Raw genomic sequence first — 57,671 nt, forward strand, 5'->3', positions numbered from 1 at the left:
ACGGTCATTTATCCGAGGAAGAACGGCGCACGGCCGTCACGGTCGAGCAAGTTTTAGAACGACTGCGCTGTATCGGAAAGCTAGCTATTTCGGTGGCAAGTATTCAGAAAAAAGATGACTCTTTGTATGACTTGGCGCGGGCGGCAACTCGTCCCCTGAGTTTCTATTACGTCCTGCTGCGCTGGCTGCTGCGGGAACAAGATGACCCCAATTTGGAGGCAATTTGGTCTCGGATAAAAGAACCTTTGAATAATTTACTGAGGAGTCTCATGTCAGAAGAACACGATCGCGTTTCTAGTTATCTCAAGCAAGCCGCACACATTGCTGAATCTGCCAAGTTGCGGGGCAGTTCCTTCCGCCGCACTGCCCAAACTGAACCGTTTTCGGAATTTATCAAAGCTGTGCGATCGCGAAAATCTCATATGGATTGGGACACGGTATTTGCCGCCCTAGTGCAGCAATATCACAACCGTCTCGATCGCATTCGAGAACACGGCGTGGGTGCAACAAAATACGAACAAGTCAAGCAGTTTTATCAAGTTTTGCAACAACTGTTTGATCGGGTTTATCACTCGCGTCCCGAACGACTGCTAACCGATAGCAAAACCCTTGAAGCTGCTTACTTGTTCTTTTTACAAGAAGCCCGTCAAGAACTTAAGTCTAAAACCGAATCGGCAACCACGTCTAAAACCGAATCTGAATCCACATCTGCAAACAACTAGGAGAATACAAAATGTCGATCGCAAAATTGCAACCATTCCTCGCACCCAGCTACGAAAACTTCCCCAAAGGCCGCACCATTGGGATTGTTGTCCTTCGTACCACGCAATCGGAAACCATTTTTCGGACAGAGGGAACGGGGGAACCGATGTGTAGTGAATACGTGCAAGCTGGCATTGAAGATACCGAATCAATTCCTCGGTTGGTGATGACAAAACGCAAACAAGTTGCACCGGAAAGGCGGAAAGGACGAGAGTTTTTGCGTTCGCACAATCTTCTCTACACCGCACCCAAAACTGATGCAATTTGTGCTCTCAATACCAATGCGCCTTGTGAAATGTGCGTTGATTGCTTCCTCTACGGCTTCGCAGCGGGGGGAGAAGGGGCGCAAAAAAGCCGGGTGTGGACAGAGGATGCGTTTAGCGTGTTGCATTCGACAGAACTAATTGCCGATCGCACCATCAATGCTATCTTTGAAACCGGAACTATGCGCGATGAAAAGGGTAACGCTTCGACGGCCCTCAACACCAGCGAATACATCAAACCTGGGGTTCACTTCCTCGATATTGTCACCCTCAAAGATGTCACCGCTGACGAACTGCGCTACACCCTCGGCAACATTTTATTAACCAGTCGTTATGGTGCCGTTTCCAGCCGCGTCGGACGCATGGACAATCAAATTCTCGGTGTATTTGGCGGTATTGCCGAACTGCCGAGTTCCCTGGAATTGGTACAAGGAATTTATGACAAGCTGAAAGCAAAAAATACCGCCCTAGAACATCCTTTAAAAACCGCATCTTTAGTAGATGCAACTCAGGAAATTATCAGCAGTTGGACAAACAAACGAGGTATTTCGATGCAGTTGTCCGCCACCGAATGTGACGCGCTGATTGCCGATGTCGATCGCCATTGGTCGCTACCGGAACAAGAAACATTCCTCAAACGCTTGGATGAATCCTACGCACCCTGGCGGAAGGTGAAGAGTGAAGGAGGTGGGAAGAAAGGAAAGGGTAAAAAATCAGAAGAATAGTGATTGTAGGGGCGAAAGGCTTTCGCCCTTCCTAAAACTAAGAAATAGGAGAAAAGTCTACATCTTCATACAAATCCTCGATCGCGCAGGAAAAATCCACGCTAGCCAGATGAATTGTATCCGTTTCTCGATAAGGATAGAGAACCCATTGTCCTTGGTCATTACGGCGAAAACACTCAACCTGTATTCGAGTTTGGCTGATGAGTACGTATTCTTGGAGAGATTCTAAATTTCGGTAATCGGTAAATTTGTCCCCGCGATCGAAAGCTTCTGTTGTCTCAGATAAAACTTCCACAATCAAACAGGGATAGCGCAAGAAATTGCTAAACTCTCTGTCCCGGCGATCGCAAGTAACCGCAATATCTGGATAGTAATAGGTGTTAATCCTCTCAATCCGAACCTTTGTATCAGAAATATATGGGAGACAACCTCGTCCGCGCAGATGATTTCTCAGCAACACATACAGGTTTCCAGTAATTAGCACGTGAGTATTACTTGCCCCTGCCATTGCGTACATATCGCCCTGCCTGTATTCATGTTTAACCGAATTGGTTTCCTCTAATTGCAGATAATCTTCTGGAGAAAGATAGCCGGAATTTTGACTTGCAACCATATTCTTAATCCATCCTTATTAATTTATGACTCAAAACCGATCCAACTCTATTTTGACACATTCCACGGCACGCTTGATAGAACTTTGGTGCGCCGAACCCGTGTTTTTTGCCTCGCGGGAATTGTCCGATACTTACTATACCGAAGGGGCGATCGGCAATTATGCACTAGCCTATGCTTTAGGTTGGGCGCGATCGCCCTATCGCCTTACCGGCCAAGACACCAGCAGACCTCGGTATATAGAAGATTTAACGCCCCTTTCCGGTAATAGCTACATCCTCCCCGCATGGCCGGCTGGCGGCACTTTATCCTTCCGATTTGAGCGGTTTAACGCCCTTTCTGACTCCTATTGGTATGCGATGACAAATAACCGAGTAGCAACGGCGCGCGAAGATTTACCCCTCAGTAGAACGGGGAAAAAACCCAGTACCTACCGTCCTAGCAACTTCCCCCAAACCGGGCGATTGCGAGTAATTGAACGCGGAAATCGGTTTCAGACATTAGTATTTGGCGATCGCGAATTGCCCGAATACATTCGCGTTGGAAAATTTACCAGCAAAGTCCGTGTTGAAATCGTGAAAAAACTCGATGTTGTGCAACTTCCGAGGGGCGATTACCGCTGCAATACTTATCTCAGCGCCGCCGACTTACCTGCAAATATCGAACTCCTCGCTTTCGACTTAATTTCGATGCCGCCCGCATCGTTATTGAAAAATCTTTCGTTTCGCGGTGAAGCGCTGCAAGCCGAGGATTTTATTCTCCCAGCTAACCTTGAATTTTGTGGTGGAAACAACAATGGATTATCTAAAAATTAAACTCGAACCAGCCAGCATTTCTGCCTGTCCCCAATTGCCTACACAACTGGAATTTATGGGACAAGCCTTGCAGCATCAAGTAGATGTTTATGAAGCGTCCGAAAATAATGATATCATTCTCGATCTCGCACCGACTGGAACGGGAAAAACCAAAGCCGGATTGAGTGTTTTGCTGCACAACTCTCAGCGCAATGCTATATATATCGCACCGACAAATGCCTTAGTTGACCAGCAAACTGAAGCCGCCGAAAAATTTGTTCGGGATGCGGGCTTACCTCATATCGTGAAAGCTGCTTCTGCTAGACAAGTCAATTCCTGGCCCGACGATCGCGTTGGGAAACGTTCAGGGGAAAAAATCTATAATGTTTTGCGCGAACCTGCAACTATTTTTCCCGAATGCGGTGGCGGTAGACCAATTTTGCTGGTGACAAACCCGGATATTTTCTACTATGCGACGTTTTTTGCTTACAATAATCTCGATCGCGGAAATATTGCCAGTGAATTTTACAGCAGTTTCTCGACTGTAATTTTCGATGAATTTCACCTTTATGATGCCAAACAATTAGTTAGCTTGTTGTTCTATCTCGCTTTATCTAAAGAGTTTGGCTACTTTCAGTACAAGAGAAAAATTGTTCTGTTGACGGCAACGCCCGAACCTGCTTGCGAAGAAGCCTTAAATGTGTTAGGAAAAAATGGGGTAAAAATTGCTCGAATCGATGGCAAAAGTCAAATTAGTTATCTACGTCCTTCTCAAACTGAAGTCCATCTAGAAATTCGCAAGCAGGTTGATAAAGAAACTACGATCGCAGAAATTGTCCGAGAAGTTCTGCGGCGACTCAGAGAAAATCCCGACCAAAATGGGGCAGTAATTCTTGATGCCAAAGATACCCTAGGCCGCATTTCTGACCGATTGCGCGATCGCGGATTTGCCGATTTCTGCGGGCGAATTACGGGGGATACACCGAAGGAAGAACGCCCGCTGGCCGCCCAAAAACAAGTGATTCTAGCTACCAGTACCGTCGATGTCGGCTTCAACTTCGATCGGGAGAAAGAAACACCCAGGCAAAATCTCGATTGGTTAATTTTTTCTACGCGCGATCGCTTTTCATTCTGGCAGCGCATCGGGCGTGTCGGACGGGTTTTAGGGAAAACGCAAACCGAAATTCCTTCCGAGGCGATCGCCTATTTACCCGATCGCGCGTGGGAACAAGGCATCGAACAACTTGACTGTTCCGGTGGACGCAAAACCCTGACGGAAATGTTAGAAAGTCTAGACTGCATGAAGCGTCCCTTTCTCGACATTTACTGGCGTTCCGAAGCCTTTCTAGAAATTGCCAAACCCTTACTAGAACTAGAAACATTGCTGGAAAAATTGCCCGAAGCAAGTTTAGTTACACAGCTTTATCAAATCATGCAAATAGTCTTGGGAGGCAAGCGAGACTGGAATTCTTATCGGCGGCGGATGAAGGTATTGCAAGGTGCAGAAAATGTGGCTAAATCTACTATCAAACAAATTCAAAAAGAGTGGCAGTACATTAAAGGTGGTCAAAACTGCGTCATCAGTTTTATGCAAGCAAACTATCCCGAAGATTGGGAAGAAATTGATTCTGGGAGAAAGTCAATCGAATTAGTTGAGGAAAAAATCCGCAAAAACCAAAAAGTTGCCGAAGAGTTGAAAGAATACGCGACAATTCTCAAAGCCAGTTATGCGCCAATTTTCAAGTTTCGAGAAAGTTTGTTTGAAAATGTCAAGATTTATGACCCCAAAAACTTTTTACTCGATGAAGTCGGCGAAACCAATCTCGATCCCATTCACCTGCTGAGATTTTTTGAATTTGCGTCCGATGAAAATGGGATTGTGCTTACCCATCGCGCCACCGAAACTTACGGACTAAAATTTGCCTTGCAAGTTGCAGATTTAGAAGATTTTGCAAACAACTATCTTTGCAAACTTTATGCTTTTAAAAATTGTACGATCGAACGGACGATCGGCGATAACGTCCGTCCCACAGCGTTAATTTCCCAGCTTACACCGCCCTTAATGCCCGGTGTGATTGTCCGAGAACATCGCAAAAATCGCTGGGCAATTCTCAAACTCAGAAAACAAGGAATCGAATGCTATCCGATTACGGTCAAAGATAGCTTTGCTAACGAACAAGAATATACATTCTTTCCGAGTTTATCGGGAATTTTGGCGATCGCCTCCGCTGGCATTACCTTAAAATGTCCTGACAATCAAGAATTCTGGGTAGTTTAAATTATGCCGCACAGCCTAGTCCTCAACATCCTTCCCCTGGCCCCAATTCCCCCCGGATACCTCACCGGAAGACACCTGCACGCCCTCTTCCTCACCCTCGTGAGCTCCGTTGACAAAAAACTCGGCGATCGCCTCCACGATGCCGCCGCCCAAAAATCCTTCACTCTCAGCCCTTTGCAAACTAAAAAATGCCCTTTCAAAAAACACCATTTCCTGCAATGGGAACACACAGAATCGATTCCAGAACACACCCTCTGTTGGTGGCGAATTACTCTCCTTGATGACACTTTATTCGGCAAGTTAACTAATCTTTGGCTGAACCTCAATCCCTCGAAGCCGTGGCATCTCGGACCCGCAGATTTGATGATTACTAAGATTCTCGGAACGCCCCAAGTAGATCAGCCTTGGGCTAATGCTTGCGATTACTCTCAATTGTACGATCGCGCTTCTGAAACCAATCGTTTAATTGCCTTCAGTTTTGCGACTCCTACAACTTTTCGACAGGGTAAATTTGATTCCGTGATTCCTACTAGAGACTGCGTTTTTAATAGTCTCCTCAGTCGCTGGAACAAGTACAGCCCGATCGCACTTCCCGATCTTTCCTTCGATGCACTTTTTTCGACATTTGTCAATATCCGCAGTGAAAAATTGACAAACTATCAAAGCGATTTTGTCGGCATGGTTGGGGAGGTTAGTTATCGGATTTTGGGAGATGTGGAGCCTTTAGCGATTAAGCAAATTAATGCTTTGGCTGATTTTGCTGTTTACTGCGGGGTGGGGAGGAAAACTCCGATGGGGATGGGAATGACTAGGCGGATTGTTGTTAAAAAAGTTCTTGATAACTGAACGTAAAACCCATAGTCCGCCAGGGGTTGAAACCCCTGCCTAATAGCTAAAGTCCTCTGAAGAGGACTGCAAGAATGAATGATTAAATTACTGCTTCAGTCGGTTTCAACCTTTGCGCTTACTGTTACCGATAAGCTCAAAATATCATCAATGATTAAATTACTGCTTCAGTCGGTTTCAACCGACTTTAGCTATGAGACAGGGGTTTCAACCCCTGGCGGAATGGGGCATCACTAATTAATTCCAATTACTAATTTCCTACAAACCATCAAAATTATGAACGATTCTGATTACATTTCGATCGCAACTCTCAACCAGTATTCTTACTGTCCTCACCGCTGCTGGCGAATGTCTTGTGCGGGAGAATTTACCGATAATCAGTATACCATTGAAGGGACGAGTTTGCACGATCGCGTTCACACGATGGGCGAGATTAACCGGGATGAAACTTGGCAGGTGCGGGCGATTTGGCTGAAATCCGAGCGCTACAAACTGATTGGTAAATCGGATTTGATTGAGTCGGCTGATGGTGAGATTTACCCCGTGGAATACAAGCGGGGACGGAAGGGGGAATGGGATAACGACGAGTTGCAGGTTTGCGCCCAAGCGCTTTGTTTAGAGGAGATGACGGGGAAAACTATTGCGACTGGATATGTGTATTACGCGCAGTCGCATCAGCGGCAATTAGTCGAGATTTCTGAGGGTTTGAGACAGGATGCGATCGCCACTATTGAAAAAGTCGGTGCTCTTTGGCGATCGGGAAATATCCCTTTACCAGTTTACACCGCTCGGTGTACGGGATGCAGTCTTTTTCCCCAATGTCTGCCCCAAGCTGCGGCCAAAGTCAACCGCTATCAAGAAGCAAGTTAACCTGCAAATAGGAGAATTCACAATGGGAACAGTTTACATTACTCAAGAAGATGCTTTTATTGGCAAAGTCGATGAACGTCTGACGGTTAAAGCTGACAAAAAAAATCTGTTGGACGTGCCATTAATTAAGATTGATGGGGTTGTTGCATTGGGACGCGCTACAGTTTCGCCGGCTGTGGTTGTGGAACTTTTGGAACGTCACATTCCTTTAAGTTTTTTGACGCTAAACGGACGTTATTTGGGGAGGTTGGAACCGGAGATGACGAAAAATATTTTTGTGCGAAAAGCTCAGTGGCAAGCGGCTGGGGAATCGGAAAAATCCGTGCATTTAGTGAGAGGCTTTGTACGGGGAAAACTCAAGAATTACCGCAATACTTTGTTAGAATGTCAGCGCAAATATTCTCCACAGGATTTTGAAAAACCCATTGCCCAATTGAAACAAGTCATCGCGTCTATTGAGAAAACTTCGAGTATTAATTCTCTGCGAGGATTGGAGGGGGCGGGTAGTGCGACTTATTTTGGCTGCTTCAATCAACTGATTCGCGTGCCAGATTTTAGCTTTGAAGTTCGCCGCCGCCGTCCGCCTACTGACCCGGTAAATTCTCTGTTAAGTTTGGGATATTCTCTGCTGCGGCACGATGTTCAAAGTGCGGTGAATATTGTGGGATTCGATCCGTATTTGGGATATTTGCATTTTGAGCGCTATGGCCGTCCTTCCTTAGCGCTGGATTTGATGGAAGAATTTCGACCTTTGGTAGTTGATGCTGTAGTGTTGAAGGCGATTAATTTGCAGAAAGTTTCGCCTAATGATTTTACGGCAGAACCGTTGAGCGGGGCGGTTTCTTTAACAAAAGAAGCGCTGCACAATTTTTTGCGACTTTACGAAGAAAAGAAGCAGTCAAAGTTCAAGCATCCTGTGATGGGAAAGTTGTGTAGTTATCAAGAAGCTTTTGAAATTCAAGGGCGGCTGATGGCTAAGTATTTGATGGGTGAAGTTGATAAGTATCCACCTTTGATTTTGAAATAGGGAGGCAATTAAGTTATGTTTGTTTTGGTTTGCTACGATATATCTGAGGACAAGCGCCGCACTAAGATTCACCAGATTCTCAAGTCTTATGGGGAATGGAAGCAGTATTCGGTGTTTCATTGCGAGGTGACGGATACTCAGTATGCCCGGATGCGCCAACGTCTGAGTAGGGTGATTAAGTCGGAAGAAGACAGCATCCTGTTTCACTATTTGTGTGCTTGCTGTCAGGGGAAGATCGAGCGGATTGGCGGCCGGGCACCGCTGGATACTACGATCTTTATGGTTTGATTTTGCGTCTGGCTGTAGGTGTTAAACTGAGGGGGTGAATTTTAATGGCTGAGAGCTTTGCCAGGACTGGGTTTGCGGTGGTTTGTACCTCATGCGGGTCAGACGCAAATGCTGAAAGCTTTACTGGGAAAGAGTTTGAGGTCTATTTGAAATTTGCCCCCTTGACAGGGCGATCGCTCAAATGGTATATTGATTGCAGTCAGACGCAACTGAACCTTGAAAACCTTATATTTCAAGCCTCCCAGACCCCGGCGGCCGAAAACAACCTAAAACCCTATCAGGGATTGAAACCTGTCTGCGAGCTCTCAGCATTACTCCTGCCACAGCCGAAAACAACCTAAAACCCTATCAGGGATTGAAACGCGCTCAAGACTTGGGAGACGCACAACGGACTCGGCCGAAAACAACCTAAAACCCTATCAGGGATTGAAACTACGAACCAGCCTTAACTGGATACGACTTGAAGGAGCCGAAAACAACCTAAAACCCTATCAGGGATTGAAACTCAATTGCACTTGCGAGGATTACAAGAATCAAATCGCCGAAAACAACCTAAAACCCTATCAGGGATTGAAACTGGTCGATCGGCAACTGCTGCGCCTGGACTTGTGCGCCGAAAACAACCTAAAACCCTATCAGGGATTGAAACTCTTGTGGCTAGGCAAGGAAACCAGGAAAAAAGCCGCCGAAAACAACCTAAAACCCTATCAGGGATTGAAACCTGACTGCGAGCCCTGCTGGGGATACGACGAGGAGCCGAAAACAACCTAAAACCCTATCAGGGATTGAAACGGGGAGTATATGATGCTGGATCCGATTCGTATTTGCCGAAAACAACCTAAAACCCTATCAGGGATTGAAACTGGATCGATCGAGAATGCGGCTCGCAGCCAACAGCCGAAAACAACCTAAAACCCTATCAGGGATTGAAACTTTGCATTTTCGATTGCCACCAAGCGATCGTATTCTGCCGAAAACAACCTAAAACCCTATCAGGGATTGAAACCCTTGAGATTTTTCTGTTGTAGCTGTTCCAGGGTGTACAGCCGAAAACAACCTAAAACCCTATCAGGGATTGAAACCGCAATTGAAAGTGACTTAGCTGCTGGCAAAATCAAGCCGAAAACAACCTAAAACCCTATCAGGGATTGAAACAGTCTAAACCTGTTCAGTCGGCGGCAGTTCTGGACTTGCCGAAAACAACCTAAAACCCTATCAGGGATTGAAACCACGAAAGCTTTCCGCATGAACCCAAGCCATGTAGCCGAAAACAACCTAAAACCCTATCAGGGATTGAAACTAGCCAAAACGCTCAAACACAGAGTAGCACCAATGCCGAAAACAACCTAAAACCCTATCAGGGATTGAAACCATCTTTGATGAAGTCGAGCAAGTTTTCTGGGCCGAAAACAACCTAAAACCCTATCAGGGATTGAAACGCCCTCTCCCATCAGACTTTTGAATTGAGCATGCCGAAAACAACCTAAAACCCTATCAGGGATTGAAACTGGCAACCGCAAGCCGGCCCGACTTATTTATTCCCAGCCGAAAACAACCTAAAACCCTATCAGGGATTGAAACCGATTTTAATTTTTTTGCCTTTGATAACCGCTGAAGCCGAAAACAACCTAAAACCCTATCAGGGATTGAAACTGCATCCGATGGCATTCAGGGCGATCGCATTTTTGCCGAAAACAACCTAAAACCCTATCAGGGATTGAAACGGGCATGAAAAACCCGTGAGAAGTGAGGGTGCTCTCGCCGAAAACAACCTAAAACCCTATCAGGGATTGAAACGCCAGTATTTAGCTCCTTCGGGATGCGGCAATGCGATCGCATGCCGAAAACAACCTAAAACCCTATCAGGGATTGAAACGGAATAATGGCTAATCCACAAGCATTCACAGTCGTGCCGAAAACAACCTAAAACCCTATCAGGGATTGAAACCGATCGTGGCATCTTTCCCCATACCCCACTCAAGAATGCCGAAAACAACCTAAAACCCTATCAGGGATTGAAACTAAAATGAGGTATTTCAAGTCGGTCTGTTCCGTACGCCGAAAACAACCTAAAACCCTATCAGGGATTGAAACCTGAGCGCTGATATTTATTTCATGCAAGGTGTTTGCCGAAAACAACCTAAAACCCTATCAGGGATTGAAACACTGCCCAACTTAGTCCTGATGATAAAACTAAGTGCCGAAAACAACCTAAAACCCTATCAGGGATTGAAACTCCCGCTGACAAAATCTTTGTACAGCGCATCAGGAGCCGAAAACAACCTAAAACCCTATCAGGGATTGAAACCGATCGCTTCGGATGTACGGCAGCCAGTCAAAAAGCCGAAAACAACCTAAAACCCTATCAGGGATTGAAACTATTGGTTGAATCCCACCTGTCGCTGGGGTCAAAAAGCGCCGAAAACAACCTAAAACCCTATCAGGGATTGAAACTTTTGGCAAGACCCGCATTCGATCGGATTTTTCGCAGTTGCCGAAAACAACCTAAAACCCTATCAGGGATTGAAACGATTTAGTGAACGAACCCCAACCGCAATTATTTAGCGCCGAAAACAACCTAAAACCCTATCAGGGATTGAAACACCTTTAACAGTCGAGTGCTGCACTCAGTGCCCAAGCTTGCCGAAAACAACCTAAAACCCTATCAGGGATTGAAACGCATCTGCCAATAGCATGATTGCGATTTCGCGCAAAGCCGAAAACAACCTAAAACCCTATCAGGGATTGAAACATTGGAAAGAGCTTCGTTAATTTTGTCAATCGCCTGCCGAAAACAACCTAAAACCCTATCAGGGATTGAAACGCGAATTACAATTGCATACTTTCAAATTCTCTTTGGCCGAAAACAACCTAAAACCCTATCAGGGATTGAAACGGAACAATTGCTAACCCGCAAGGATTTACAGTTACGGCCGAAAACAACCTAAAACCCTATCAGGGATTGAAACACTGGATCGGACAGTTTCTTCAGATCGATCTCGCCATGCCGAAAACAACCTAAAACCCTATCAGGGATTGAAACTCTTCAGATCGATCTCGCCATCAATCGTAAATTGCCGAAAACAACCTAAAACCCTATCAGGGATTGAAACTCCTCTCGATTTATTCTCGGATTATAGCTCTGCTGCCGAAAACAACCTAAAACCCTATCAGGGATTGAAACACCCGCTAATTTGATTTCTTGATACCAGACTTTGTGCCGAAAACAACCTAAAACCCTATCAGGGATTGAAACCCCAATGATAAATGGTATTGGTCTGGCGGTGTAGGGCCGAAAACAACCTAAAACCCTATCAGGGATTGAAACTAATCGCTTGGCAGCGGTGGCATCATCCATCCGAGCCGAAAACAACCTAAAACCCTATCAGGGATTGAAACTGCTTGGACAGATATGGATAAGATTCATTATGAATTGCGCCGAAAACAACCTAAAACCCTATCAGGGATTGAAACCAGAAAGCATTACTAAGCTCACTCGAATAACCGGGAAAGCCGAAAACAACCTAAAACCCTATCAGGGATTGAAACTTCTCCGTATTTGGTGCTAAAGCTGCCGACGCTCTACTGGGGCCGAAAACAACCTAAAACCCTATCAGGGATTGAAACTAGGAAAACCTTGCAGAACGGTGGCGTTAAGTTTTGCCGAAAACAACCTAAAACCCTATCAGGGATTGAAACTTGGCCTATCTCGAAAGCACCGACGCACCGCAGGAGCCGAAAACAACCTAAAACCCTATCAGGGATTGAAACTAAAACTGTTAAACTTTTCATTGTTCGCCTATCCGCCGAAAACAACCTAAAACCCTATCAGGGATTGAAACTCCATTCCCAGTAGCCATTGGTGTGCTTGTTGAGCCGAAAACAACCTAAAACCCTATCAGGGATTGAAACAAGATATGGATTTTAACATAATGCTCGCTCAGCAGGCCGAAAACAACCTAAAACCCTATCAGGGATTGAAACAGGATCTTTAGTGAAGAGGTAGCCTTTGTGCTCAGCCGAAAACAACCTAAAACCCTATCAGGGATTGAAACACAGGGCTGCTATATTCATCAGAAGGATTTGGATCTAAACATACCAAGCCGAAAACAACCTAAAACCCTATCAGGGATTGAAACTGGATCGACGGAATTACTGCGTGGCTCTACTCGCGCCGAAAACAACCTAAAACCCTATCAGGGATTGAAACTTCCTTTGTATCCCGGAGAAACAATTGAAACGCGCCGAAAACAACCTAAAACCCTATCAGGGATTGAAACCTGACCATCAAAGAATGTATCGATAAACTCTTGTGCGGCCGAAAACAACCTAAAACCCTATCAGGGATTGAAACAGCGGCTGTCATGCTGCTTAAGGCTGGCACTGTGGCCGAAAACAACCTAAAACCCTATCAGGGATTGAAACTGCAGCTAATATTACGAGCAAAGCTAATGCTTGTGGGCCGAAAACAACCTAAAACCCTATCAGGGATTGAAACCTATCTTGTAAAAAATCACGGACAAGTTTTTGATACTGCCGAAAACAACCTAAAACCCTATCAGGGATTGAAACTGCGATTCTTTCGGACAGATCAGATATCGGTAGGCCGAAAACAACCTAAAACCCTATCAGGGATTGAAACACCACCGATATTTGGTGTCCGAGTCCTTGGTCAGGCCGAAAACAACCTAAAACCCTATCAGGGATTGAAACTACGCATTCCACGATCGTCAAGCACTCAGAGAAGGCCGAAAACAACCTAAAACCCTATCAGGGATTGAAACGCCTACAGTTTGCGCGAAGGAGGTTCGTTTTCTGGCCGAAAACAACCTAAAACCCTATCAGGGATTGAAACTTCGAGTTCATATTTGCCCGATGCGATCATCGAGGCCAAGCCGAAAACAACCTAAAACCCTATCAGGGATTGAAACTTTCGGAAGTATTCAGCAGTATTCAGCAGAGGAGGAGACAGGAGGAAAGAGGGTATTCTTCTCCTGACTCCTGACTCCTGACTCCTGACTCCTTCTTCGCCGGAAACAAATTTACTTCCAACACTTGCCACAGCACAGGTGGTGCTCATGGATAATCTCACATTTGATAAAAGTAGTCGGATTCAGGAATTGATTCAAACAGCACGGTGTAGACTATTATATTTACCGCCATACTCTCCAGAGTTTAACAAAATTGAACAAAAAAGAGTCTTGGCTAAAAAATCAAATTCGTAAACAGCTTGATGAGTTTGATTGCTTACATTTTCGCGACCCTTGGATGTCTTGCGCCTGGGAGCATAACACCAGCGGTTGCTAAATATGATTTCCCAGATTCTTCAGTTGACAAAACCTCAAAATTATGACCAATCAAACAACTTCTCCACTCCTACTCAGTCCCTTCAAAATCGGAGATTTACCCTTAAAAAACCGAGTAGTCATGGCACCCCTGACGAGAGCCAGAGCCGGTGAAGCGCGGATGCCCAACGCCTTGATGGCAGAGTATTACACTCAGCGAGCCTCCGCTGGTTTAATCATTACAGAAGCCACAGTCGTTTCTACTCAAGCTAATGGTTGGCTCAATACCCCCGGTATTTATTCAGACGAGCAAGGCGAGGCTTGGAAACAAATTGTGACTGCGGTTCATGCCCACCAAACGCCGATTTTCATGCAGCTTTGGCACACTGGGCGGGCTTCCCACAGCAGTTTTCATCAAAACAATCAATTGCCAGTTGCAGCGTCTGCCATCAAAATAAACGGAGAGGGCATTCATACACCTCTAGGCAAACAACCCTACGAAACTCCCCGTGCTCTAGAAACCGATGAAATCTCCCTAGTTGTAGAAGATTATCGCAAGGCGGCGGAACGAGCTAAAATGGCAGGTTTTGACGGTGTAGAAATTCACGCGGCAAACGGCTATCTCATTGACACATTCCTGCAAACCAAAACCAATCACCGCACAGATTCCTATGGCGGCACAGTTGAAAACCGCTACCGTTTTCTTAAGGAAATTGTAGAGGCGATTATCACAGTATTTCCGGCAAACCGAGTGGGAGTTAGACTGTCTCCCAACGGTAATTTCAATGATATGGGTTCTCCCACTTATCGAGAAGATTTTCTGTATTTCGCGGAGCAGTTAAATGCCTATGATTTAGCTTACCTTCACTTGGTAGATGGTCTGGCTTTTGGCTTTCATGAATTGGGAACGCCGATGATGATAGGAGAGTTTCGCGATGTGTTTACAGGGCCGCTCATTGGCAACTGCGGATATACTCAAGAACAGGCTGAAACTGCCCTGAGCAGCAAACTTGCGGATTTAATTGCTTTTGGTCGGAATTTTATCAGCAATCCTGACTTGGTAGAGCGTTTTACTAATGGTTGGCCGCTCAATCCGCCTGCTGAAATGGGCGTCTGGTATTCTTTTGGGCCTGAAGGTTATATCGATTTCCCTACCTATCAGGAATCTCAAGCTATTTCTTAGTTGAGTTTTTAGGGGCGGGTTTATCAATAAATACCGAGTATGTGCATCATAGATACAGCATATTCCATGTATATGCGGTACACACAACCTTGTCGTAAGTAAGGTGCGGATCCACCAGTCAATCTGCAAGTTTCATTAAACATGAGCAGATCCGCACCCTACATAACAATGTACCAACAATAGAGCTTTATACTGTACTTCACGAACCACCGAATATGCTGTAATTGTCAACCCGCCCCTAATATCATGTCCGGTCAATTAACCATGATTCCTGTAGGGGGCCGTGAGCCAAGATATTGAATAGAAACGGGAAAATCTGTAAACCCGCCCCGGTCTTTAATCGCGATCAATCGATTGGACATGATATAAAAGATGTATGGTTGATTTATCCAAATAAGAGGCGGAGTTGGACTCATATTTAATTTTCATCCCCCGTTGAAAACGAGTATTTATTATTTGTAAAAACACTTCTTATGGCTCCTGCCTCCCGTCTCCTGCCTCCTGCCCCCTGCCTCCCCTCTCCTGCCTCCAATTTCTAGCTTGGGTGCAAAAGTTAGAGGTTCCCAGTTGAGATCGAGAACGTTTCCTCATATCCTAATAACCATAGGGTACTTCAAAACATCCAAGCTGCTAGCTCAGGGTTTGAGTGCCTGAAAAAAATCCATAGCGGAAGCGCTTTTAACAAGATGGCACAAAATCACAAATCAACGGTTATCATTACCGGCGCTTCCTCCGGCGTCGGTTTGTACGGCGCAAAAGCTCTCGCAGACAAGGGATGGCACGTAGTCATGGCCTGTCGGGACGTGCGAAAAGCCGGAGACGCCGCCCGCGAGTTGGGTATACCTGAAGGCAGTTTCTCCATCATGGAGATTGACTTGGGCGATTTGGAGAGCGTGCGCCGGTTTGCTCGCGCATTTAAGGCCAGCGGCAGGCCTCTGGACGCTTTGGTGTGCAACGCGGCCATTTATATGCCTTTGATTAAGGAACCGCTGCGGAGCCCGGAGGGTTACGAGTTGACGATGACTACCAATCACCTGGGTCATTTCCTGCTGTGCAACCTGATGATGGAAAATATGAAGCCTTCCTATTATTCCGATGCGAGAATCGTGATTTTGGGAACCGTGACTCACAATCCAGACGAGTTGGGCGGGAAGATTCCGCCGCGCCCGGATTTAGGCAAGTTTGAGGGTTTTGAAGCGGGTTTCAAAGATCCGATTTCGATGGTTGACGGCAAGAAGTTTGAACCCGTCAAGGCTTACAAAGATAGCAAAGTTTGCAACGTGCTGACGATGCGGGAATTGCACCGCCGCTTTCACGAATCCACGGGGATTACTTTCACTTCGCTGTATCCGGGATGCGTTGCGGATACGCCGCTTTTCCGCAACCACTATCCTTTGTTTCAGAAGCTGTTCCCGCTGTTTCAGAAGAATATCACCGGGGGTTACGTGTCGCAGGAGTTGGCGGGCGAAAGGCTGGCGATGGTGGTTGCCGATCCAGAATACAAGCAATCTGGGGCTTATTGGAGTTGGGGGAACCGCCAGAAAAAAGATGGTAAGTCTTTTGTACAGAAGGTTTCTCCCCAGGCCCGCGATGATGAAAAAGGCGAGCGGATGTGGGAGTTGAGCGCTAAGTTGGTGGGATTGACTGACGGGGCTCAAATGGGTGCTGCGGCTGGTGCGGGCCGGTCTGCATAATTCAGAGTTAGAAATCCTCTTGATCAGGCTTGGCGGTTGAAACGGCGTCTACGCACAGGATGTGGGTAGACGCCGTTTCAATAATAAAGGGGGTATTAAAGTCGGATTTGGGATGATGCACCAAAATCAAAGAAACCGGGTTTTTTAGTGGCTCTGCGGGTTGTAACTCACATCTTGCCTGTTCTTAAAAAGATTATTGAGAAGGGTGCCATATCTCAGTTGTAGCGCGTCTTTTCGGACACAACCCGGTTTCTGGTTTAGCCTGGTGTCCAGGACTGTTCTGGTCGCTGCCTTAGCATGAAAGCGTAGGTTTTGCAACTAAAAACATTTGGTTTTTTTTACTGTTTACGATCGACTTACAGGATATTTTTTCGGATAATCACCCGATTGAAGCGTAAGTCTTGGGAAATGAACAGCCGTCGATCGACCTTTTGGTTTGTAGCAGTTGCGAAACTGTGGTCTGGGACGGCTGTTTCCTTTTTTGCTGTTAAGATTGATTTTTACTTGAGGGTGCTGACTTCCTGAAAATATTTTCCCCCACTTAAGCGAGATAATAATTATATCCTATGGCTGGTCCCTCACAAAAACTATTTTTACTCGCTGGAATTTTTGGGTTAGTTTTGTTGGCAAAACCAGCAAAAACCTCCGCTAGCACAGTTGAAATTTTGACCTCAAATGTTGAGGATTTGGCAGCAGTTAGCAGCGCAGGCGACACTAATCTTGACAGTCGCGAAGACTTAGCCACCGCTGACGACAAGACGCATTTACCCGCTGAATCAGAACACTCGGTGGCTGCGGAAACTCCCGACTTACCGCCGTCTGCGGCAAATTCAGTCGATGTGACATCTTACACCATTCTCAAGAACAGGCAAGATGCCTGTTCCACAACGAGTGAGTTTGATTGTGGGGTGGGCATCGTGCCCGCCGGTACAAGGCTGATTGACAAGGGTGCAACATCTCAGCCCGTTAGCGAAGCCCTCGGAGAGGATCGCACTTTCAGCACAAAAACTCAAGAAACCGAGCTTTTTAATTCAGATCAAAAGCTAGAAGAAAAGATTGACCGAAAAAAAACCGATTTGGGTATCGATCGACCTTTGCAACTCAGTCAACTGCCCAACCCAATTCAGCCCAGAGAGCCGGAATTACCTGCACCAACAGCACCGGAACCTCCCCCGCCATCTCCCCTCCAACCAACCCCGCTAACACCTGTTCCCGGCGATGATAGACCGGGGATTATGGGTACAATTAGGGTCGATCGCTTTGAATTTGAGGGCAACACAGCTTTTAGCGATCGCGAACTCGCAGAAGTTACGCAACAGTTTGCCGGCCGCGAAATCACCTTTGCCGAACTGATCGCAGCCGAAGCAGCCGTTACTCAAAAATATGTAGCCGCCGGATACATCAATTCCGGCGCTGTAATTCCCGCCAACCAAACCTTTCCGAGAGAAGGAGGTGTGGTGAAAATGCGGATTGTCGAAGGCGGATTAGATGAAATTGAGATTACTGGAAACAGGCGCTTAAATTCAAATTACGTGCGATCGCGCCTTGAACGCGCCACCAGACGGCCCCTCAACCGATCTCGCTTGCTGGAAGCCTTGCAAATGCTGCAACTCGACCCCTTAATTGGCAATATTTCCGCCGAATTGCAAGCCGGAAGCCGCCCGGAAAACAGCCGCTTAGAAGTGCGCGTCAAAGAAGCAGACAGCTTTAGCGCTGAAGTGTTCGCAGACAACAATCGATCGCCCAGCGTCGGCAGTTTTCGGCGCGGTGTTCGCATCAATCAAGCAAATTTGCTCGGTTTGGGCGACGGATTAGAGGTATCTTATGCTAACACCGACGGCAGCAATGAATTCAACGGCAGCTACACAGTCCCCGTCAACGCGCGCAACGGCACGATTGGATTCGCTGCGAGTGCTGCTAGCACCAACATCATCGAGGAACCGTTTGATGCTGCTGAAATTGAGGGGAAATCGCGCACCTACGAATTAACTTACCGCCAGCCGATTGTCGAAAAGCCCGATCGCACTTTGGCTTTGGGACTGAGTTTTTCGCGGCAAGAAAGCGATACATTCCTGTCAGGGGAACGATTTGCGCTTTCGGCGGGAGCAAATGAGCGCGGCGAAACGCGGGTTTCGGCTGTGCGGTTTTTTCAAGAATACGTGCAGCGGAGTTCCAACCAAGTGTTCGCGGCGCGATCGCAGTTTTCCCTCGGCACTAATCTGTTCGGCGCTACTGCGAACGATAGCGGGCCCGACAGCAGCTTTCTGGCGTGGCGCGGACAAGCCCAATATGTGAGGCTATTAGCCCCAGAAACCTTGCTGATTGTGCGTTCTGACATTCAATTAGCCGATCGCCCCCTGCTTTCCCTGGAACAAATCGGGATCGGCGGCGTTCAAAGCGTGCGCGGATACCGCCAAGATTTGCTGTTAACTGATAGCGGTGCGATCGCGTCTGCAGAGGTGCGAATCCCGGTTTGGCGTGTCCCGCAAGTCGAAGGTTTGTTGCAAGTCGCTCCGTTTATCGATTTTGGGGTAGGGTGGAACCATTCGGAGGAAAAGCCGAATCCTGACTCGGATAAACTGCTGGGTGCGGGTTTGGGGCTGGTTTGGCAGATGGGCGATCGGTTGAATGTGCGTTTGGACTACGGTATTCCTTTGATAAATGCTCGATCGGGCGATCGAACTTTGCAGGAAAAAGGCATCTACTTTAGAATCAATTATTTTCCGTTTTAAGTTGTAGGTTGGGTTACAAAATTGATAAGTAATACCAATTCTTTATGAAGCTGCACAGAATGGGAAACCTGAAACCTTTTCCGGCAAAGTATATATTCTATGCAGCTTCATATAAAAATGGTATAACTAATAACTAGAGTCAATCAAGCCCAAAATAGTAAATATTTTATGTTTTGCGAGATTTATTTTGTGCTTTACTTGGCTTTATATATTCGAGCGCTCATCTATTTATTTCATTGCAGTTTCCCACCAAATCAGCAAAGGGTGATTTCGAGGAGGTTGATATCTCGCTTTAACTCGAATTGCACTCAATGCGGCTTTTAATGTTACTGAGTCAATTTTTAATTTTTCCGACCAATGTTTAATGACTTCCAGTGTTGATATAATTTGGATGTGAGGAGCCTCTTTTCTTAGAAAGGCGATCGCTCTCTTATCATCAGTTGCAACTGCCCATTCGCGGTGAAAGGCGATCGCAAATGTTGCAGATTCTCCTTCACCCCTTATTTGAGCAGTATAGTTGATGAAAGTTTCAGCTTCTGCTTCTGATTCAAAATCTACGATCGATATTAAACCTTCTTGAACCGCCTGGTCAAAATAAATTGCACCTTTACTCTCCTCATTCTCAATCCGCTGAAGTGTCTTTAATTCTTGCGATCTAACAACTTCAGTAACAACAATTTGAGCGGGAATAGCTTGCAATATTTCTAGAAATTTTCCCGAAGCATAGAAATTCAGAATACAGCAGGTATCTAGGACAATATGGGATTGTTTAATATTCATCGTTAATTACCCAATTATCCTACGCCTGACAAAGGTCTAAATCAGCAACTTCTTCGATTATTCCGCTTGAATGTGCACTTAATGATTCTGCAATCCGTCGAGCCTCAAGGCGATCGACACCAAGAAAATTAGCAAAGTGTCCTTCGGTAATTAACCCTCGATCTAGTGCTTCTATCGCTAAATGCTGATAGTGAATAGGAGCCATATCGATGCGCTCCGTGATAGGTTCTAAGCCCATTTCCTGTTGAACTGTTCGGACTTTTAATCCTCGATCGCGCAAACGCTCCCAAGTTCCAGATGGTAACAATTTAATTGCTTCTAATCGATAGATTAGAGCTTGAATAGACACTCCATAATGGTGAGCTAAAGTGAATAAATTTGTTGCAGTAAACTTGCCATGAGAACGGTGCATATCGTTAAATCGCTTGAGTAAATCACTTGTCGGCATTAGGAAATAATTAGGGAAAGTGTCTGCTAGTCTCTCGCTCTCTGGTTTCCTTTTATACTGATCGTCAAAATCAACTATGGGCTTCCGTCGATGAGCGAGAAAATGCAGGTAATCATGTGCTAATGACCAGCGTTTTCTCTCTTCAGGATGTCCAGCATTGATGGCGATGCAGCCACCCATTTGTTCGTTGTAGCTATAGATGCCTGAGTATTTAGGCGGCATCTCTATATAAAAAATTCGTAATCCGACACTCTGTTCTAAAATATCTCGCAGACATGGAATAGGTGCATCACCAAGCCCAAGCCGTTGACGTTCTGAGATGGCAATACTTTCCGCTGCGGCCTCAAGTGGCATATTATCGATCTTGTACTCTTGTGGATAATTTCGAGGTAAGGGTGCATCCATCATCGCTTCGAGATCTAGATAGTTTTGGCACAGTTCCTCTAAGCGCAAAATACTGGGTTTAATCCGTGCTGCTTCAGCTTCATTCTGCCCAAATGCCGAGCGATATTGAACCTCAAAAGGTTCTGTAACAGCACGAGGCTGAACGAAATCGCCGATGGCTTTTCCATAAGCACGGGCGAGTTTAATCAGTTCCGTTGCTTTGATCCGGCGTTCTCCTTTCTCAATTGCAACAATAGTTGTTCTTGCAGTATCAATAATCTGGGCTGCTTGAGCTTGAGTCATGTCACAGCTTTTACGGGCTTGTTGAAGGAGTTCCCCCAATCTCGCTAGATCGATGTTGTCTAATATATTAGTAGCCATTACAGTGTTCCTTAATCTTATTAAGCGATCGAATATAGCCTTTCTCAAAAAGGTGAGGTATGCCAGATTCTATGTACATCAAGGTTTGTGACCTTTGATATATACCTCATCTATCTAAGAGCCGCTATAGTTTCGATCTAACGACTCACTGTCCCTATTCTTAATGAGGTTGACTGATAGTTGAGATTTTACATCATCCCACTCAGCGACATACTTTTGATAAAGTCTAATTAACTTGCTCTGCATATCAAGAGTGGTCAACTTTTCTACGACTGAACATTGATCGACAATATCATCGAGGATCGGAAATTTACGAGTTAACGCTTCCCACTGAATCTCATGTGGATTAGGTCGATTGAGTAAGCATCGTAGCGTCTCAACTTGTGCGAGCATATGTCGTAAAGTCTCACTTGGATCTTTCGCTGGTGAATAATTTCCATGTAATATTAGATATCGAGTCTTATCCTCTATTTTAGCAGCACTAAGAGCTTGTCGTCGTAAAAGGCAAGAGGAGCAATATCCACACTGACTGATATTATGTCTGTGGGGGCTGTCGCATGACTTTGTTTGCGAAGATAGTCTACCCGTCACGTCTTCTGCTAATATCTGACACATTTCAGATTTAGTTGAGAATAGGAATGGATTCCAGACCCGAAATGCCTCTCCTAGAAGCCCTGAGATGAGATCGCTCACTTTCAGCAAAGTCAATGGATGAACCGATCTGGTGTGATCTAATCCCAACGCAGATTCGCGATATGGAAGATTAATTGCACCAGTTCCATTTTCATAAAAGCAAAGCTCTTGTCGCCCCATTAAAGATGCACAGGCAGCACCCAGCATCGCAAATACAACACCTCTTGCGCGGGTAATTTTGTTTTTTCTAACTGCATTGCTATCAAAGAAGCGAATTGGAACTCGGTATAAAGTACAACGATTTGGAAAAATATATCTAATTTTTTTTTCTGTATCTTCCTGTAGCTTGTGAACGTTAACATTACCTCCAGTGCCAAAAAGTAAAAATGACTTTTCTGGATGCGATCGCAAACGTTGATAGAGACCAGCAAAGGCATCAAGACCACCACTCCACATAGCCACTTCACAATCCTGAGCTGCTACGGGCAAAGATGGTTGGCGAACAACAGAACGTTCTGAATCCGATCTCTTTGGGAAGTCAAACAACCATAGACTTCCAGTAGCCCATTCAAGCAAAATTTCTAGCTGAGAGCGAAATAATTCAGTATTCATTATTTCAGGATGACGGACTGCTAGTTTTACATAAATGCGACTTTGATCTTGGCGTAGATTTTGAAATGCAAGACGATCTGCGAAATGGATTGCAACAGCCAGATCGATTAGATCAGCAACTACAGATGGAAACTCTTGCTTGACTCGGTAGTTGAATTCTTGATCGTCTATCGTAATTCCAATAGAACTCTCCTTTTTAGTAGCATGATCTGTAAACTGAATACACCCATTATTATTTACCCCAGAGCCAAAATCTAGTGTGTAATCACTATCGTGAGCATGAAATTCCTTCTTCATTGTTAGCATAGGTCTTCATCCATATCTACTGGATTTACTTTACGGCGTGGTAGTCGTAATTTGGTTACACTTCCATCGATATTTGCCTTATTTGCCCAATTACCAATCGCAGAAACAACCCCAGGCTGAATTTCTTGAATTAGTTGTTTAAGAGTTCGATCATTCATCCCTGCCAGATGTTCATCGGTTAGTGGTATACGACCATGAAATCCTGATTCCATCACTGTGGTCATGTATTGCCCCAAAATTGCTTCCGAAATACTATTAGCAGTTAATCCTCGATCGTTACCATACCTAAGCTCATGTAGGAAACTCTTTCCAGCGCAAAGAATAAGCTCTTTAACGTCATGTCTTCCATTAACTTGAAGTATTTTTTCTATTTCCCTATTCGCAATACCCCAGTCAACAGAGTTATTCGCGCCCGCGATGTCAATAACCTGGGACAACCTTTCACCCATCTGTTGGGCAACAACGATTGGTAGATTGCCTTTTTTTTGAAGATCTCGCTTGAGTGCTGAGATCGCCATCCGAGTACACTCATCGATACTCGCTTTTCCCTCACAGAGCGACTCATATAGCTTTTTATAGTACCCAAGCCCATTGCGGAAAATATCTCCATCAGCCATGTTCCCTGCTCCGTGCTGCAAAAATAGGAGTTTGCTTATACCCTCAATTTAGATCAATTTCCTGACATTGTCAACAGCTAAAATAACTAAATCTATAAAATGTCAGGTTATTGCGTAAGCTAATCGACTGTATTCGCGGTCTAAGTTTCTACAACATATTGGTGATAGTCCACTAAACTGGATCGATGACCAACACTACAGCCTAGGCATTGCCAGCCCTGTCAAGGTGCGATCAGACGTATTTACGTCCTTCTAGGTGTTCGCTCACGAGAATCAACAAGATTTATTCTCGTAAGGACTTGAAAAATAGCAGATCGGCCGATCGCCATTTTGTTTTCTCCATTGGTAAAAACCGTAGTTCATAGTCGGAATTATCATTGTTATGTTCTAGACTCAAGTGCAGCACAAAAGCTGTTGAGGCTATTTAGTAAAGCATTGTAGTAATAATAAGCATCATCGCGTTCGTTCTGAAGATGGGCATACAAGGCTAGTTCCGGCTCTGATACTAAAGGCTCCTTCGGAATATCCAAGCCTGCTTCGGTTAAGCGTACAGATGCGATCGCGACTAACAATGACCCAACTGTATTCGTCTTACCATGATGAAGATCGTCCAATCCCGTTAGAATTAGCTCCGCTCCCGGCAACTCATTCAAGCTCATGACTGTTCCTCCTCTGAGTTACCTTCAAAACGTTCGATGAAGTTCTCAACTTTGCTTCTAAGCACTGAACCCTGAGCTTCTCCACCCAAGACTTGCATCAATCGTTCTATCTTCTGATAATCAACGTTCGGACGCATATTGTACACACATATTTAAACAGCAACAGATTTCTTCAGCCGTCGCACTGAAAAAAGCTATCTTTATTATATTTGAAAAAATATCGCTCAAACGGTTCGGTAACTTGGGCGACAAGTTTTCATCAAAAAGTAATTTCATGCGGATAAGGTCGCGGTCATAAACCGACGCTCGCGGTCAGCAGCATAAGCTATGCAGGCTTTTAAATCTTCTCGCGTCAGATCGGGAAAATCGTCCAGAATTTCTGCTTCGGTCATCTCCGAAGCCAGGTACTCCAGCACTTCATAAACCGTAATTCGCAAGCCGCGTACACAAGGCTTACCACCGCGTTTATTTGCTTCGATCGTGATGTGGTTTCGGTAGTTCATAAAAAAGCTTGGTAAGATTGTGTTCTCGACCTTTGCAAAATCTTAGCCTGTGGCTGTGGATCTGACAAGGTTGTCAGTTATTTTTAGCGCTGACGGTCAAATTTTATTAAGTGGGAGTCTCGATCGCTACTTGGGTCGCGATCGGGGACGCTCGCACTGATATAATCCAAATATATAATTATGATGGAACCGGAAACGATATAAATCCTAACCTAGTTAACACAAGAGGGCTTGTATTATGGTTCAGACAAAAACTAAACTAACATTTGCAGATTTTCTCGAAAAGTACCCAGAGGGTTCGGGCATCTACGAACTTGTAAATGGAGAGATTGTCAAAGTGGAAGCAACCAGGGCTCATAAAAATGTGGCACGATATCTTGTTAAGTCTTTCGACAAAGAAAGCGAACGCTTGGGGCTTGACTATATCGTTGACAAAGATATAGTTTTGAGAACTGTAACAGCTTCCGGACAAGAGCAAGGCAGAAATCCTGATGTCGGCGTGGTTAAGGCATCAGTATGGAACAGCAATGTACGCGGCTACGGAGCTCTTACCGAACCTATCCAATTAGCAGTAGAAGTTACCTCAACTAACTGGGAAGACGACTATGTGGATAATCTAGATGAGTATCAACGCCTCGGCATTTGTGAGTATTGGATTGTGGATTATTTAGCGATCGCTTCTAGGGCTTATCTAGGAAATCCCAAAATTCCCACAGTTTTCGTTTACTCGTTGGAAAATGGCAGTTATTTAGTTCAAAGTTTTACAGGTAATGAGCGCATTATGTCTAAAACTTTTCCCGAACTAGAAATCACAGTGGAGCAACTTGTACTCAGCAGCCAAATTCAAAACATTTAGAGAAACGAGATGAGATTACATTGATAAAATTTATCCTGGAAAGAGTGTTTTTATGCCTCCATTCCATTACTGTTTACTATTTTTACCATTCTCAAAAACAGGCAAGATGCCTGTTCCACAAATACTAGATTTTATTGTGGGGAGTAGGGGTTGGGCATCTAGCGCGCCCGTAAGTTACTCCCTACTGTTTGCTTTCCTGTTGCTATTTCCCACTTCCGCGATCGCCCAAATCATTCCCGATAATACCTTGGGCCCGGAAAGTTCGCGAACAGTTCCCGATACTATCAATAACATACCCTCAGATAGAATCACGGGCGGCGCAACTCGTGGCGTTAACCTCTTTCACAGCTTGCGCGAATTTAACATCCGTGAAGGGCGGGGAGCTTATTTTGAAAATCCCAAGGGAATTTCTAATATTTTCACCCGCGTTACGGGCCCAAACTCTTCAAATATTTTAGGAACTCTGGGAGTTTTAGGCAACGGTAATTTATTTTTAATTAACCCAAAAGGAATTATATTCGGGCCGAATGCGCGGTTAGATTTGCGCGGTTCGTTTATTGGTTCAACGGCTGACAGTATTGTGTTTAATAACGGCTTTGAATTCAGCAGCACAAACCCGCAAACATCCCCGCTGTTAACCGTTAATATTCCCGTTGGTTTAAGATTTAGAGACAATGCCGGTGCAATTGTCAACCAATCGACGGCTTTAGGAAAGGTAAACCTGCCAGCCTCTGCTGTGCCAATCCCAATTAGCGATCGAGTTGGTTTAGCAGTAGAACCAGGTCAAACTTTAGCACTGATTGGCGGCGACATCCAACTCCCAGGCGGCAATTTAACCGCCAGCGGCGGACAAATTTTACTCGGTAGCGCAGCGAGTCCAGGTTTAGTTAATTTTGCAATGACAGCGGGGGAAAAGGGAAATTTAACTTTAAATTATGACAATCTTCAAAACTTTGGCAATATTCAAATAGCCGATGGAACACTTATTAACACCAGCGGTATTGGGGGTGGCAGAGTAGAGTTAAAAGGTGGAAATGTCGCCCTTAGCGGTGCGCGGATTTATGCGCTGACTTTGGGAAATATTGATGGTAGAGGTATCGATATCAGCGCCCAAAATTTGCGAGTGCAAAACGGCACGCAATTTTCTACCCTGACTCTCGGAGATGGTGCAGGAGGTAATATCAACTTGCGCGCTGCTGATTCTGTAGAAATGAGCGGGCTGGGAGTTGATGGCTATCAACAAGTTGTAATTAAGTATCTGGTATCGGGAACCGCAGACCCCTTTGACCCGCTATTTGTGCTGTTTAATGCTAGTGCTGGTGCTGGTTCGGGGGGGAATATTACGATCGACACTGGCCGCCTGCTGTTCAACAATGGCGTAGTAGGTAGCGGTATCACTTTTGGCGGTGGAAGGGGCGGGAATTTAATCATTCGCGCCAATACTTTTGAGATGGTGGGTTCTGGAATTAACAACGGGACGGCTAAAGAAAGTACCGGTGCGGGAGGAAGTATTAGTGTTGATGTCAATCGATTAATTATGCGCGACGGTTCTCTTCTGGGTACCACCAGCTACAGCAGTGGCCCGTCGGGGAATATCAACATTAAAGCTGCTGAATCAGTAGAATTGTCTAACACCGGCCCGAGAACTGTTGTGTCAACTGGAATCAGCACGCTGAGTATCGGTTCTAACGGAAGGGCGGGGAATATTAACGTTGATACGAAGCGGTTGACTCTCTCTGATGGTTCTGCTTTTACTTTAGGAACGGGTGTTTTAATTGGCAGGTTTTTGTTTTCTCAGGAGGGCGGGCCTGCGGGAAATTTAACTGTTAGGGCTAGTGAATCAGTAGAAATTTCTGGTATTTCTCAAGTTTTGACCAGCGGAATTCAGAATGCTAGCGCGCTGACTTCTGGAACTTTGAGTTCGAGTCGGGGTGGGGATATTCGGATTGATACGCCCAGCCTGACTGTGCGGGATGGGGGGATAGTTTCTACGAGTTCTTTGGGCTCTGGAGATGTGGGGAATATTACTGTTAATGCCGATCGCATTTCAGTCAGCGGCAGCGGAAATAATGGTTTGTTTGTCAGTACAATTGATGCTTCCGTGGGCAAGATATTTGGTACTAATCCTAATGCTACAGCAAATGCCGGTTCGTTGAATCTGAATGCCGATCGACTAATTGTCAGAGATGGAGCTACAGTCACGGTACAGGCTACGGGAACCGGACGCGCTGGTAATATCAATATTGTCGCAAATTCGATCGCTCTTGATAACAAAGCGAGTATTGACGGTACGACTGTATCCGGTACTGGAGCAAATATTAACCTGCAAGCGCGAGACATCCAATTGCGCCGCAACAGCCAAATTACCACCGATGCAGGCACTTCTGACGGCGGCAATATCAACATCAACAGCAACATTCTTGTCGCCCTCCCGCAAGAAAACAGCGACATCACAGCCAACGCCCGCACAGCAGGCGGCGGCCGCGTCAATATCAATGTCCCCAATGTTTTCGGCTTTACAGCAGCGAGTCGCGAACAAGTCAGAAACAGATTGGGGATCAGTGACGCCGAATTTGCAGCGTTGCAAGTAAGTCCTACATCTCTGCTTAATAGCAGCGACATCGCCGCAATTTCCCAAAGTGGTGGCCCGGCGTTGCAAGGAGCCGTAACATTTAGTTCTGTTGGAGTTAATCCGGTTCAAGGTTTAGTGCAACTGCAGCAAAATGTGGTCAATCCGGCTGCGTTAATTGCGGCAAATCCCTGCATCCAAGGGGCCGACAACGAGTTTACTGTGACTGGTCGGGGGGGAGTGCCACCGAGTCCTAATGAAGTTCTCAGCAGCGCTCCCTCGCCGTTTCCGTGGGTGGAACCAGCGGTAGGTGAAAGTCAGCAAGTAGAAAGCCAAAGAACATTCATAGAAATTCGGCCAAGAGAAATTATGCCCGCTCAAGGTTGGGTAATGGACGATCGAGGACAAGTGACGCTGGTAGCCTATAATGCTGGTGGTGTTGCATCTCTTCGCAGTCCGAAACCGACGGGTGTTTGCGTACCTCAATAAGTAATCTTCACGTTTTAGCTAATCCCTCGCTATTTTTATAATATTAAATTAACCACACTTCAAAGATGCAGCGCCAATCTTCCTCCCTATTTTTTGTATTTTTACTGCTGTTTCCTTTCCCCGCCGTCGCTCAATTTGTCCCCGATAATAGCTTGGGAACAGAAAGTTCGCGCACAGTTCCCGACACGATTAATAACTTACCATCGGACAGAATAGAAGGCGGTGCAACTCGCGGAGTAAATTTATTTCATAGTTTCCAAGAATTTAACATCCGTGAAGGGCGGGGAGCATATTTTGCCCGTCCTAACGGGATTGCCAACATCTTCACCCGCGTTACTGGTAGCAACCCTTCTAATATTTTAGGAACTCTGGGAGTTTTGGGAAACAGTAACTTGTTTTTAATTAACCCCAAAGGGATTGTCTTTGGCCCCAATGCTCGGTTAGATTTGCGCGGCTCATTTATTGGATCTACTGGTAGCGGCGTTCTCTTTGATAATGGCTTTGAATTTAGTGCAGCTAATTCTAATGCAGTGCCATTGTTAGCGATTAATATTCCTGTGGGTTTAAGATTTAGAGAAAATCCCGGCACAATTGTTAACTCTTCCCAAGCAATCGGCCCCACACCAACCTTACCGCCCTTGCCCGTAGAAATTCCTGTTTCTAACAAACTTGGTTTAGCAGTAGACCCCGGCCAAACTTTAGCATTAATTGGCGGAGACATTCAAATCCCAGGTGGAATTTTAACAGCTTATACCGGACAAATATTACTGGGAAGTGTGAAAAGTCCAGGTTTAGTGCAATTTGAGCCAACAGCTTTAGGTCTGAATTTAAACTACGGAAATATTCAGAACTTCGGCAATATAGAAATGAACGGTGCATTTATAAACACCAGCGGATTAGGAGGTGGAAAAATTGACATCAGAGGTGGAAATGTTACCGTCAGTAGTTCGGGAATTTATGGACTGACATTGGGAAATATTGATGGTAGAGCGATTGACATCAATGCTCAAAACTTGCGAGTAGATAGAGGGTCACAAATTTTCACCCCGACAGTGGGAGATGGGAAGGGGAGCAATATCAACATCAACGCTACTGAGTCAGTAGAAATGATCGGGTTGGGAACTGAAGGCTATCAGCGGTTTTACAGCCAATTTCTGGCATCAGGAACGCTCAATCCTTTTGACCCGCAAATTGTTCTAATCACTGGTACTGTTGGCAAGGGAGCCGCCGGAGACATTAACATTGACACCGGACGGCTGCTGCTGCGCGATGGGGTAGTGGGCGGTACCGGCACCCTGGGTGCAGGAAATGGCGGAAATCTGAATATCCGTGCTCACACCGTTGATGTCGTCAGTTCTGCGATCAATAACGGCACAACGACGGAAAGTACCGGCTCTGGCGGCAGCATAACTGTTGACGCACAACGGTTAATCCTGCGCGATGGCTCCAATCTCGTCAGTATTAGCCGCAATGATGGAGCATCGGGGAATATCGCGATTAAAGCGAATGAATCTGTAGAATTGTCGGGGAGCCTCCCTGGAAATGGGGCACAAACTGTACTCGGCACGAACTCTTTCGATGGGAATGGGAAAGCCGGGGATATTACGATCGACACTAAGCGGCTGAGTGTTTCTAATGGAGCTGCAATTAGTTTATCGACTGGTGCGATTATTGGTGAAAACGTGTTTTCTACCAGTGGGGGGGCTGGAGGAAATTTAACTGTGAGAGCTTCAGAGTCTATAGAAGTGAGCGGCGTGTCTGGAGTTTTGGGGAGTGCGAGCTTCGCACCAAGTGCTCTGGCTACTCAAAGTACAAGCTCTGGTAGGGGTGGAGATATCCGCCTCTCTACGCCCATGCTCACTCTAAGAAATGGAGGTATTATTACTGCGGCTTCTTTGGGTGCAGCAGATGCGGGAGATATTACAATTGATGCCGATCGCACAGAAGTCCAAGGCAGTGGGAATAGCGGTGGGTTCAGCAGTAGAATTGAGGCTTCGGCTGGCAGGGCGCTGAATTTTGTCAATCCCAATGCTACGGCAAATGCGGGTTCGTTGAATCTGAATGCCGATCGATTGATTCTCCGGGATAGTGCAGTGGTTAATGTTCAGTCTTTAGGCACGGGAAGGGCTGGCAATATTAACATTGTAGCTAACTCAATTGCCTTGGATAATAAAGCTAGTATTGACGGTACAACTGACTCTGGCGGGGGGGGAAATATTAATATCAGGGCGCAAGATGTACAGTTGCGGCGCGGTAGCCGAATTACAACAGATGCAGGTATTTCTGAGGGCGGTAATATCAGAATTGACAGCGATATTTTGGTAGCTTTACCGCGAGAGAATAGTGATGTTACTGCTAATGCTCGCACAGCTAGGGGCGGTCAAGTTACGGTAAATGTACCAAATATATTTGGTTTGACAGCAATTAACCGCGAACAAGCTATAAGTAGTTTAGGACTGACTGATGCTGAATTTGCGGCCTTACAAGTAAATCCAACTTCTCTAATTTCTACCAGCGACATCGCCGCGATTTCCCAAAGTGGTGGCCCGGCGTTGCAAGGAGCCGTAACATTTAGTTCTGTTGGAGTTGATCCTGTTCAAGGTTTAGTGGAACTGCCGCAAAATGTGGCCAATCCGGCTGCGTTAATTGCCGCAAATCCCTGCACGCAAGGGGCCGAGAGCGCATTTACAGTCACTGGAAAAGGAGGAGTGCCACCCAGTCCCAATGATGTTCTCAGCAGCAATTATAGCCAGTTTAATTGGGTGGAACCAGCGGTAGGTGTAAGTCAGCAAGTAGAAAGCCAAAGACCATCCATAGAAATGCGGCCAACAGAAATTATTCCCGCTCAAGGTTGGGTAATAGATGAGCAAGGAAAAGTAACGCTGGTAGCGTATAATTCAAGTAATGGTGCATCTCTTCGCAGTCCGAAACGGACGGGTGTTTGCGTACCTCAATAGGTACTCTTCAGTTTTTAGCTAACCCGTCGGTATTTTCCTAAGAGTAAATTAACAGGAATTAAAAGATGCCCCGCCAATCTTCCGCCCTATTTTTTGCATTTTTACTGCTGTTTCCTATCCCCGCCGTCGCCCAAATTGTCCCCGATAGCAGCTTGGGTGCAGAAAGTTCGCGCACAGTTCCCGACACGATTAATAACTTACCCTCAGATAGAATAGAAGGCGGTGCAACTCGCGGCGTTAACCTATTTCACAGTTTACGCGAATTTAACATCCGTGAGGGGCGGGGAGCATATTTTGCCAATCCCAGCGGAATTGCCAACATCTTCACCCGCGTTACTGGTGGCAACCCTTCTAATATTTTAGGAACTCTGGGAGTTTTGGGAAACGGCAATTTATTCTTAATTAACCCCAAAGGGATTGTCTTTGGCCCCAATGCTCGGTTAGATTTGCGAGGCTCATTTATCGGTTCTACTGGTAGCGGCGTTCTCTTTGATAATGGGTTTGAATTTAGTGCAGCTAATTCTAATGCAGTGCCATTGTTAGCGATTAATATTCCTGTGGGTTTAAGCTTTAGAGAAAATCCTGGCACAATTGTCAACTCTTCCAGTGTTACCCAAGTTATTGAAGGCACAACAATCCCCGTAGGTTTAGCAGTTCCTCCCGGTCAAACCTTAGCAATGGTGGGAGGAGATTTAATTTTTAACAATGGTTTTGCCAGCGCTTTTAGTGGCAACATTCAATTAGGAAGTGTGGCAAGTCCGGGTGTAGTAAGCTTTAGCATCACGCCCATAGGATTAGGTTTAGATTATACAAATGTTGCCAATTTTGGCAACATTGAATTATCAGGTTTATCGGCGGTGACAGCTAGCGGGCCAGGGGGAGGCGCGATCGCACTCCGGGGAGGAAATGTGACATTGCGCGATCGATCGAGCCTAGTCTCCGATACCTTGGGAAGCATTGACGGCCGCGGCATCAATATCGAAGCAGTGCGCTTTAGCCTATTAGATCGAGCCTTTGTCGGCTCCACCACTACCGGAAGCGGAGCCGGAGGCCCGATCGATGTCCGAACCGCCGAGAATATAGAACTCAAGGGAATAGGATTTGAGAACTTTCGGCGACGGATTCTCGATCCTGGTGCAGCACAAGAGCCGCCAGATGTCGCCTCCCGCGAAAGCAGCATCATTACCGGAACCCTCGGTGCCGGCAGAGCCGGGGATATCGCGCTCGACACCAAACGATTAACTATCCGAGACGGATCGGCAATACTCAACCCTACACTCGGTACCGGAGACGGCTCTGGTGTGACAATTAGAGCCTCTGAATCGGTAGAAATCAACGCCTCCGGGCTGTTCACCACAACTTTTAACAGCGGAAATGCAGGTAGTATCGCTATCGAAACCGGTCAACTGAGTGTCAGCGACGGAGCCATTATCTCGCCCTCGACTTTTGGTGCCGGGAACAGCGGAAATCTGAGCGTGAGAGCTTCTGACTCGGTAATAGTAGCGAGAGAGCGATCGGATAGCCCCCTGAGTACGGCTCTAGCAGCTAACAGTATTGGCGGCACGGGAAGGGCTGGAAACATTGAAATTAACACCCGCTCCCTGCGCGTCGAAGCAGGGGCTAGCATCACTTCTTCGAGCGGGGTGAGAACTGCAGAGCAGGTGATTCCTGCGGGGGGGCCCGGCGGCAACATCACCGTCAACGCTTCAGACTCGGTGGAAGTGATCGGCACCGCACCGGGCGAAATTCCTTCCCGAAGTCTAATCGCTGCGGGAACGGCTGGGGGCGGCAAAGGCGGTGATGTGACGTTGAATGCCAGACGGTTGATTGTCCGAGACGGAGGAGCTATCGGAGCCTCAACTTTGGGTGAGGGACAAGGGGGAAATGTGACTGTCGCTGCTTCGGAATCGATGGAAATAGCCGGAACTACCAGAGACGGGATCTTTCCCAGCAGCATCGGCACAGCTTCGGGAGATTTGCTGTACCAGACTTTGTTGGGGCTGCAACCTCCATCTGGTGCGGCGGGAAGCTTGAGCATTGCGGCGGGCCGGTTGAGTGTCCGAGACGGCGCAGCGGTTAGCGTCCAGAGTTATGGAACGGGGGAGGCTGGCAGCATCAATGTTGTCGCAGATTCGATCGCCCTCACCACCAAAGGCAGTATTGACGGCACGACTGTATCGGGTATCGGGGCTAATATTAACTTGCGATCGCGCGACATCCAATTGCGCCGGGGGAGCCGCATCACCACTGATGCGGGCGCTGCCGACGGCGGCAATATCAACATTAAAAGCGATATTCTGGTTACTCTTCCCAACGAAAATAGCGATATTACGGCTAATGCGCGATCGGCCCAAGGTGGGCGGGTTAATATTAATGTCCCCAATGTTTTCGGGTTTACATCAGTCACTCGCGAACAGGTTCGAGCGACTTTGGGATTAACAGATGCTCAATTTGCAGCGTTGCAAGTAAGTCCGACTTCTCTAAATCCTACCAGTGATATTGCGGCGATTTCCCAAAGTAGCGGCCCGGCTTTGCAAGGTACTGTAACATTTAGTGCTTCTGGAGTGAATCCGGCTCAAGGTTTAGTGGAACTGCCGCAAAATGTGGTCGATTCGGCTGCGTTAATTGCGGCAAATCCCTGCACGCAAGAGGCCGAGAGCGCATTTACCGTCACTGGGAAAGGAGGAGTGCCACCCAGTCCCAATGATGCCCTCAGCAGCAATTCTAGCCAGTTTAATTGGGTGGAAGAGGCAGGAAGTTCGGCAACGAATGTAGAGGGTTTAACCGATGTAACCGATCGAGGGAAGAAGAAGGAAGAAGGAGAAATCCCCGATCGCGAAGTTGTGCCGGCGCAAGGTTGGGTGGTGAATGCTCAAGGAGAAGTTATGCTTGTTGGATATAATCCGGGTAATGCTGCTGACTCTCGCAATCCTCGACCTAGTTCTGTTTGTGTGCCGCGTTGAAATTAGGTTTTTTTTACCGCAGATGTAGGCGGATTAACGCGGATTAACGCAGATCAAAAATAAGATGTATTTGGGTTAATCAGTAGGTGTGTCTGCGCTTGTAATTTTATTTTCTAACTATGAAGTTTACCCGATCGCTCCGACAAGTAATTCTGTTATTTGTGATTTCCTGTCTGCTAGCAATTGCGATTCCTCCTGGAATTGCTCAGGTTAATCCACCACCAGCGGTGCAGCTTGTTCGACAAGCTCGAACTCTGTACCAAGAGGAACGTTTTTCGGAAGCTGTACCTTTGTTGCAGCAAGCGGCGGCGCAGTTTGAGGCAAAAGGCGAAAATCTCGATCGCGCCACAGCTTTGAGCAATTTAGCTGCAACCTACGGGCAGTTGGCGCTTTGGGAAGAAGCAGAAAAAGCTGTAAATTCGAGTTTGTCGGCTGTGCGAACCCAAGCCAAAACTCCCGAACAGCAGCGGATTTTAGCTGAAACTCTCAACATTCAAGGACAGTTGCAACTTGAACGCGGGCAGACTCAAGATGCGATCGAGATTTGGACGCAAGCTGCTAAAATTTTCGAGCAAATTGATAGAAAGAACCAACTTTTTCAAGTTCAAATTAATCAAAGTCGGGCTTGGGAAATTCTCGGACTTTACCCCAGGGCTTGCAAAATGATGTTAGCTTCTTTCAAGCTGGAAAACCAAACTTGCGAAGTTTCCGCAGCGGGTTTGGAAACTTTGAAAAATGAATCTGTTTCTCTCGAACAAGTCCGGGCAATTCATGCTTTAGGGCGGGTATTGCGGGTTTTGGGACAACTGGAACGATCGCAGGATGTGCTGTCACTTGGACTCGAAGCAGCCCAAAAATTAGGTAGCCGGCCAGAGGAGGCTGCAATTTATCTTAATCTGGGCAATACGGTACGGGCTAAAAGCAATAAACCGGGTTTGACACCAGAACAGCGGGCGGATTGGGAACGCTTTGCCCTAGAGTATTATGGTCGATCGATCCAGGCGATGCCGGATCGATCGCCCCTACAAATTCAGGCAAAGTTAAATCAATTGAGTTTGTTAGTCGATCGCCAAGATTGGTCGGAAGCAGAGGCTTTGTGGCGTTCTCTCGAATCTCAAACCGATCAATTTGGCTCGAATCGCGCCGGACTTTACGCTCAAATTAATTTAGCTCAAAGCTTGATGAAATTAGCTCAGTCGCCTGCGAAAACTTTGAGTTTAAGCGATATTGACACAATGCTCGATCGCTCTGTCGAAGGAGCAAACAGTTTGGGCGATCGACGAATACAAGCTTATATTCTGGCAGCAAAAGGCAAACTATCGGAAATCCAACAGCAGTATCAGAAAGCAGAAAATCTCACAACCGAGGCTTTGAGTTTAGCACCGGCTTTTCAATCTCCCGATATTGCTTACCAATTGTTTTGGCAACTGGGACGGATTCGGAAAGCTCAAGGAAATACAGAAGGGGCGATCGTTCAATATACTCAAGCTGTCAATATATTGTCTTCTCTGCGGGGCGATTTGGTAACAGTCAATCCCGAAGTGCAATTTTCGTTTCGGGAAAGTGCCGAACCGGTTTATCGGGAATTAGTCGGGCTGCTTTTGCAAGAGGAATCTCCCAGCCAACCTAAATTGAAACTGGCGCGCCAAACTGTGGAATCTTTGCAGTTGGCGGAATTGGACAACTTTTTTCGGGATGCTTGCGCTGATGCTAAACCAAAGTCGATCGAGGAAATCGATCCGACTGCGGCGGTGATTTATCCGATTATTTTGAGCGATCGTTTGGAGGTAATTTTGTCAATTCCCGGCAAACCCCTGCGCCGCTACGCTACGAAGAAGTCTCAAGCTGAGTTGGAAACTGCCTTCAGACAAGCCAAAAATCTCATCAGGCCTGCTGCTTTCCCCCGCAACAGGAGGCAACCCGTTGAACAGGTTTATGACTGGTTAATCCGCCCCGCAGAGGCGGATTTGACTGCCGCCGGGATTAAAACCCTGGTATTTGTGCTCGACGGTTATTTGCGAAATCTGCCGATGGCGGTGCTGCACGACGGTGAAAAGTTTTTGGTAGAAAAATACAGCATTGCTTTGGCGCCGGGATTGCAATTGCTGGCACCGAAACCGCTGAACAAAGTCAAGTTAAAAGTGCTCACCGCTGGCCTCTCGGAACCGCGTCAAGGCTTCTCGGCTTTGCCGGGGGTGAAGGAGGAAGTTCAGCAAATTGCAGCCGAGATGCCGGCGAGTTCGCTGCTGAATGAAGATTTTGTCAGCGGGCGATTGCACGATCGAATTAAAGCAGTATCTTACCCGATCGTCCATTTGGCAACTCACGGTCAGTTTAGCTCGAATGCAGCGGATACTTTTATTGTGACTTGGGATCAGAAAGTGAATGTTAAGGAGTTCGATCGACTGCTGCGAGCCCGCACAGGGGAGAGACAACAGCCGATCGAACTTTTGGTTTTGAGTGCTTGCGAAACTGCTTCGGGGGATAACCGGGCGGCTTTGGGTTTGGCGGGGGCGGCAATTCGATCGGGTGCGCGCAGCACCGCCGCCACCCTTTGGCAAGTCAACGACGAATCTACAGCTATCTTTATGGCTGAATTTTACAAGCAACTGGCTTCTTCTAAAACCAGCAAAGCTGAAGCCCTCCGCAACGCTCAATTAACGCTGCTGAAAAACCCAGACTATCAAAATCCCTATTTCTGGGCGCCTTTCGTGCTAGTGGGGAATTGGCAGTAATTTAAGATCGGGCATCGGGCATGGGGCATCGGGCATCTGACAATTTTAGATTTTAGATTTTAGATTTTAGATTGCTCAGGGCATTGGGCATCGGCGGGCGGTGGACAACAGTCAACAGTCAACAGTCAACTGACAACTGACAACTGACAATTGACAAGTGACTCAAATGCAGTTGGTTTTTTGTTAAAGTTTGTAAACTGTTAAGAGTGCTTTTTGCATCTAATATTTTTTCGAGGAGTCCCATGAAGCAACTTTTGATTGCTGAGCGCTTTTGCTTAATTGCCCACGTCTTGTCAATGGCTTTTGGATTGGCAGGGTTGCTGCTGATTTTACCCCGTCCCGAATTGGTGATGAGTTTACCGCCCGCGGGGCAAACGCTATTCCAGTGGGGGATGGCTGGGGGTGGAGTAGTTTATATCATCTTTGGTGCAGCAGCAGTTGCTCTCTATGCCTTGCGGACATTGGGTTGGGGTGCAACTCTGGCTTTTTTAGTGCCTTCTGTGTTTTTGTCCTTGAGTAGCGAGTTGTTGGGAACGAGTACGGGTTTTCCCTTCGGCCACTACCACTATTTAAGCGGTTTGGGCTACAAAATTGCAGGGCTGGTTCCGTTTACCATTCCCCTCTCGTGGTTTTATCTGGGACTGGTTTCATACATAATTGCTCGCGCTGGAGTAGCTGGCGGTAAAGGTGAACTCAACTGGGTGCGCCAAATAGGGGCGATCGCCCTTGGTGCTTTGCTGCTAACTGCTTGGGATTTTGTACTAGATCCGGCGATGAGTCAAACTGCTGTTCCTTTTTGGGAGTTTGAGGAACTTGGGGCTTTCTTTGGAATGCCTTACCGCAATTTGGCTGGTTGGATGGGTACGGGGGCGCTATTTATGTCTGTAGCAGCTTTCTTGTGGAGAAAAACACCGATTAAATTAGAGCGATCGGAATTGGGTTTGCCCTTAATTGTTTATTTGGTAAACTTTGCTTTCGGAGCAATTATCACTGTAGTTTCCTTGGATTCTCGGTTCTGGTTCCCGACATCGCTAGCGGTGCTTCTGGGTGTAGTTCCGGCGATCGCGTTATGCTGGATCGCTAAACCCGCAACAGGTGACGTAACCGAAACAATGCCGTCTTTGGATACATCTGTTATCACGGCCCAAATTCCACCTCAGCCCGTGGGCGTTTTGCGTAAGTGAGTTGCTAGCGAGCAACCCCGGCTGATTTAGCAAAAATTTACACTAAATTTTGAGCTAGTTTAAAAACCCGGTTTCTACAAGAAACCGGGTTTTTCAATGGCGATTTTTTCATGCCCAATTCCTGTAATATGTTTGAGGCAAAAATTTTATTAAATTTTTAAATTGACACCAACCGTAATTTCCAATTCTTCAATTGAAAATCTAAAATCTAAAATCTAAAATCTAAAATCCCATGATCGCCCCTCACCTGTTCTCCCAATCGCTGACAAGTATCATCGCTGTCGCACTCCTGCTGCTGCAATTACCCGCCGCCGCCCTTCTGATGTCGCGTTTGATTAAAGGCCCATCGCGCATCCCACCCCTGGAACCGGATTCGCCGACGCTGGATTTGTTGGGTACTTGTACTGCGGTAGTACCGACTTTGAACGAAGCCGATCGCATTTCGCCTTGTTTGGAAGGATTAAGCCGCCAAAGTTACGAACTCCGAGAAGCGATCGTGGTTGACAGCTATTCGGTAGACGGAACCGGAGATTTAGTCAAAGCAGCAGCACAAAAAGACCCCCGGTTTCGCTTGATTAACGACGATCCGCTGCCGGCGGGTTGGGTAGGGCGTCCGTGGGCGCTGAATGCGGGTTTTTTGGCCAGTTCCGAGAAGTGCGAGTGGATTTTGGGGATAGATGCGGATACTGTGCCCCATCCGGGTTTGATTGCGAGTTTACTCAAAACAGCGAAAGCTGGAAATTACGATTTGATTTCGCTGTCGCCACAGTTTATCCTCAAGTATCCAGGGGAGTTGTGGCTGCAACCTGCTTTGTTAATGACTTTGGTTTATCGGTTCGGGCCGACGGGGACTGGCGGGGATGTGCCGGAACGGGTGATGGCGAATGGTCAGTGTTTCTTGTGCAAGCGCGAGGTTTTGGTGGCATTGGGGGGCTATGAGGTCGCGAGGGGTTCTTTTTGCGATGATGTGACTCTGGCTCGCTATGCGGCTGCTAAGGGCTTTAAGGTGGGCTTTTTGGATGGGGCTAAGGTGTTGAAGGTGCGGATGTATGAGGGGGCGATCGAGACTTGGAATGAATGGGGTCGATCGCTCGATTTGAAAGATGCTGCTTCGGGCGGTCAAATCTGGGGCGATTTGTGGCTGTTGCTGGCGGTTCAAGGTTTGCCGGTGCCGATTGTGTTGTGCTATTTGTTGTTTGGTTCGCTGCCGCCGGTTGGTGTATTTCCGCACTTTTGGCTGTTGGGATTGAATGTATTTTTGGTTGCAGTGCGATCGGCTTTGTGTTTGGCGATCGCACCTTCATACGATACAACTGGGGCATCGGGTAAATGGCTGTTTTGGCTGTCACCTTTGGCCGATCCGCTGGCGTTTTTGCGTATTCTAATTTCTGCTTTTCATCAGCCTACTCAGTGGCGCGGCCGAAAGTATGAATAATCGTTAAATTTTTGCTACAGCTTTTAAAATTGGTAGAAGTGCGATCGCCCTTTTTGATCGAATGGGCGATCGTACTTTTCTTGATTTCCTAAATCAACCGGAAATTAGCGGATGTAATCGCATTGGCACTCACTCCAACCATCACACCTAACTGCTCCCCTGTCAAGAGGTTTTTGATGATAGTTCCCTGAGTGTTTTGAGTTATTTCTAACTGTCCAAAACTCAAACCACCACCTAATCCAATCAAATCTTGACCGACGGTAAAATCAGCGATTATATCAAATCCTTGACCGGCTTTTAAGGCAAAGATATCGTTGCCGCTACCGCCGACCAAACTATCATTGCCCATGCCTCCGTCAAGGAGATCGTTGCCTTTCCCACCAGTGAGAGTATCGTTATCTGCGCCTCCGAACAGAGTATCATTTCCTGCACACCCTCCCAGGATATCTGCTCCTTCATCACCGTTGATTAAGTCATTACCTTCACCGCCGCAGATGGTATCTGAACCTAACTGTCCAAACAGATTGTCATCACCTTGACTGCCAAGCAGGATGTCGTTACCTTTGCCTCCATATAAGGTGTCATTATCCTTGCCACCATCGATGAAGTCATCATCTTTGTTGCCATAAATGATGTCAATACCTTCGCGACCATGTAAGAAGTCATTGCCTTTGCCTCCAAAGATTAAATCGTTACCAGACTCGCCAAGGATGATGTCGCTTCCTTCATCTCCGTAGAGAGTATCTTCATCTTTGCCTCCGGCGATGAAGTCATTGCCTTGGTTGCCATTAATAATGTCATTATCGGCGCCACCGTATAAGTTGTCATCCCCGGATTTGCCCTCGAATATGTTGGCAGCATTGCTACCTAGTAATTCATCGTTTTGGGCAGTGCCTATTTGAAGGCCGGATGAGCCGAGGATGGTGTTTTCAACCGAGTTTGGTCGGTTTAAGTTGGGATAGGTAATTTGGTCGCAGATGCACTCATCGTCTAAGAGGTTATTAGTTGTTGGCGTGGGTGTTGGTGTTGGCGTGGGTGTTGGTGTTTCCGATGGTGTCGGTGTTTCCGATGGTGTCGGTGTTTCCGATGGTGTCGGGGTTCCTGATGCGATCGGATCGATCGCTGTTGGGGTTTCGGTGCCGATTCCGGTGCCGATTTCGCCAGAGGTAGGTTGATAAGGAACGATCAGGTCTTTGGGGTCAATCGTCTCGAAGGTGGGGCGAACGGTGGGGTCATTCACGCTCAGTTGTGCCATCTTCTCCAGGATCTTTTCTTTGGTGTTGTCAGCGAGGAACTGCTCGATAGTCTGGGTTCCCGCTCCCAATTGCGCCAGTCCGACTGCGATTTGACCAACTGATACTGCCTGCAATTTGGTAATTTCCGTAGCGATATCACTTAATGAGGGACCGCTAGCGGTGAGTTCCTGAACAATTTGATTGCCTAGCGCCATTATTTGTGCAGCAGCCGAGCCGACCCTAGCTAACGGCTGTGTGTTGAGATTGCTGTCTTGCGTGGCCACACCAGCGATCGCGGACTGTACGATCGCCTGAATTGTCTCTGGTTTGCTCAAGTCAACTGGAGTACCGGCTTTAAGCGTATTGGCGATCGCGGCGGCTGCCCTATTTCCGAGTTGAGTGAGCGGTATTTCCGAAGCCCCTTCAATAAGTTTCGCCGTCTGGACGATCGTGTTTTGCACCATGACCATCGAGGCAAACACTCCCACACCCTTCGCGTCCCCATTGGCGATCGCTTCCAGGGGGTCGTAGCTGCCCAAATCAACATCAGCCGGCAGCCCCAGCGCCAATTTCACTTGAGTTTCAGCAGTTTCAGGGTCAATGCCTTGCTGAACTAACTCAGCAATGATGGTAGTTAAAGGTGTCACCACCTCAGACTCTGGAGTAGAAGACAACTGTGTCTCTAGGGGCAAATAGGTAGAGATATCTATCCCGTCGGCCATGACAATTTTGCCTTCGGTATAGTCGAGCTTGCCATCTTTATTGTTGTCGAACTTTTCTAGTTCTACTGTGAGGTCGAAGCTGCCATCAGGGTTGGTAAAGGCGAAGGGCTCGGTATCATCTTGCAGGCTATTGAAGTTGGCGTCAAAGAAGACTTTTCCGCCAGTGATGTAACCGTCAATGGCACGACTCTTGCGCGTCGAACCAATTCCCAATCGGAAGTTAGCCAGTTCCATCTCACCCAGGCGCTTCTCGTAAGCTGTTTTCCAGCTAAAGGGCCTGTAATACTCAGCCTTAAAATCTAGGGTGGCTTTGACATCACCATTGATTTCAAACAGGCTCAGCGGTTTGCTAATACGGGAAGTAATTTCTGAGGCACGAATTTTGCCATCGCCGCTAGTGCCTTTGCTGTAGTCTTCACCGACATCGAGCAAGTCAAACTTAGCATTCGCCTCAATTCCGCCCGTAAGATAAGCTTTTGCAACTCCAGCATTAACCCCGCCCCCAGCCTTAATACTAGCTGTGAGCTTGAGTTCATTAACGTCCCGCCCCGTACCATCCGCATTTTCGCGATCGCTCACGTAGAAGCCATCGAGAACTTTAGAGGCATCTGAGGCCTTAAAGCCAGATTGTTTCCATTGAGAAAGTCCAGAAGTATCAAAGCCGAACCCAAAGTTAGCTTTAGCTTCAAAATCACCTTTTAATATGCCGTTTACACCTACATTTACAACAGGAATTGAGTAGATGGGAAACTCTTTCTCAATTGTGAACTTAAAGTCTAGCTTCGGCACTTTATAGGCGAACAGGGTGACATCCGGTTTACCCATCAGTAAATTGATCGCGGTGCCAGGATTGGTCAAGATGGGTAAACTCAGCCCAGGCATCTTTTGGAATAGGTTAAGCAACTCTTGAGTCTTTCCCTGGGACTTCGATTTAGCTTGGTCAGTAGGAGATGCCGCTGTTTTGGTTTGAGTTGTCTTAGCGGTTTTAGTATCAGCCTTGGGATCGGTGGCGTCGAAATCTATCTTATAGTCACCCAGGTCTATAGCAATGTTGCTAGAGGAAATATTTTTGAGTAAATCACTAGCCTTGACGATAGACTCAAGGCCATCTAGGAATCGAGTATCAATCTTTTTGCCTGCCAACTTGGCACCTGCTTCGACCAGCGTGACCTTGCCATCGCCGTTTTGGTCGAAAAATTTCCTGACAACCTCGAATTCAGACAGCGGTTTAATATCGCTGTTGAGTGCATTGATGATAGGAAGAGCAGGCTTAACAACATCATTGACTTTAGTGATGACAGGTTTAGCAAAACCCGTGATAAAGCTTCCCAAGTCGAGCTGCATATTCTTGAACTCAACACTGGGTTTTTGCGGCCCGCTCCCTGTCCCGTCCTTATACGACAGCGGCGAAAAACCTGCGTTGAGGTCGAAGTTGAATGACGGAATCGCAGCACTGCCATTAACGCTGGTTTTTGCACTCAGGCCGAGGTTGGCTTTGGTGTCTAAACTCGTACCAATCAAGTCCGAGAGTTTATAGTTTCCCTTGCTGAGTTCAGTGAATGTCAGTCGCCCGTCATTTATCCCTCCTTGGGCGGTAGTTAAATCTTTCAGAGATGCCTTAAAGTCACCGGTAATTTTAGTGGGGTTAGCACCGTTGTTCGCTAGATCCACTTGCAAGAAACCTAGATTGGCCTTGCCCGTAAAATTATTGGCTAACCCGACTTCAGCGTTGAGGGCAAGCTTTGTATTCGTAGTATCGAAGAAGATCCCATCCTTATTCAGACCCAATCCCAAGGAAAAGTCGTACTTGAACTTGGCGTCGGCATCGCCCTGAGTATTCAATCCCAGCGCTGGCAGTCCCAAATTACCATTCAGTCCCAGGGTCTTTGCGTACTCTTTGCTGAGGCTGACCAGAACTTTGGCTTCTCCGTTTGCCCCAACTGAGCCTGTAATTGTCAGGTTGGGGAAGTCTTTGCCAAGGGAAGTCTTAATGGTGTCTTGAAACTTCACCTTATCGAAGCTTGGCGCCGCTTTCAGGTCGGTGATTAGCCTGTTCTTAATACTGTTTAGAAAATCAGGGGCAATGGCGTTGAGTTTATCACCCACCACCGGGATTTGAGCCGCCAGATTGTTGGTCAGGGACTCTTGCAGCTTGTTGAAGCCTAAATCAAGAGCGATGATATCAGTCTCATTGTCAGTATTAGTAACTGCGACATCGTTGGCATTAACACCGCTGTAAATAGTATCGGTACTGGTAGCGGGTGCGGTGACAATGTTGTATGCCACATTCCCATCTACTACAAAGTCATCTACTCCGGTGACAGTGACGGTTTGGGGAAAATACCAGTTATACGGAGTGAAAGTTAAACTCGGTTTATCTATTGTCCCTTCAGCCGTGTTATCCGATGTCGTCCCGATCAACACATCTGCTGTAGGCTGGCTATCTAGAACTACCCCAAAATAGGCAGTTCCCCCCGCTTCTGTCGTTCTTAATCCAGTGTGAGTGACAGTAATGCCTTTGGTGTCGTTGTCAGTATTAGTAACTGCGACATCGTTGGCATTAACACCGCTGTAAATAGTATCGGTACTGGTAGCGGGTGCGGTGACAATGTTGTAGGCAGCGTTCCCATCTACAACGTCATCTCCTCCTCCGGTGACAGTGACGGTTTGGGGAGTATTCCAGTTAGCCGGAGTGAAAGTTAAACTCGGTTTATTTACATTACCTTCAGCCGTGTTATCCGATGTCGTCCCGATCAACACATCTGCTGTAGGCTGGCTATTTAGAACTACCGTAAAAGTAGCAGTTCCCCCCGCTTCTGTCGTTGTTAAACCACTGGTGGGAGTGACGATAATACCTTTGGTGTCGTTGTCAGTATTAGTAACTGCGACATCGTTGGCATTAACACTGCGGTAAATAGTATCGGTACTGGTAGCCGCAGCAGTGACAATGTTGTAGGCAGCGTTCCCATCTACTACAAAGTCATTTGTTCCGGTGATAGTGACGGTTTGGGGAGTATTCCAGTTAGCCGGAGTGAAAGTTAAACTCGGTTTATTTACAGTACCTTCAGCCGTTTTATCCGATGTCGTCCCAATAGTGACATTTGCTGTAGGCTGGCTATTTAGAACTACCGTAAAAGTAGCAGTTCCCCCCGCTTCCGTCGTTGTTAAACCACTGGTGGGAGTGACGATAATACCTTTGGTGTCGTTGTCAGTATTAGTAACTGCGACATCGTTGGCATTAACACCGCTGTAATTAGTATCGGTACTGGTAGCGGGTGCGGTGACAATGTTGTAGGCAGCGTTCCCATCTACTACTGATTCATCTACTCCGGTGACAGTGACGGTTTGGGGAGTATTCCAGTTAGCATTCGTGAAGGTTAAACTCGGTTTATCTACAGTACCTTCAGCCGTTTTATCCGAAGTCATCCCGATTGACACATCGGCTGTAGGCTGGCTATCTAGAACTACCGTAAAAGTAGCCGTACTCCCGGCTTCTGTCGTTGTTAATCCAGTGATGGGAGTGATCGTAATGCCTTTGGTGTCATTATCAGTATTAGTAACTGCGACATCTGAAGCATTAACACCACTGTAATTAGTATCGGTACTGGTAGCCGCAGCGGTGATAATGTTGTAAGCAACATTCCCATCTTCTACACTCTCATCTACTCCGGTAACGGTGAGGGTTTGGGGAGTATTCCAGTTAGCCGATGTAAAAGTTAAACTCGGTTTATCTACAGTCCCTTCAGCCGTTTTATCGGAAGTCATCCCAATAGTCACATCGGCTGTAGGCTGGCTATCTAGAACTACTGTAAAAGTAGCCGTCCCCCCTGCTTCTGTCGTTGTTAATCCGCTGGTGGGAGTGATAGAAATTCCCGCAATATCATCGTCTTGAATCGTGGTGATTATTGGAGAACCAATAATGTTACCAGTCCCAGGGGCAGTGGCGTTGCTCAGAGTGAGTGCTAGAGTTTCGTTAGGTTCGGTAATTCGATCGCCCGCAACGGCCACTGCGATTGTTGCTATGGTAGCATTGGCAGCAAAAGTAACTGTACTACCAGTAGCAGTGACTCCGGTTCCGGTAACATTGGCGTTATTGTAATCTACGGCATTGGTTGCTGTTCCCCCAAAACTAAAATCAATGCTGCTACTTTGGTTCGTTTCTCCGGTACGGGTAATGGTGAAACTTACCACTTGAGTACCGCTATCTCCCTCAGTCACTGTGGCGGTACTGCCGACGACGCTGTAAGTAATATCGTTATCGGTAATCTGTGGATTCACAGGGCCGATCGCCAATGTTGTTGGATAATTGGGATCGGTACTGTTGGTAATAGCATGGGTTATTGCACCTGTATGGTTGTTTTCCGGTAGGGTGTCATCAACAGCACGAACGGTGACAGTTTGAGGAGTTTGGCCATTAACATTTGTGAAGGTTAAAGTTTGCGTGGCAGCAAAATTCGTTCCATCTAGGCTAACCTGTGCTTGAGTATCCGCCGTCACAGTAACGTTAACATTGCTGGTGGGGAGGGTGTTCAATTGTAGGGTATAAGTATCTGTAATTCCCCCTTCTGTTACTTCGTTACTGCCGGCAGATTGAGTGACGGTAACACCTGGAGAGTCGTTGTCTGTGTTGGTGACAGTGATATCTGCAGGGTTGAGATTTTTATAGTTGGTGTCGGCGGTGGTGGTGTCGGGGGCGGTGATAATTTGGTAGGCAATATCACCGTCAGCCACCGCATCGTCTACACCTGTGATGGAGACGGTTTGGTAAGCGTTCCAATTGGTGGAATTAAAGGTGAGGTTAGCAGGTAAAACCGTGCCTTCTGCTGTGTTGTTGCTGGTTAAGCCAAGGATGACATCGGCTGTGGGTTGGCTTTTCAGGCGGATGTCAAACGTGGCAATACCACCGAATTCGCTGGTATTGCCGCTAATCGGGAGGAGATCAAATCCAGCGGTGTCATTGTCGGTGATGGTGAGACTACCTGTGGTAGTTGTTCCTAATTGAAGGCCTGCCGATGGGTTGCTAATAGTTAGGTTGGCAGTTTCGTCAATTTCGGTGATTTGGTCGTCGGTAATGGTGAAGGTGACAGAACCGCTGCTTGCCCCATCAGCGATGGTTATTTGGGTGGGAATGGTGCCGGTGAAATCAGCAGCCGTGGCAACTCCCGTTAAGGCGAGGTCAACGGTTTGGTTGCCTGCTACAGGTGCGGCGGCGGTGGCGGTGACGGTGATGCTGGTGGTTCCGGCTTCCGTGCCGGTGGTGGGAGTAACTGAGAGGTTGACGGTGGGGGCGGGGATGGTGATGGTAAAGCTGGATGCTGTGGAAGTGTCTACGCCGCCGTTGGCAGTGCCGCCGTTGTCTTGGAGTTGGACTTGTATGGTGGCGGTGCCGGGGTTGCCGTTGGGGGTGTAGGTGAGGGTGCCGTCGTTGGCGACATCGGGGAGGGCGGTGAATAAGCTGTTGCCGTTTGTGATGTTAACGAGAAAGTCGTTGACGGCTTGGCCCGCTTCGTTGGGGCCGAAGTTGAAGGCACTAGCCCAGCTAGGAACGGTTTGGAGGGTATTTGTCGAGGTGGCTAGGGTTTGGTTGCCGGAATTGCTGAAGCTGGGTTGGTCGTTAATGCCATTAACGGTAATGGTGAAGGTTTGGGTAGTCGAGGTATCGACGCCGCCGTTAACAATGCCACCGTTGTCTTGGACTCGCACGTCAAAGGTGGAGGTGCCGAAGGCCTTGGGGGCGGGTGTGTAAGTGAGGTTGCCATTGGCGTTGTTTATAGTGGGCGCGCCGGAGAATAAAGCGCCGTTGCCGATGTTGCTGACGGTGTAGGTGGCCGTTTGGGCGGCTTCATTGCCAGGGCCGGGGTTGAAGGTAGCCCAACTTGTTAATGTTTGTTCCCCAGCATCTTCGTTGACTGCCGCTGGGCTGGTGGCGGTGAAAGCCGGTTGGTCGTTGAGAGCATCGATAACTATGGCTTTGCTACCGCCGAGGGAGTTGGCTGTGGCTAGGGCGGGGAGGGTTAAATCAGCATTCGCAGTCAAACTATCTTGAATGGTGCCGCCGTTGAGGGTGAGGGCGGTGGTGGCGTATTCTAAGTCGAGGGAAGTGTCTCCGTCTTGCACTACATAGTTGAAGGTGAGTACAGTACCGCCGCTACCAGAAACGTAGTTGGCAAATTTGTCAGTTGTACCTGTTTCTAGTTGCAGTTGAGGTGTACCAGTGACGGTGACAGCAGCATCGAAGGTGACGGTGATGGCGATGGTAGAACCTACACCGTAGCTGCCGTCAGGGGTGGTGGCGGTGACAGCAGTAACTTTGGGGGTGGTGTTGAGCAGGATGGAGGCGGTGTTGCTGCCGTTTTGGTTCGTCGTTGCTAAGTCAGGTTTTCCGTCCCCGTTGATGTCGCCGATGCTGACGGAGTAGGGGGTAGTGCCAGTTGTGAAGTCAACTTTGGTGGCGAAAGTGGGGGTGGTGGCGTTGGTGGCTGTGGTGTTGAGCAGGATAGAGGCGCTGGCGCTGTTGCGGTTCGCCAATGCTAAGTCCGGTTTTCCGTCCCCGTTGATGTCGCCGATGCTGACGGACATGGGGGTAGTGCCAGTTGTGAAGTCAACATTGGTGGCGAAAGTGGGGGTGGTGGCGTTGGTGGCGGTGGTGTTGAGCAGGATGGAGGCGGTGTTGCTGCCGCTGCTGTCCGTCGCTAAGTCCGGTTTCCCGTCCCCGTTGAAGTCGCCGATGCTGACTGATCTGGGGAAACCGCCAGTTGTGAAGTCAACGTTGGTGGCGAAGGTGGGGGTGGTGGCTCCGGTAGCGGTGGTGTTCAGCAGGATGGAGATGCCTGAGCCGCCACTGTTTAACACCTGACCTAACCCCACAGCTAAGTCGGGTTTTCCGTCCCCGTTGATGTCGCCGATGCTGACGGAGTAGGCCCTAGCGCCAGTTGGGAAGTCAACTTTGGTGGCGAAAGTGGGGGTAGTGGCGTTGGTGGCGGTGGTGTTGAGCAGGATGGAGGCGGTGTTGCTGAAGGCGTTCGCTACAGCTAAGTCTGGTTTGCCGTCCCCGTTGATGTCGCCGATGCTGACGGAGTAGGGGTTAGGGCCAGTAGTAAAGTCAACTTTGGTGGCGAAAGTGGGGGTGGTGGCTCCAGTGGTGGTGGTGTTGAGCAGGATAGAGGCGCTCTCGGGGCCGTGCTTGTTCGCCGTTGCTAAGTCTGGTTTGCCGTCGCCGTTGAAGTCGCCGATGCTGACGGAGATGGGCGCAACGCCAGTAGTAAAGTCAACTTTGGTGGCGAAAGTGGGGGTGGTGGCTCCGGTGGTGGTGGTGTTGAGCAGGATGGAGGCGCTGGTGCTGCCGTAGTTCGCCACTGCTAAGTCCGGTTTGCCGTCGCCGTTGATGTCGCCGATGCTGACGGATTGGGGGCTATTGCCAGTTGGGAAGTCAACTTTAGGGGCCAAGCCTAGTACGCCGCTGTAGGTTTTGAGGGCCTTGGCGTTAAATGCTATTGGGGTGGAAATATCCCCGATTTGTACTTCTAGGTTCCAGTCTCCTCCTAATTGGGCACTGCCAGTGGGGTGGGCTGAGGCGGCGATGTTGGCTCCTGTTAGTTCGCTGAAGTGTTTGACAAATTTTAGTCCGGCTTCTCCTTTGGCGATGGAGCATCCATACAATAGAATATCGGCGTTTTGGGTGAGGGCTTGTCCCCACTGTTTTAGCTTTTGACTGAAATTTCCTAGATCCTTCTCATTAAGTACCTCGGCACCGAGTTTTAAACTGCCTTGGTTGCCGTGAGAAACTACATGAACAGCTTCAATGCCACTTTCACTAGCCAATGCTTTTGTAATTTGTTCAAGGCCACTACGCTTGTCATCTAAAATGACTATTTTGGCGTTAGCATCTGCGCCCTCGATCAAGTTTTGATAATTCTGTACAGAGGGGTCAACGAAAATAATTTGCTTGTTCGGGGTTGATAAATTCATAATTGCTGCAATCCTTTATATCTATCGTTTACATTTAAGTCCGGCAGGGGTTGAAACCCCCGCATCAAAGCTTAATCTCAAATCCGGTGACATTGGAATTGATATTACCCACAGTCAGGACACGGCACCGTGCCAATTGGTGTCAACTTAAGCTGTGAGCCCGCCAAGTCCGCCGGGGGTTGAAACCCCTGCCGGACTGTGGCTTCGCTACAATAGCGCTGGCACAACTATTTGTTGCCTCTGTCCAAAAAGATAAGCTATCAAATCGCTCAAACAAGTCGGGGGGTAAAATCGTTTTTCTCGGTTTAAACTCGACTTAGGCACGCACTTGATGTAACCCTTGTGTTTTGAGCTTATTATCAAATTCTGGCTCTTGATATTGAACATTCTCGAAATTATGCTCAAAAGGCTATTCGCCCAGAAATTGATAAATTAGCGACATCGTTTTAGCCGTTCCTATAGTTAATAGCTCGTAATCTACCAATAGAATAAATGCACTCTGTTTGCTGTAAAAAGCTTCTTTAAGAGCGTTATAGGCATACCCAACTAAACGCGAACCTTGACTTAATGCCTGGGTGCGACTGTAGACTGTAGCCCGTTCCGCTGGATTATTAAATAACCGGGAAACATCAAAAGCGTTACGCCGAATCAGTAGCTCGATGCTGTCCATAATCCAGGCGATATTTCTGACGCAGCAGATGACTTTTGCTTCAGGAAATACTTCCCGAATTAAGGGCAATTTGCTACACCAAAGACGATTGGTGTCGAAGATGATTTATTGGTCAGCTTGCGGGTGGTAATAGGCAGAAAAAATACTGAGAATCAGTGCCCCTTTTTGTTCCAGAGAAATAAACGTGGAAAACTCATTGTCTTCGCTCATGGCTTCCAGCATTCTCTCCACTCAACCCCCGACGGGGCTAGTCATAGCTGCGTGAAACCGGGGATTTTGTCTTAGTAGTGCAGCCAGTAAAGTAGAGCCCGATCGGGGTAGTCCTGATATGAAGTGGGCTTTCACTGGCCTCGCGTGGGAATGGGTTGGTAGAACTTAGATGCTACCTAAATGTATCATACTAAAGACATATTTTTTTTAGCATATTTTTATTTAACATTTCGCCACACAACATCCAGATTTACGATATCTTTACAATCTAGACATAGTGGGTTGACTTTCCCTATCTCTATCATTGCTTCGGGCCCCTGCCTCTGTAAAGTCGGAAAAGTCGGATCTTTGGCATGAGGACAAAATTACTTGGGAATTTTAACCGCAGAGGGTGGCGGATGTACGTGCTATGGACGCAGATGAATGTTGAGTTTGGTCAAGTAGGATCGATAAAACCCGCAAGGCGAGGGAATTACGATCGCGCTATATTGTGGATACATAAAGATATGCCTCTAGATTCTATGAATAACGAACAAGCTACTTTGAATACAGTCTCCGAACACGAGATTTTTGGCGATCGCGATTTTCCATCTTGGTTAAGCCAACAACAAATCAGCCTTGCTTGCAGCACCTATCAAACCAGCAGGTTAATGTTAATAGGTGCTGCACCAGAAACTAACAGAATATCGGCTTTTTGGCGAATATTCGATCGCGCAATGGGGCTTTACTGCACGCCGGAACGCCTTTATTTAAGTTCAAAATATCAACTCTGGCAATTAGATAATGTCTTAGAATCGGGGAATTTATACCAAGGATACGATAAATTATATATACCAAGAATCGGCTATACTACAGGAGATATCGACATTCACGATATCGCTGTCGATAAAAATAATCAAATTCTTTTTATTAGCACTTTGTTTAATTGTATCGCTACTTTGAGCGATCGCCACAGTTGCAAACCTCTCTGGAAACCCGGTTTCATCTCACAATATATAAATGAAGACCGCTGTCACCTCAACGGTTTGGCAATGGTAGCTGGGGAGGCGAAATATGTCACGGCGTCGAGTCAGTCGGATGTGGTGGATGGCTGGCGCGATCGCAGAAAAAATGGCGGTATAGTTATTGATATCGAATCTAACGATATTATCGTCACAGGATTGTCAATGCCACACTCGCCTCGCTGGTATCAAGACAAGTTGTGGTTGCTGAATTCGGGGAGAGGGGAATTAGGATATGTGGATTTAGACACAGGGAAATTTGAGGCAATTACGTTTTGTCCGGGATATGTCCGAGGACTAGCATTTTGGCAAAATTGGGCAATTGTGGGACTCTCGAAACCTCGGCGAGGTGACAACACTTTTAGCGGTTTAGAATTGGATGAGTTGTTAGCAGCAAAGGATGCTGAGGCTCGCTGTGGTATGATGGTGATTGATTTGACTACGGGGGCGATCGTTCACTGGTTGCGGTTTGAAGGAATTGTCACCGAACTCTATGATGTACAAGTGATTCCGACAGTGCAAAAGCCGATGGCCTTGGGTTTTCAGACTGACGAAATTGCTCAGTTAATTACTTTGGAACTTTAACCGCAGATGGTGGCGGATGTACGCGGATGGACGCAGATACAGCAGATTCCACGTTTATGAAGCACACCCCGGAAGTGCGATCGATCGCCGTAGGGAAACGGCATTACCCAAAGCGTGTCAACTTAAGCTTTTAGTCCACCAGTCCTCCCCCCCACCCGCTACTCCGCCAGGGGTTGAAACCCCTGTCTAATAGCTAAAGTCCTCTAAAAGAGGACTCAAGAACTCATCAGTCCTCTTTTAGAGGACTTGCGCTTTGAGGCAGGGGTTTCAACCCCTGCCGGACTGTCGGTTTGATGTTAAAATGTTTACAGGATTTACCCACGCGGTGTGAGAGAAAGTATTTAAGCGGGATTTGATATTACTCAACAATCGCCCCATCTAAGCTGGTTTTTCTTAAGTCTGTTCTGGCTAAATTTGCACCTCTTAAATCCGCACCTGTTAAACAAACATTGCTTAAATCTGCATAACTCAAATCCGCACCTCTGAGATTAGCATCTGATAAATTTGCTCCCGATAAGTTCGCCCTCACCAGTTGCGATTTACTCAAATTGCTGCCACTCAAATTTGCTGCTGACATCTGTACCGCCATTAAGTTTGCTTTGCTTAAATTACTGCCGCTGAGGTTAGCCAAATTTAATTTAGCATAACTCAAATCAATGTTTTCCAAGCAAAGTTCGCTCAATTGCGCGCATCGCAAGTTAGCATTAATAAAAAACCTGTCTCCAATTCCATAACGGCGCAGCAATTCGTCAACTGCAAGCCGAATTAAAACCGGTTCGCAAGTATTTTGGTAGCACCACGATGTCTCCAGCAAACGGGCGGCTGCTTCAATTGCTACCTTGTCGCATTTAGAGAGTACCAAACTATTGCACCCATCCCACTCACCGTTGAGCATGAATGCCATCTCAGAAGCTGCTACAATTGAGTCGCATAACAAAACGGTTTCTGGTTTGGGTTGCAGCCAGTTCATTAGGGCGATCGAACTCTTGTTTTTCACTGTTGATTCAGGATTTGTTGGTATTTCTTAATTATAGGTAAAATTATTGAAAACATTATGCACAAATTTGCGGCGGCTTCGGAGACTGAATTAATTGTATTTGGTGCAGCGAGACCTGGATATCGCGATGCAGAAATTGCTGAGTGGATTGAATTTATGCAGGGGCACAATATCAAGCAAGTTTGCTGTTTGCTTCCCGATTCCCAACTCATCCGCTACGGGGACTTACTGGGAACGTATCGGAATATCTTTGGGTGCGATCGAGTTTGCTGGGCTCCGATTGCCGATTTTGAATTGGTAGATAGGGATATTTTGCTCGATCGCATATTACCATTTTTGGCATCTGCAAATAGCAAAGGCGAAGGGGTCGTAGTTCACTGTTCTGGGGGGATCGGACGTACAGGACAGGTTTTGGCTGCTTGGTTGGTTAGCGGGCGGGGATTATCTAACAAACAGGCGATCGCAGCAGTAAAAAAAACTGGTAGAAATCCCTATGAAGCCGTGTTTGCTGCTTTGTTCAAAGGTCGAAACCCTTGGCAAGTTGCCGGAGAACTTAATGCTCTTTTAGATGATGGTCGTCCTGTTATATGAACTCCGGTTGCACCGTTAGTTAATTAACAGTTAACAGTTAACAGTTAACAGTTAACAGTTGACCAAATGCCAAATGCCAACTGCCAACTGCCAACTGACTAATCAGTTGTACTAACGTGGTCAATTCTCTCTAATTGCCAGAGAATTTGGTTGCCCTCGCGCCGCACCCGCGACACTACCCAATTTCGCCAAACCCAGTTGTCTCCACGACTGGTGACAGCGCTGGCATTTACATCCATCAAATCAGCCAGTTCAGAACTGGTAATCAAGTAGCCTTTCGTCGCAACCTCGTCGGCGATGTGCAACGTTTCGATCAGATTGCGGAGGTCCTGAACCCTCACCTCGCGGGGCAAGTTCTCCAGGGTATCGGCAGTTGAATCCATCATGGTAGAGTTGGAGATCGGAAGGTCAGAAGTTATGACATAGGATTCTATCGTTTTGTTACCAGTTACGTCCGTTTCTTCCGAAACAATTGTGTTGTCAAAGCGTAGGGGCGGTGCCCCCGTGCCCGCCCCGGCCTCGTCTCCCGTTGGTTTCTGCTGTTGCAGTTCGGGAGTGAGATTGTGCGAGAAGCTGCGGGCGATTTCATCGCATCTGTCGTTGTAGAAGTCGCCGGAGTGGCCGCGGACGTGTTCCCACTGGATTTGCCGGGAATTCAGCTTGTCTAGCAGATGCCAGAGGTCTTGGTTGACAACATCTTTGCCCGTTGAGGTTTTCCAGCCTTTATTTTTCCAGCCTTGAATCCATTTAGTGATGCCGTTTTTAACGTATTCGCTGTCGGTGTAAACGGTGACAGGTTCGGTTTGACCGGAATTGGCAAAAAATTCCAGCGCAGCGACGGCAGCCTGCATTTCCATGCGGTTGTTAGTGGTTTGGGGGTCTGCACCTCCGAGTTCGTGACACTTGCCGTCGGCGAAACAAACTACTGCACCCCAGCCACCTGGGCCTGGGTTGCCGGAACAAGCGCCGTCTGTGTAGAGGCTTTTGATTTTGGGAGTTGTCATGAGCGAATTAATGTGTAATTTAGAGGTAAGTTGTTTGCAAGTGCGATAATTAAGGCAATTGAGATAGTTTTACTTGCTACTATGAAAAATGCCAACTTAAAGATTAAAAAGGTTGCGCTATTTATTTGTCCCTTTTCTTTGTTAATTTTTAATACTTTCGCGCAAGCACAGCCCATAGTGCCTGCTGCTGACGGTACGGGTACTGTTGTCACCCCGATCGGCAACCGCTATGATATCAACGGCGGCAGTTTGTCGGGAGACGGCGCGAATCTTTTTCACAGTTTTGGGCAGTTTGGCTTGAATCAAGGTCAAATTGCTAATTTTCTGACTAATTCGGCTATTCAAAATATATTAGCTCGAATTGCTGGCGGGGACGCTTCGCTAATTAACGGTTTAATTACTGTCACGGGCGGCAATTCTAATCTTTTTCTAATTAATCCTGCGGGGATTGTGTTTGGCCCGAACGCGAGTTTGAATGTGCCGGCGGCTTTTACTGCAACTACTGCTACTGGTGTCGGTTTTGGTTCAAATTGGTTTAATGCTGCGGGTACAAATAATTTTAGCGCCTTGCTTGGTACGCCAAATGCTTTTTATTTTAGTCCGGGTGTACCGGGAAGTATTGTTAATGCTGGCAATTTAGCGGTGAATCCTGGGCAAAATTTGGCTTTGCTTGGCGGTACGGTTGTTAGTACGGGGCAGTTGTCGGCTGCGGGCGGGCAAATTACTGTTGCTGCTGTTGGGGGAGATAATGTTCTCCGCATTAGTCAACCGGGGCATTTGTTGAGTTTGGAAATAGCAACGGGCGGAAATTTTGGGAATTCTCAACAGACTTTGAATCCTGTTTCTTTGCCGCAGTTGCTGACAGGTACTGGGCAAAATCAGGCGGCGGGTGTTGCGGTTGCGGATGACGGTTCTGTGCGGCTTGTGGGTTCGGGTTTGCAGGTGAATTCTGGGGATGTGGCGATTGCTGCTAATGTGTCTGGGCTGCCGCAGTTGAATGCGGGAAGTGCGAATTTATGGGCTGCGGAAAATCTCTCGTTAGCGGGCGCTAGGCTGCAAACTGCGGGGGATTTGAGTTTGCTGGGTGGGGATGCGGTGCGGGTCAGGGACAGCGCCCAGAATCCTTTTTTGGCGAAGGCTGGGGGTAATTTATACATTCAGGGATCTCGCACGATCGATATTCTCACTCAAAATGCGATCGGCGGCTTATCTCTTCCCCCGCAATTCCAAAGCGGCGGCAATTTGAGTTTGGTTAGCAACGGCATTATTTCGGGGGATGCTCACTTTGTTTCTGGTGGCAATTTTTCGATTCGCAATTTGTCGGGAATGCCGGGAAACTTTGTCAGTTTATTTGACCCGATTATCAGTTCGGAAGGAGATGTTTTCTTTGGAGATTATACCGGAGTTTCGCTGAAAGTCGAGGCGAGGGGGAGCATTGTTGCCGAGGAGATTACAATTACCGGCCCCGATATTGCATTGGGTAGGGAAAATCTGAGTGGCGATCCCGATATTGCTATTTTAACCAGCAGTCCGGCCTTAATTCTGCGGGCTGGAGTGCAAAATTTGGCTAATTCTCCTAATGTTCCTAATTCTCCTACGGATACTCCGGGTGATAATGAACAACCTAATCCTTTAGGTGACGATGCAATATTTACTCCTGCGTCTATTTTATCGAATAATTTGATTTCTATTGAAAATATTTCGGCAGGCGGGCCGGTGATTTTGTCAGCGCCGGGAATTATCGCAACTAGAGATATTAATGGCGGTCAAATTAATCTCGAAAGCAGGGAAGCAGGAGTGGTAGTTGGGGGCAGATTAACGTCTAGTTCGACAATTAATATTCAAGCTAATGACAATATTATATTGACAAGTGACATTTCTCGTGCTGATATCAACGGCAGTATTAGTCTGAATACTGTTCGAGGCAATATAGTAACAGGGTCGATCGATACTGGGACTTCTGGGGCGATCGCACTCAGAGCTTTTGGCAATGTGAATTTTGGGACTTTGCAGGGGTCTAATGTTGATATTACCAGTAACTCCGGTGAATTGGGAGTTGTGACTGATGCCAATACCATTGTGCCTAATACTACACCAGTCAATATCACAGCAACTGAGAATATCAATTTGACAGCTTTGAGGGACTTAACGGTAGGCAATCTCACCGCTGCGACTGTCAATGCTAGCAGCAATGGGAGTGTTAATACGGGGGCAATCGCTACGAATGGAGATGTCAGACTTTTGGCAGGACAGCAAATTACAGCAGGGACAATTAATGTCAATCCTACCACCAGCACAGACGGAAGCAATCGCATTCCTACAGTAAATTTGAATGCCCAAACTAATATTAGAGTTCTATCGATCGATGCTGGCACTGGCACTATTGCTTTGAGAGCATCCAGCGACTTAAATGCAGTGAATTTGCTAGGAGGAGCAGTTGAGGTCAATAGCGATGGGGGAAAAATTGCGATCGGCAATACTACATCCCTTGGTAACATTAATGTAACAGCTTTAGGCGATATAACTTCCGGAAATTTGCAGGGAGTGGGAGTGAATGTCAATAGTAACTCTGGAACAATTCAAACTGCAAATACCACAGCCACTGGGAATATTAATGTAACAGCTTCTGGCAATGTAAGTTCCGGAAATTTGCAGGGAGAGAGAGTGAATGTCAATAGCACTAGCGGGAATCTGCAAATGACCAACATCACTGCAACAGAAAATATCACTTTCAGAGCGTTAGACAATGTGAATACGGGGAATTTGCAGGGAGTCGCTGTTGATGTTAATAGCAGTAGGGGAAGTGTCAGCACTGGCA

The 57,671-nt window shown here is 47.0% G+C and carries 35 protein-coding genes and 1 CRISPR repeat array (2 of these 36 running past the window's edge); of the genes, 22 read left to right on the forward strand and 13 right to left on the reverse strand.

From position 1 onward, the window contains the following. Positions 1–722: the final stretch of a CRISPR-associated protein Csc3 gene (locus QUA88_RS00505; RefSeq protein WP_333269688.1), read on the forward strand. The gene continues 2,020 nt to the left of window position 1, outside the view; 722 of the gene's 2,742 nt are visible here — the last part of the coding sequence; its start codon lies beyond the left edge, outside the window; its stop codon occupies positions 720–722. A gap of 11 nt (positions 723–733) precedes the next feature. Then, positions 734–1,750 carry a type I-D CRISPR-associated protein Cas7/Csc2 gene (gene cas7d / locus QUA88_RS00510; protein ID WP_333269692.1) on the forward strand — a complete coding sequence of 339 codons (1,017 nt, stop codon included), beginning with the start codon at positions 734–736 and terminating at the stop codon, positions 1,748–1,750. 37 nt (positions 1,751–1,787) lie between these two features. On the opposite strand, the gene QUA88_RS00515 is transcribed toward cas7d, so the two are convergent. Continuing rightward, entirely contained in the window at positions 1,788–2,363 is a 576-nt protein-coding gene (locus QUA88_RS00515) for a Uma2 family endonuclease (protein WP_333052653.1), read from the reverse strand. A 25-nt stretch (positions 2,364–2,388) separates the two neighbouring features. On the opposite strand from QUA88_RS00515, the gene cas5d reads away from it, so the two are divergent. The 10 genes from cas5d to QUA88_RS00565 all read left to right on the forward strand — a co-directional run bounded on the left by cas5d (position 2,389) and on the right by QUA88_RS00565 (position 19,359). Next, on the forward strand, positions 2,389–3,177 hold the full coding sequence (gene cas5d / locus QUA88_RS00520; protein WP_333262829.1) for a type I-D CRISPR-associated protein Cas5/Csc1: 789 nt from the start codon (positions 2,389–2,391) through the stop codon (positions 3,175–3,177). Further along, a complete protein-coding gene (gene cas3 / locus QUA88_RS00525) occupies positions 3,158–5,434 on the forward strand; it encodes a type I-D CRISPR-associated helicase Cas3' (RefSeq protein WP_333269695.1) in 2,277 nt (758 codons plus the stop codon). Before cas5d ends, cas3 begins: the two co-directional genes overlap by 20 nt. A 3-nt stretch (positions 5,435–5,437) precedes the next feature. Next, complete coding sequence (cas6, locus tag QUA88_RS00530; RefSeq protein ID WP_333269698.1) at positions 5,438–6,280, forward strand: CRISPR-associated endoribonuclease Cas6; 843 nt, start codon at positions 5,438–5,440, stop codon at positions 6,278–6,280. A 276-nt stretch (positions 6,281–6,556) separates the two neighbouring features. After that, positions 6,557–7,150, forward strand: coding sequence for a CRISPR-associated protein Cas4 (gene cas4, locus QUA88_RS00535; protein WP_333269701.1), 594 nt, complete (start codon positions 6,557–6,559; stop codon positions 7,148–7,150). A 22-nt stretch (positions 7,151–7,172) separates the two neighbouring features. Further along, positions 7,173–8,177, forward strand: a complete 1,005-nt coding sequence (cas1d, locus tag QUA88_RS00540) for a type I-D CRISPR-associated endonuclease Cas1d (RefSeq protein ID WP_333052662.1) — start codon at positions 7,173–7,175, stop codon at positions 8,175–8,177. A 15-nt stretch (positions 8,178–8,192) separates the two neighbouring features. After that, entirely contained in the window at positions 8,193–8,465 is a 273-nt protein-coding gene (gene cas2 / locus QUA88_RS00545; RefSeq protein WP_333052664.1) for a CRISPR-associated endonuclease Cas2, read from the forward strand. A gap of 254 nt (positions 8,466–8,719) precedes the next feature. Then, positions 8,720–13,396: a CRISPR direct-repeat array (repeat unit 37 nt; unit sequence GCCGAAAACAACCTAAAACCCTATCAGGGATTGAAAC). Between the two features lie 141 nt (positions 13,397–13,537). Continuing rightward, a complete protein-coding gene (locus tag QUA88_RS00550; RefSeq protein WP_445242998.1) occupies positions 13,538–13,690 on the forward strand; it encodes a transposase in 153 nt (50 codons plus the stop codon). A 124-nt stretch (positions 13,691–13,814) separates the two neighbouring features. Beyond that, the gene (locus QUA88_RS00555; RefSeq protein WP_333052666.1) at positions 13,815–14,933 is read left to right on the forward strand and encodes an alkene reductase; all 1,119 of its coding nucleotides are present in this window, start codon (positions 13,815–13,817) and stop codon (positions 14,931–14,933) included. A 686-nt stretch (positions 14,934–15,619) separates the two neighbouring features. Next, positions 15,620–16,627 carry a protochlorophyllide reductase gene (locus tag QUA88_RS00560; protein WP_333099251.1) on the forward strand — a complete coding sequence of 336 codons (1,008 nt, stop codon included), beginning with the start codon at positions 15,620–15,622 and terminating at the stop codon, positions 16,625–16,627. 566 nt (positions 16,628–17,193) lie between these two features. Then, on the forward strand, positions 17,194–19,359 hold the full coding sequence (locus QUA88_RS00565) for a ShlB/FhaC/HecB family hemolysin secretion/activation protein (protein WP_333269705.1): 2,166 nt from the start codon (positions 17,194–17,196) through the stop codon (positions 19,357–19,359). Positions 19,360–19,587: 228 nt separating this feature from the next. Here QUA88_RS00565 and QUA88_RS00570 read toward each other — a convergent pair whose 3' ends face one another. The 7 genes from QUA88_RS00570 to QUA88_RS00600 form a co-directional block, all read right to left on the reverse strand. Continuing rightward, positions 19,588–20,139: a hypothetical protein gene (locus QUA88_RS00570; protein WP_333232814.1), complete on the reverse strand. Its 552-nt coding sequence runs from the start codon at positions 20,137–20,139 to the stop codon at positions 19,588–19,590. A 19-nt stretch (positions 20,140–20,158) separates the two neighbouring features. After that, entirely contained in the window at positions 20,159–21,352 is a 1,194-nt protein-coding gene (locus QUA88_RS00575) for an XRE family transcriptional regulator (protein ID WP_333232813.1), read from the reverse strand. A 114-nt stretch (positions 21,353–21,466) separates the two neighbouring features. Beyond that, entirely contained in the window at positions 21,467–22,903 is a 1,437-nt protein-coding gene (locus tag QUA88_RS00580; RefSeq protein ID WP_333232811.1) for a 7-cyano-7-deazaguanine synthase, read from the reverse strand. Beyond that, on the reverse strand, positions 22,897–23,520 hold the full coding sequence (locus tag QUA88_RS00585) for a hypothetical protein (RefSeq protein WP_333232809.1): 624 nt from the start codon (positions 23,518–23,520) through the stop codon (positions 22,897–22,899). Before QUA88_RS00585 ends, QUA88_RS00580 begins: the two co-directional genes overlap by 7 nt. A gap of 380 nt (positions 23,521–23,900) precedes the next feature. Further along, entirely contained in the window at positions 23,901–24,179 is a 279-nt protein-coding gene (locus tag QUA88_RS00590; protein ID WP_333232807.1) for a hypothetical protein, read from the reverse strand. After that, positions 24,176–24,316: a hypothetical protein gene (locus QUA88_RS00595; protein ID WP_333232804.1), complete on the reverse strand. Its 141-nt coding sequence runs from the start codon at positions 24,314–24,316 to the stop codon at positions 24,176–24,178. The genes QUA88_RS00590 and QUA88_RS00595 overlap by 4 nt, the downstream gene beginning before the upstream one ends. A 135-nt stretch (positions 24,317–24,451) precedes the next feature. Further along, a complete protein-coding gene (locus tag QUA88_RS00600; protein ID WP_006634608.1) occupies positions 24,452–24,682 on the reverse strand; it encodes a DUF433 domain-containing protein in 231 nt (76 codons plus the stop codon). A gap of 238 nt (positions 24,683–24,920) precedes the next feature. Between QUA88_RS00600 and QUA88_RS00605 the strand changes: the two genes are divergently transcribed. From QUA88_RS00605 to cruG, 7 genes are all read left to right on the forward strand, one after another. Further along, positions 24,921–25,538, forward strand: coding sequence for a Uma2 family endonuclease (locus tag QUA88_RS00605; RefSeq protein WP_333269708.1), 618 nt, complete (start codon positions 24,921–24,923; stop codon positions 25,536–25,538). A gap of 106 nt (positions 25,539–25,644) precedes the next feature. Continuing rightward, entirely contained in the window at positions 25,645–28,596 is a 2,952-nt protein-coding gene (locus QUA88_RS00610; protein WP_333052671.1) for a two-partner secretion domain-containing protein, read from the forward strand. Positions 28,597–28,661: 65 nt separating this feature from the next. After that, positions 28,662–31,553 carry an S-layer family protein gene (locus tag QUA88_RS00615; protein ID WP_333052673.1) on the forward strand — a complete coding sequence of 964 codons (2,892 nt, stop codon included), beginning with the start codon at positions 28,662–28,664 and terminating at the stop codon, positions 31,551–31,553. Positions 31,554–31,618: 65 nt separating this feature from the next. Next, on the forward strand, positions 31,619–34,516 hold the full coding sequence (locus QUA88_RS00620; protein ID WP_333052674.1) for a two-partner secretion domain-containing protein: 2,898 nt from the start codon (positions 31,619–31,621) through the stop codon (positions 34,514–34,516). 119 nt (positions 34,517–34,635) lie between these two features. Then, the gene (locus QUA88_RS00625; protein ID WP_333208382.1) at positions 34,636–37,251 is read left to right on the forward strand and encodes a CHAT domain-containing protein; all 2,616 of its coding nucleotides are present in this window, start codon (positions 34,636–34,638) and stop codon (positions 37,249–37,251) included. A 242-nt stretch (positions 37,252–37,493) separates the two neighbouring features. Further along, the gene (gene cruF, locus QUA88_RS00630) at positions 37,494–38,435 is read left to right on the forward strand and encodes a gamma-carotene 1'-hydroxylase CruF (RefSeq protein ID WP_333052677.1); all 942 of its coding nucleotides are present in this window, start codon (positions 37,494–37,496) and stop codon (positions 38,433–38,435) included. A 232-nt stretch (positions 38,436–38,667) separates the two neighbouring features. Continuing rightward, entirely contained in the window at positions 38,668–39,870 is a 1,203-nt protein-coding gene (cruG, locus tag QUA88_RS00635; protein ID WP_333269712.1) for a 2'-O-glycosyltransferase CruG, read from the forward strand. A gap of 88 nt (positions 39,871–39,958) precedes the next feature. On the opposite strand, the gene QUA88_RS00640 is transcribed toward cruG, so the two are convergent. The 3 genes from QUA88_RS00640 to QUA88_RS00650 all read right to left on the reverse strand — a co-directional run bounded on the left by QUA88_RS00640 (position 39,959) and on the right by QUA88_RS00650 (position 50,810). Then, positions 39,959–49,795, reverse strand: a complete 9,837-nt coding sequence (locus tag QUA88_RS00640; RefSeq protein WP_333269715.1) for a DUF4347 domain-containing protein — start codon at positions 49,793–49,795, stop codon at positions 39,959–39,961. A 409-nt stretch (positions 49,796–50,204) separates the two neighbouring features. Beyond that, positions 50,205–50,534, reverse strand: a complete 330-nt coding sequence (locus QUA88_RS00645) for a hypothetical protein (RefSeq protein ID WP_333163442.1) — start codon at positions 50,532–50,534, stop codon at positions 50,205–50,207. A 162-nt stretch (positions 50,535–50,696) separates the two neighbouring features. After that, on the reverse strand, positions 50,697–50,810 hold the full coding sequence (locus QUA88_RS00650) for a sulfotransferase (RefSeq protein WP_333070737.1): 114 nt from the start codon (positions 50,808–50,810) through the stop codon (positions 50,697–50,699). 386 nt (positions 50,811–51,196) lie between these two features. On the opposite strand from QUA88_RS00650, the gene QUA88_RS00655 reads away from it, so the two are divergent. Beyond that, positions 51,197–52,261 (forward strand): TIGR03032 family protein, encoded by a 1,065-nt coding sequence (locus tag QUA88_RS00655; protein ID WP_445300586.1) that lies wholly within the window; start codon positions 51,197–51,199, stop codon positions 52,259–52,261. A gap of 358 nt (positions 52,262–52,619) precedes the next feature. Here the strand turns inward: QUA88_RS00655 and QUA88_RS00660 are convergent, their stop codons facing one another. After that, entirely contained in the window at positions 52,620–53,258 is a 639-nt protein-coding gene (locus QUA88_RS00660; protein ID WP_333233935.1) for a pentapeptide repeat-containing protein, read from the reverse strand. A gap of 57 nt (positions 53,259–53,315) precedes the next feature. On the opposite strand from QUA88_RS00660, the gene QUA88_RS00665 reads away from it, so the two are divergent. Then, on the forward strand, positions 53,316–53,849 hold the full coding sequence (locus QUA88_RS00665) for a phosphatase domain-containing putative toxin (RefSeq protein WP_333269721.1): 534 nt from the start codon (positions 53,316–53,318) through the stop codon (positions 53,847–53,849). Positions 53,850–53,947: 98 nt separating this feature from the next. Here QUA88_RS00665 and rnhA read toward each other — a convergent pair whose 3' ends face one another. After that, positions 53,948–54,853, reverse strand: coding sequence for a ribonuclease HI (gene rnhA / locus QUA88_RS00670; RefSeq protein WP_333259765.1), 906 nt, complete (start codon positions 54,851–54,853; stop codon positions 53,948–53,950). Positions 54,854–54,934: 81 nt separating this feature from the next. Here rnhA and QUA88_RS00675 point away from each other — a divergent pair. Then, positions 54,935–57,671 carry part of the coding region annotated (locus QUA88_RS00675) for a two-partner secretion domain-containing protein (protein WP_333269724.1) on the forward strand (this coding region is incomplete at its 3' end). Its footprint extends 577 nt past the window's final position, so 2,737 of the 3,314 annotated nt are shown.

Origin of the sequence: Microcoleus sp. D3_18_C2, from assembly GCF_036702395.1 — a bacterium.
In the GTDB taxonomy this organism is placed as follows: Bacteria; Cyanobacteriota; Cyanobacteriia; order Cyanobacteriales; family Microcoleaceae; genus Microcoleus.

Excerpts from the sequence above, each read along its gene's own strand:
- cas7d (WP_333269692.1), top strand. The coding sequence starts at position 734 with ATGTCGATCGCAAAATTGCAACCATTCCTCGCACCCAGCTACGAAAAC.
- QUA88_RS00515 (WP_333052653.1), bottom strand. The coding sequence starts at position 2,363 with ATGGTTGCAAGTCAAAATTCCGGCTATCTTTCTCCAGAAGATTATCTG.
- cas5d (WP_333262829.1), top strand. The coding sequence starts at position 2,389 with ATGACTCAAAACCGATCCAACTCTATTTTGACACATTCCACGGCACGC.
- cas3 (WP_333269695.1), top strand. The coding sequence starts at position 3,158 with ATGGATTATCTAAAAATTAAACTCGAACCAGCCAGCATTTCTGCCTGT.
- cas6 (WP_333269698.1), top strand. The coding sequence starts at position 5,438 with ATGCCGCACAGCCTAGTCCTCAACATCCTTCCCCTGGCCCCAATTCCC.
- cas4 (WP_333269701.1), top strand. The coding sequence starts at position 6,557 with ATGAACGATTCTGATTACATTTCGATCGCAACTCTCAACCAGTATTCT.
- cas1d (WP_333052662.1), top strand. The coding sequence starts at position 7,173 with ATGGGAACAGTTTACATTACTCAAGAAGATGCTTTTATTGGCAAAGTC.
- cas2 (WP_333052664.1), top strand. The coding sequence starts at position 8,193 with ATGTTTGTTTTGGTTTGCTACGATATATCTGAGGACAAGCGCCGCACT.
- QUA88_RS00555 (WP_333052666.1), top strand. The coding sequence starts at position 13,815 with ATGACCAATCAAACAACTTCTCCACTCCTACTCAGTCCCTTCAAAATC.
- QUA88_RS00560 (WP_333099251.1), top strand. The coding sequence starts at position 15,620 with ATGGCACAAAATCACAAATCAACGGTTATCATTACCGGCGCTTCCTCC.
- QUA88_RS00565 (WP_333269705.1), top strand. The coding sequence starts at position 17,194 with ATGGCTGGTCCCTCACAAAAACTATTTTTACTCGCTGGAATTTTTGGG.
- QUA88_RS00570 (WP_333232814.1), bottom strand. The coding sequence starts at position 20,139 with ATGAATATTAAACAATCCCATATTGTCCTAGATACCTGCTGTATTCTG.
- QUA88_RS00575 (WP_333232813.1), bottom strand. The coding sequence starts at position 21,352 with ATGGCTACTAATATATTAGACAACATCGATCTAGCGAGATTGGGGGAA.
- QUA88_RS00580 (WP_333232811.1), bottom strand. The coding sequence starts at position 22,903 with ATGCTAACAATGAAGAAGGAATTTCATGCTCACGATAGTGATTACACA.
- QUA88_RS00585 (WP_333232809.1), bottom strand. The coding sequence starts at position 23,520 with ATGGCTGATGGAGATATTTTCCGCAATGGGCTTGGGTACTATAAAAAG.
- QUA88_RS00590 (WP_333232807.1), bottom strand. The coding sequence starts at position 24,179 with ATGAGCTTGAATGAGTTGCCGGGAGCGGAGCTAATTCTAACGGGATTG.
- QUA88_RS00595 (WP_333232804.1), bottom strand. The coding sequence starts at position 24,316 with ATGCGTCCGAACGTTGATTATCAGAAGATAGAACGATTGATGCAAGTC.
- QUA88_RS00600 (WP_006634608.1), bottom strand. The coding sequence starts at position 24,682 with ATGAACTACCGAAACCACATCACGATCGAAGCAAATAAACGCGGTGGT.
- QUA88_RS00605 (WP_333269708.1), top strand. The coding sequence starts at position 24,921 with ATGGTTCAGACAAAAACTAAACTAACATTTGCAGATTTTCTCGAAAAG.
- QUA88_RS00610 (WP_333052671.1), top strand. The coding sequence starts at position 25,645 with ATGCCTGTTCCACAAATACTAGATTTTATTGTGGGGAGTAGGGGTTGG.
- QUA88_RS00615 (WP_333052673.1), top strand. The coding sequence starts at position 28,662 with ATGCAGCGCCAATCTTCCTCCCTATTTTTTGTATTTTTACTGCTGTTT.
- QUA88_RS00620 (WP_333052674.1), top strand. The coding sequence starts at position 31,619 with ATGCCCCGCCAATCTTCCGCCCTATTTTTTGCATTTTTACTGCTGTTT.
- QUA88_RS00625 (WP_333208382.1), top strand. The coding sequence starts at position 34,636 with ATGAAGTTTACCCGATCGCTCCGACAAGTAATTCTGTTATTTGTGATT.
- cruF (WP_333052677.1), top strand. The coding sequence starts at position 37,494 with ATGAAGCAACTTTTGATTGCTGAGCGCTTTTGCTTAATTGCCCACGTC.
- cruG (WP_333269712.1), top strand. The coding sequence starts at position 38,668 with ATGATCGCCCCTCACCTGTTCTCCCAATCGCTGACAAGTATCATCGCT.
- QUA88_RS00640 (WP_333269715.1), bottom strand. The coding sequence starts at position 49,795 with ATGAATTTATCAACCCCGAACAAGCAAATTATTTTCGTTGACCCCTCT.
- QUA88_RS00655 (WP_445300586.1), top strand. The coding sequence starts at position 51,197 with ATGAATAACGAACAAGCTACTTTGAATACAGTCTCCGAACACGAGATT.
- QUA88_RS00665 (WP_333269721.1), top strand. The coding sequence starts at position 53,316 with ATGCACAAATTTGCGGCGGCTTCGGAGACTGAATTAATTGTATTTGGT.
- rnhA (WP_333259765.1), bottom strand. The coding sequence starts at position 54,853 with ATGACAACTCCCAAAATCAAAAGCCTCTACACAGACGGCGCTTGTTCC.